The organism is Clostridioides sp. ES-S-0049-02, assembly GCF_020658465.1.
GTDB lineage: Bacteria > Bacillota > Clostridia > Peptostreptococcales > Peptostreptococcaceae > Clostridioides.
Genome location: NZ_JACVWG010000004.1, coordinates 173,014 through 230,684, shown reverse-complemented (window position 1 = coordinate 230,684; position 57,671 = coordinate 173,014). Strand labels below are relative to the sequence as shown.

The 57,671-nt window shown below is 28.6% G+C and carries 66 protein-coding genes and 1 pseudogene (1 of these 67 running past the window's edge); 9 read left to right on the top strand and 58 right to left on the bottom strand.

What is annotated here, in order from left to right; genetic code table 11:
• From IC213_RS12390 to IC213_RS12380, 3 genes are all read right to left on the bottom strand, one after another.
• Positions 1–365, bottom strand: the 5' portion of a protein-coding gene (locus IC213_RS12390) for a hypothetical protein (protein WP_227434723.1). Its footprint begins 79 nt before the window's first position; the window shows 365 of its 444 coding nt (coding positions 1–365); it begins with the start codon at positions 363–365; its stop codon lies off the left edge, out of view.
• Positions 355–1,194 (bottom strand): DUF5685 family protein, encoded by an 840-nt coding sequence (locus tag IC213_RS12385; RefSeq protein ID WP_227434722.1) that lies wholly within the window; start codon positions 1,192–1,194, stop codon positions 355–357. Before IC213_RS12385 ends, IC213_RS12390 begins: the two co-directional genes overlap by 11 nt.
• A gap of 410 nt (positions 1,195–1,604) precedes the next feature.
• Positions 1,605–2,219: a TetR/AcrR family transcriptional regulator C-terminal domain-containing protein gene (locus IC213_RS12380; protein ID WP_227851714.1), complete on the bottom strand. Its 615-nt coding sequence runs from the start codon at positions 2,217–2,219 to the stop codon at positions 1,605–1,607.
• A gap of 264 nt (positions 2,220–2,483) precedes the next feature.
• On the opposite strand from IC213_RS12380, the gene IC213_RS12375 reads away from it, so the two are divergent.
• A complete protein-coding gene (locus IC213_RS12375; protein WP_227863125.1) occupies positions 2,484–3,128 on the top strand; it encodes a nitroreductase family protein in 645 nt (214 codons plus the stop codon).
• A gap of 82 nt (positions 3,129–3,210) precedes the next feature.
• On the opposite strand, the gene IC213_RS12370 is transcribed toward IC213_RS12375, so the two are convergent.
• From IC213_RS12370 to IC213_RS12290, 17 genes are all read right to left on the bottom strand, one after another.
• Positions 3,211–3,441: a hypothetical protein gene (locus IC213_RS12370; protein ID WP_227863124.1), complete on the bottom strand. Its 231-nt coding sequence runs from the start codon at positions 3,439–3,441 to the stop codon at positions 3,211–3,213.
• Positions 3,442–3,494: 53 nt separating this feature from the next.
• Complete coding sequence (locus IC213_RS12365) at positions 3,495–4,880, bottom strand: M20 family metallopeptidase (protein WP_413926675.1); 1,386 nt, start codon at positions 4,878–4,880, stop codon at positions 3,495–3,497.
• A 164-nt stretch (positions 4,881–5,044) separates the two neighbouring features.
• Positions 5,045–5,788 carry a glutamine amidotransferase gene (locus IC213_RS12360; RefSeq protein WP_227434718.1) on the bottom strand — a complete coding sequence of 248 codons (744 nt, stop codon included), beginning with the start codon at positions 5,786–5,788 and terminating at the stop codon, positions 5,045–5,047.
• A gap of 19 nt (positions 5,789–5,807) precedes the next feature.
• Positions 5,808–7,070: an ArgE/DapE family deacylase gene (locus tag IC213_RS12355; protein ID WP_227863123.1), complete on the bottom strand. Its 1,263-nt coding sequence runs from the start codon at positions 7,068–7,070 to the stop codon at positions 5,808–5,810.
• Between the two features lie 154 nt (positions 7,071–7,224).
• Entirely contained in the window at positions 7,225–8,223 is a 999-nt protein-coding gene (locus IC213_RS12350; protein WP_227434716.1) for an ABC transporter permease, read from the bottom strand.
• Positions 8,207–9,718 carry a sugar ABC transporter ATP-binding protein gene (locus IC213_RS12345; protein ID WP_227836502.1) on the bottom strand — a complete coding sequence of 504 codons (1,512 nt, stop codon included), beginning with the start codon at positions 9,716–9,718 and terminating at the stop codon, positions 8,207–8,209. Before IC213_RS12345 ends, IC213_RS12350 begins: the two co-directional genes overlap by 17 nt.
• Positions 9,719–9,768: 50 nt before the next feature.
• Positions 9,769–10,725, bottom strand: coding sequence for a substrate-binding domain-containing protein (locus IC213_RS12340; protein WP_227434714.1), 957 nt, complete (start codon positions 10,723–10,725; stop codon positions 9,769–9,771).
• A gap of 47 nt (positions 10,726–10,772) precedes the next feature.
• Positions 10,773–11,666, bottom strand: a complete 894-nt coding sequence (gene rbsK / locus IC213_RS12335; protein ID WP_227434713.1) for a ribokinase — start codon at positions 11,664–11,666, stop codon at positions 10,773–10,775.
• Positions 11,667–11,707: 41 nt separating this feature from the next.
• Positions 11,708–12,730 (bottom strand): LacI family DNA-binding transcriptional regulator, encoded by a 1,023-nt coding sequence (locus IC213_RS12330; protein WP_227824800.1) that lies wholly within the window; start codon positions 12,728–12,730, stop codon positions 11,708–11,710.
• A 219-nt stretch (positions 12,731–12,949) separates the two neighbouring features.
• Positions 12,950–13,927, bottom strand: a complete 978-nt coding sequence (bioB, locus tag IC213_RS12325; protein WP_227863122.1) for a biotin synthase BioB — start codon at positions 13,925–13,927, stop codon at positions 12,950–12,952.
• A 208-nt stretch (positions 13,928–14,135) separates the two neighbouring features.
• Positions 14,136–14,399: a hypothetical protein gene (locus IC213_RS12320; protein ID WP_021382847.1), complete on the bottom strand. Its 264-nt coding sequence runs from the start codon at positions 14,397–14,399 to the stop codon at positions 14,136–14,138.
• A 69-nt stretch (positions 14,400–14,468) separates the two neighbouring features.
• Complete coding sequence (locus IC213_RS12315) at positions 14,469–15,542, bottom strand: DUF362 domain-containing protein (RefSeq protein ID WP_227434710.1); 1,074 nt, start codon at positions 15,540–15,542, stop codon at positions 14,469–14,471.
• A 403-nt stretch (positions 15,543–15,945) separates the two neighbouring features.
• A complete protein-coding gene (locus IC213_RS12310; protein ID WP_227863121.1) occupies positions 15,946–16,704 on the bottom strand; it encodes an ABC transporter permease in 759 nt (252 codons plus the stop codon).
• Positions 16,701–17,621 (bottom strand): ABC transporter ATP-binding protein, encoded by a 921-nt coding sequence (locus tag IC213_RS12305; RefSeq protein WP_413926951.1) that lies wholly within the window; start codon positions 17,619–17,621, stop codon positions 16,701–16,703. The genes IC213_RS12310 and IC213_RS12305 overlap by 4 nt, the downstream gene beginning before the upstream one ends.
• Positions 17,618–17,818 carry a PLD nuclease N-terminal domain-containing protein gene (locus tag IC213_RS12300; RefSeq protein WP_227434707.1) on the bottom strand — a complete coding sequence of 67 codons (201 nt, stop codon included), beginning with the start codon at positions 17,816–17,818 and terminating at the stop codon, positions 17,618–17,620. Before IC213_RS12300 ends, IC213_RS12305 begins: the two co-directional genes overlap by 4 nt.
• Before the next feature lie 4 nt (positions 17,819–17,822).
• Positions 17,823–18,917 (bottom strand): helix-turn-helix domain-containing protein, encoded by a 1,095-nt coding sequence (locus IC213_RS12295; protein ID WP_227863120.1) that lies wholly within the window; start codon positions 18,915–18,917, stop codon positions 17,823–17,825.
• 224 nt (positions 18,918–19,141) lie between these two features.
• A complete protein-coding gene (locus IC213_RS12290; protein WP_227831398.1) occupies positions 19,142–19,576 on the bottom strand; it encodes a helix-turn-helix domain-containing protein in 435 nt (144 codons plus the stop codon).
• Positions 19,577–19,902: 326 nt separating this feature from the next.
• Here IC213_RS12290 and IC213_RS12285 point away from each other — a divergent pair, with 326 nt between their 5' ends.
• The 5 genes from IC213_RS12285 to IC213_RS12265 all read left to right on the top strand — a co-directional run bounded on the left by IC213_RS12285 (position 19,903) and on the right by IC213_RS12265 (position 22,792).
• Complete coding sequence (locus tag IC213_RS12285; RefSeq protein ID WP_227863119.1) at positions 19,903–20,079, top strand: hypothetical protein; 177 nt, start codon at positions 19,903–19,905, stop codon at positions 20,077–20,079.
• Entirely contained in the window at positions 20,069–20,314 is a 246-nt protein-coding gene (locus IC213_RS12280) for an acetyltransferase (RefSeq protein WP_227863118.1), read from the top strand. Before IC213_RS12285 ends, IC213_RS12280 begins: the two co-directional genes overlap by 11 nt.
• A gap of 213 nt (positions 20,315–20,527) precedes the next feature.
• The gene (locus IC213_RS12275) at positions 20,528–20,839 is read left to right on the top strand and encodes a DUF6442 family protein (RefSeq protein ID WP_227434703.1); all 312 of its coding nucleotides are present in this window, start codon (positions 20,528–20,530) and stop codon (positions 20,837–20,839) included.
• Positions 20,840–20,844: 5 nt separating this feature from the next.
• Positions 20,845–21,054, top strand: a complete 210-nt coding sequence (locus tag IC213_RS12270; RefSeq protein ID WP_021382875.1) for a helix-turn-helix transcriptional regulator — start codon at positions 20,845–20,847, stop codon at positions 21,052–21,054.
• Between the two features lie 367 nt (positions 21,055–21,421).
• Positions 21,422–22,792, top strand: a complete 1,371-nt coding sequence (locus IC213_RS12265) for an MATE family efflux transporter (RefSeq protein WP_227863117.1) — start codon at positions 21,422–21,424, stop codon at positions 22,790–22,792.
• Between the two features lie 69 nt (positions 22,793–22,861).
• Here IC213_RS12265 and IC213_RS12260 read toward each other — a convergent pair whose 3' ends face one another.
• Positions 22,862–23,068: a hypothetical protein gene (locus tag IC213_RS12260; protein WP_227863116.1), complete on the bottom strand. Its 207-nt coding sequence runs from the start codon at positions 23,066–23,068 to the stop codon at positions 22,862–22,864.
• A 405-nt stretch (positions 23,069–23,473) separates the two neighbouring features.
• Positions 23,474–23,869 (bottom strand): pyridoxamine 5'-phosphate oxidase family protein, encoded by a 396-nt coding sequence (locus IC213_RS12255; RefSeq protein WP_227863115.1) that lies wholly within the window; start codon positions 23,867–23,869, stop codon positions 23,474–23,476.
• Positions 23,870–24,010: 141 nt separating this feature from the next.
• Between IC213_RS12255 and IC213_RS12250 the strand changes: the two genes are divergently transcribed.
• The 3 genes from IC213_RS12250 (at position 24,011) to IC213_RS21325 (ending at position 26,014) form a co-directional block, all read left to right on the top strand.
• Positions 24,011–24,403, top strand: coding sequence for a winged helix-turn-helix transcriptional regulator (locus IC213_RS12250; RefSeq protein WP_227863114.1), 393 nt, complete (start codon positions 24,011–24,013; stop codon positions 24,401–24,403).
• Positions 24,404–24,557: 154 nt separating this feature from the next.
• Positions 24,558–25,538 carry a CPBP family intramembrane glutamic endopeptidase gene (locus IC213_RS12245; RefSeq protein WP_227831401.1) on the top strand — a complete coding sequence of 327 codons (981 nt, stop codon included), beginning with the start codon at positions 24,558–24,560 and terminating at the stop codon, positions 25,536–25,538.
• Between the two features lie 290 nt (positions 25,539–25,828).
• Positions 25,829–26,014, top strand: a complete 186-nt coding sequence (locus IC213_RS21325; RefSeq protein WP_413927303.1) for a hypothetical protein — start codon at positions 25,829–25,831, stop codon at positions 26,012–26,014.
• A gap of 647 nt (positions 26,015–26,661) precedes the next feature.
• Here IC213_RS21325 and IC213_RS12235 read toward each other — a convergent pair.
• The 36 genes and pseudogenes from IC213_RS12235 to flgB form a co-directional block, all read right to left on the bottom strand.
• A pseudogene (locus IC213_RS12235) lies at positions 26,662–26,811 on the bottom strand (IS3 family transposase); the annotation flags it as partial.
• 362 nt (positions 26,812–27,173) lie between these two features.
• Positions 27,174–27,590: a DUF3788 domain-containing protein gene (locus IC213_RS12230; protein ID WP_227863112.1), complete on the bottom strand. Its 417-nt coding sequence runs from the start codon at positions 27,588–27,590 to the stop codon at positions 27,174–27,176.
• 14 nt (positions 27,591–27,604) lie between these two features.
• Positions 27,605–28,516 (bottom strand): helix-turn-helix domain-containing protein, encoded by a 912-nt coding sequence (locus IC213_RS12225; RefSeq protein WP_227863111.1) that lies wholly within the window; start codon positions 28,514–28,516, stop codon positions 27,605–27,607.
• 331 nt (positions 28,517–28,847) lie between these two features.
• Positions 28,848–29,870, bottom strand: coding sequence for a spore photoproduct lyase (gene splB, locus IC213_RS12220; RefSeq protein WP_227831404.1), 1,023 nt, complete (start codon positions 29,868–29,870; stop codon positions 28,848–28,850).
• A gap of 211 nt (positions 29,871–30,081) precedes the next feature.
• The gene (locus IC213_RS12215) at positions 30,082–31,212 is read right to left on the bottom strand and encodes an iron-containing alcohol dehydrogenase (protein ID WP_227434694.1); all 1,131 of its coding nucleotides are present in this window, start codon (positions 31,210–31,212) and stop codon (positions 30,082–30,084) included.
• Positions 31,213–31,519: 307 nt separating this feature from the next.
• Positions 31,520–33,460 carry a molecular chaperone HtpG gene (gene htpG, locus IC213_RS12210; RefSeq protein WP_227863110.1) on the bottom strand — a complete coding sequence of 647 codons (1,941 nt, stop codon included), beginning with the start codon at positions 33,458–33,460 and terminating at the stop codon, positions 31,520–31,522.
• A gap of 113 nt (positions 33,461–33,573) precedes the next feature.
• Positions 33,574–34,944, bottom strand: coding sequence for a tetratricopeptide repeat protein (locus IC213_RS21320; RefSeq protein WP_227863109.1), 1,371 nt, complete (start codon positions 34,942–34,944; stop codon positions 33,574–33,576).
• Positions 34,945–34,975: 31 nt separating this feature from the next.
• Positions 34,976–35,350, bottom strand: a complete 375-nt coding sequence (locus IC213_RS12200) for a FliM/FliN family flagellar motor switch protein (protein ID WP_413926673.1) — start codon at positions 35,348–35,350, stop codon at positions 34,976–34,978.
• Positions 35,351–35,352: 2 nt separating this feature from the next.
• Positions 35,353–36,234 (bottom strand): FliM/FliN family flagellar motor switch protein, encoded by an 882-nt coding sequence (locus tag IC213_RS12195; RefSeq protein WP_227434691.1) that lies wholly within the window; start codon positions 36,232–36,234, stop codon positions 35,353–35,355.
• Positions 36,235–36,256: 22 nt separating this feature from the next.
• The gene (locus IC213_RS12190; RefSeq protein WP_227434690.1) at positions 36,257–37,018 is read right to left on the bottom strand and encodes a flagellar hook-basal body complex protein; all 762 of its coding nucleotides are present in this window, start codon (positions 37,016–37,018) and stop codon (positions 36,257–36,259) included.
• Between the two features lie 20 nt (positions 37,019–37,038).
• Entirely contained in the window at positions 37,039–37,812 is a 774-nt protein-coding gene (locus IC213_RS21315) for a flagellar hook-basal body complex protein (protein ID WP_227824817.1), read from the bottom strand.
• A gap of 40 nt (positions 37,813–37,852) precedes the next feature.
• Entirely contained in the window at positions 37,853–38,038 is a 186-nt protein-coding gene (locus IC213_RS12180) for a flagellar protein (protein WP_227434688.1), read from the bottom strand.
• Positions 38,023–38,445, bottom strand: a complete 423-nt coding sequence (locus tag IC213_RS12175; protein WP_227824818.1) for a flagellar protein — start codon at positions 38,443–38,445, stop codon at positions 38,023–38,025. The genes IC213_RS12180 and IC213_RS12175 overlap by 16 nt, the downstream gene beginning before the upstream one ends.
• Positions 38,446–38,460: 15 nt before the next feature.
• Positions 38,461–39,162: a sigma-70 family RNA polymerase sigma factor gene (locus IC213_RS12170; RefSeq protein ID WP_227434686.1), complete on the bottom strand. Its 702-nt coding sequence runs from the start codon at positions 39,160–39,162 to the stop codon at positions 38,461–38,463.
• 13 nt (positions 39,163–39,175) lie between these two features.
• A complete protein-coding gene (locus tag IC213_RS12165; RefSeq protein WP_227483433.1) occupies positions 39,176–40,054 on the bottom strand; it encodes a MinD/ParA family protein in 879 nt (292 codons plus the stop codon).
• The gene (flhF, locus tag IC213_RS12160) at positions 40,051–41,067 is read right to left on the bottom strand and encodes a flagellar biosynthesis protein FlhF (protein ID WP_227824819.1); all 1,017 of its coding nucleotides are present in this window, start codon (positions 41,065–41,067) and stop codon (positions 40,051–40,053) included. The genes IC213_RS12165 and flhF overlap by 4 nt, the downstream gene beginning before the upstream one ends.
• Positions 41,042–43,117, bottom strand: coding sequence for a flagellar biosynthesis protein FlhA (flhA, locus tag IC213_RS12155; RefSeq protein ID WP_227434683.1), 2,076 nt, complete (start codon positions 43,115–43,117; stop codon positions 41,042–41,044). The genes flhF and flhA overlap by 26 nt, the downstream gene beginning before the upstream one ends.
• A gap of 8 nt (positions 43,118–43,125) precedes the next feature.
• A complete protein-coding gene (locus tag IC213_RS12150) occupies positions 43,126–44,940 on the bottom strand; it encodes a fused FliR family export protein/FlhB family type III secretion system protein (RefSeq protein ID WP_227434682.1) in 1,815 nt (604 codons plus the stop codon).
• A gap of 11 nt (positions 44,941–44,951) precedes the next feature.
• The gene (gene fliQ, locus IC213_RS12145) at positions 44,952–45,221 is read right to left on the bottom strand and encodes a flagellar biosynthesis protein FliQ (RefSeq protein ID WP_227824820.1); all 270 of its coding nucleotides are present in this window, start codon (positions 45,219–45,221) and stop codon (positions 44,952–44,954) included.
• A 12-nt stretch (positions 45,222–45,233) separates the two neighbouring features.
• Positions 45,234–45,899 (bottom strand): flagellar type III secretion system pore protein FliP, encoded by a 666-nt coding sequence (gene fliP, locus IC213_RS12140; RefSeq protein ID WP_227434681.1) that lies wholly within the window; start codon positions 45,897–45,899, stop codon positions 45,234–45,236.
• On the bottom strand, positions 45,900–46,274 hold the full coding sequence (locus IC213_RS12135) for a flagellar biosynthetic protein FliO (RefSeq protein ID WP_227434680.1): 375 nt from the start codon (positions 46,272–46,274) through the stop codon (positions 45,900–45,902).
• A gap of 14 nt (positions 46,275–46,288) precedes the next feature.
• Positions 46,289–46,732, bottom strand: coding sequence for a flagellar basal body-associated protein FliL (fliL, locus tag IC213_RS12130; protein ID WP_227434679.1), 444 nt, complete (start codon positions 46,730–46,732; stop codon positions 46,289–46,291).
• Positions 46,733–46,743: 11 nt separating this feature from the next.
• Entirely contained in the window at positions 46,744–47,439 is a 696-nt protein-coding gene (locus tag IC213_RS12125; RefSeq protein ID WP_227824821.1) for an OmpA family protein, read from the bottom strand.
• A complete protein-coding gene (locus IC213_RS12120) occupies positions 47,429–48,247 on the bottom strand; it encodes a motility protein A (RefSeq protein WP_227434677.1) in 819 nt (272 codons plus the stop codon). Before IC213_RS12120 ends, IC213_RS12125 begins: the two co-directional genes overlap by 11 nt.
• A complete protein-coding gene (locus tag IC213_RS12115) occupies positions 48,247–48,450 on the bottom strand; it encodes a flagellar FlbD family protein (protein ID WP_054268815.1) in 204 nt (67 codons plus the stop codon). Before IC213_RS12115 ends, IC213_RS12120 begins: the two co-directional genes overlap by 1 nt.
• Before the next feature lie 12 nt (positions 48,451–48,462).
• On the bottom strand, positions 48,463–49,449 hold the full coding sequence (locus IC213_RS12110; RefSeq protein WP_227483438.1) for a flagellar hook-basal body complex protein: 987 nt from the start codon (positions 49,447–49,449) through the stop codon (positions 48,463–48,465).
• Between the two features lie 26 nt (positions 49,450–49,475).
• On the bottom strand, positions 49,476–50,084 hold the full coding sequence (locus IC213_RS12105; RefSeq protein WP_227824822.1) for a flagellar hook assembly protein FlgD: 609 nt from the start codon (positions 50,082–50,084) through the stop codon (positions 49,476–49,478).
• A 17-nt stretch (positions 50,085–50,101) separates the two neighbouring features.
• Positions 50,102–51,304 carry a flagellar hook-length control protein FliK gene (locus IC213_RS12100; protein WP_227824823.1) on the bottom strand — a complete coding sequence of 401 codons (1,203 nt, stop codon included), beginning with the start codon at positions 51,302–51,304 and terminating at the stop codon, positions 50,102–50,104.
• A 28-nt stretch (positions 51,305–51,332) separates the two neighbouring features.
• The gene (gene fliJ, locus IC213_RS12095; protein WP_227824824.1) at positions 51,333–51,782 is read right to left on the bottom strand and encodes a flagellar export protein FliJ; all 450 of its coding nucleotides are present in this window, start codon (positions 51,780–51,782) and stop codon (positions 51,333–51,335) included.
• A gap of 27 nt (positions 51,783–51,809) precedes the next feature.
• A complete protein-coding gene (gene fliI / locus IC213_RS12090; RefSeq protein WP_227434672.1) occupies positions 51,810–53,129 on the bottom strand; it encodes a flagellar protein export ATPase FliI in 1,320 nt (439 codons plus the stop codon).
• Between the two features lie 3 nt (positions 53,130–53,132).
• A complete protein-coding gene (locus IC213_RS12085) occupies positions 53,133–53,873 on the bottom strand; it encodes a FliH/SctL family protein (protein WP_227483441.1) in 741 nt (246 codons plus the stop codon).
• Positions 53,857–54,927, bottom strand: coding sequence for a flagellar motor switch protein FliG (fliG, locus tag IC213_RS12080; RefSeq protein ID WP_227855505.1), 1,071 nt, complete (start codon positions 54,925–54,927; stop codon positions 53,857–53,859). The genes IC213_RS12085 and fliG overlap by 17 nt, the downstream gene beginning before the upstream one ends.
• A gap of 12 nt (positions 54,928–54,939) precedes the next feature.
• Positions 54,940–56,490 (bottom strand): flagellar basal-body MS-ring/collar protein FliF, encoded by a 1,551-nt coding sequence (gene fliF / locus IC213_RS12075; RefSeq protein ID WP_227483443.1) that lies wholly within the window; start codon positions 56,488–56,490, stop codon positions 54,940–54,942.
• Positions 56,491–56,514: 24 nt separating this feature from the next.
• A complete protein-coding gene (gene fliE / locus IC213_RS12070) occupies positions 56,515–56,832 on the bottom strand; it encodes a flagellar hook-basal body complex protein FliE (RefSeq protein ID WP_227434668.1) in 318 nt (105 codons plus the stop codon).
• A 9-nt stretch (positions 56,833–56,841) separates the two neighbouring features.
• Positions 56,842–57,246: a flagellar basal body rod protein FlgC gene (flgC, locus tag IC213_RS12065; RefSeq protein ID WP_038811378.1), complete on the bottom strand. Its 405-nt coding sequence runs from the start codon at positions 57,244–57,246 to the stop codon at positions 56,842–56,844.
• Positions 57,247–57,253: 7 nt separating this feature from the next.
• Positions 57,254–57,571, bottom strand: coding sequence for a flagellar basal body rod protein FlgB (flgB, locus tag IC213_RS12060; protein ID WP_227483445.1), 318 nt, complete (start codon positions 57,569–57,571; stop codon positions 57,254–57,256).
• Between the last annotated feature and the right edge of the window lie 100 nt (positions 57,572–57,671).

Genomic DNA, 57,671 nt, shown 5'->3' with positions numbered 1-57,671 from the left:
CAATCATCACCTAGACAGCAACAACAGTCATCACAACAACAGCAACAACATCCATCTAAATCATTACGTCTTCTTCTATTATAATTATCAGCTCTATTGTTATATTCATTTCTATATTGTGTATAACTTCTAAGTGCATCATTGTATTCTTGATTTTCAGGCTCCATGAATTTTGCTCTCTTTAAGAAGTCTTCTCCTTCTTCATAATATCCAATATTCATCGCAGAAAAACCAGTTAGATAATACCACTCTGCACATTTGTCAGTTAATGTTTTTAAAAAATCATAGGCTTTTTTAAATTCACTATTTTCCATAAAAGCTCTTGCTCTCATAAAATTTTCATTATTATAAGTATTACTGTACATTCTTTCCACCTCTACTTTCTAATATATTCATGTATCTTAAATAAACTCCAGAATAAATTATATTTTCTATTATTCCAACGTTTTTATTTAGATTTAAATTATCAATTCCCCTAGCTAAAAAACCTAATGATGTTACAATTATTTTTTTTACTTTTTCTTTTAACTCATCATTTTTATCTATATATTCTATAAAAGGATTATATCTTCCTTTCTTAAAATCTTCATCTAAATCTTCATATGCATCTAGTAAATATATATATTTACCTATATTAAAGCCTATCATTCTTAGATTTCTCTCATTTTCATCTTTTTTATATGCAAATACTTCTCCCATTATATTTCCAAAGACATTAGACACTTCATCTATATTTATATTTTTGTCCTTTTCCAACTTATTTAATTCATTTAATTGTTGCTTTATATACTCAGCTTTTTCAGGATATTTCTCATAGGCTAAGTTTAATTTGTTTTTATATATATAATATGCTAATTTATCTTTTATGCGTTTATCATCCATTAAATTATCTTCCAATTTATAATACGTTAAAAGAACATTCATACTTGCTGCATATTCGGTAATATCATTTGTTATTATCTTTTTCTTCTTAAATGGACTGACTACACACACTTCTTCTGTACTTATAGACTCTGGCTTATATACTGAAGTTAATAAGATAATTAGAAATGTTATATCGTAGTTTAAAGAAAACCTTGAGATTTCTCCATGATTTCTTTTTAGATATTTACATAACCCACAATAATAAGCTTTGTAATGGTCATATTCTCTAAATGTTAAATCCATTTTGTTTATTTTAACATATCCAAACATAAATACTCCTTCTTGTACTACTTTTTATATAATAAATTATAATTTGTATTGTAACAATCTATATCTATAAATATCGCATTTAACTCTTTTATATTCACAATACTTCTTTATGGTTTATAAAAAGTATTGTGACTTACATAAATATTTACTTTGTTATCTATAAACTCATTATATTTATTTTCTAAATCATTTATTATATAGTACATTATGTAAGTTTTTACTCTTTTTTACTTACTAATGTTATATATCCTTTTGACTTACTATGTGTTATCTCTAAGTTACTTATATCATTTAACAGTAGTATATCCTTTGCATTTGAACAAGTCATTATTTCTCTATTTTTTATTAATTATTATTATATCATTAATAAAATTATAATTCATTGTTTAGAATTATTTTTCTGATGGTTTTTATGAGTCTTTACGAATACCTAATGCTCTTAATGGACCAAGTAACGACATTCTAGCAAGTATCAGTGCCATTTCATCAGGAGATTCTTTCATGTTTTTTTCGAGCCAATATTGAATTACTCCTAAGTCCGCTGAAAGTATATATTGTATAAAATATTCTTCCGAAATTATTGCCTCATCTATGTTAAAATTTTTTAATTTTTGTTTCTCAAACAAATTGATTTCAATAAATTTTTTTATTTTTCTTTCAAAGGTAGGGTCACCTTTTGGACCTAAAATAGATTTAATAATTACTGAATTTTTTCTAAAATATTCAAAAAGCTTTACCATAAATGGAAGAGGTTCATTTGAGGCATCCATGTTCATCATGTTGACTGAATCAAGGTGCTTAGTCTCTTCTTCAATTTCCTGTATTATTTCATTTTCAATTTTCTCTAACAAGTCATACTTATCAACATAATGCAGGTAGAAGGTTCCTCTATTTATATCTGCCCTTTGAGTTAAGTCAGTAACTGATATATTGTTAAATCCTTTCTCATCTATTAACTCTGCTAATGCAGACCTAATCATTTTTTTAGTACGTATTGTTCTTCTATCAACAGATACTTTTTTCATGAATTATTTCCTCGCTCTATATAAATTTTTTTAATTTTAATTGACAATTTTATATTAAATGTTTATTACTTAACAATTTAAATATTATTGTTCATTGCATAAATCAATATACATATTATAATATACATATAGATTATTAATCAACAATATGTTCATAAAAAATAGCGAATTGATTTGAAGTAAATGTTTAATATGACCTAAAATTTCGCCTTTATATGGATGCATTATGGGATATCTTAAGAATAGTATTAATGGAGGATAAAAATGAACAATTTAGATAAAAACAATGTTAATGAAGTTTTGGATATGCTATTAAGAACTCGAAGATCCATAAGAAGTTTTACAAAAGAAGTACCTTCAAAAGAACTGGTTGAAAAAATAATTGAAACTGGAAGACTTGCACCTTATGCAATACTTGCAGTAGCAAAACAAACAGATTTCAGACATTTCTTTGTTATCTCAAATAACAGTTTACAAATGGATAAAATAAAAACTATTCTTGTTGATGTTATTAAAACTCAAATATCAACCCATGAGAAGAAGGCTGAGAACGACATCGCTCTACAATCCTTCATTACTTCTTTAAAGATGCAAGTTAAAAAAGGGGTTCTTGGTGTAGGGTCAGCACCTTATCTTATTATTGTGGCAGAACGTCGTGGAATACCAGCCATAGAACAAAAGTCATTATCTCATGTTATGCAGAATATGTGGCTTAAAGCAACTGCTTTAGGATTAGGTTTTGAACTTGTTAGTGTAATAGGAAGATTAAGTAATAATAAAGATTTTTGCGATATTTTAGGAGTACCAACAGGTGAATATGGCTTTGATGCCTGTACAATCGGTTTCCCTACAACATCTGTAATTAAGGAAGGCAGAGCCATTCCTCATCCATCAATAAAATGGATATAATAAATAATATTGAAAACCAAATATTTATAAACTATTCTTACATATTTTTAATAATAGATTACATGCTGTTTCTCAGAGGAATCTATAATTTAACTGAGCCTAAGATAATCAAATTAATTACAAACAAAGAATAAATATAATAAAAGGACTTATAAATTATAAGTCCTTTTATTGAGCCTGAAATTAAATTCTTTTCCTTCAACTCTGGTAAATAACTTTCCTGTATTTCTTTTAAAGTATATGTATATCCACCATAATCAATTATTTTTACTTTTGTCTGTGTCTTAGAATTAGTCGTTCCTATGGCTCTCAATATATATTTATACTAATTCATACAATTCAATCTTACTTACATTAAGTTAATTTTTAAATAATTGGAGTATATTCAAAACTGCCTAAAGTATCTTTTAATTCCTTTTTTGCTTTATCTACAATAGATTCATCAAGCATTACATCATTTATTGAACATGCTATAGATTTTGATGCTAACAACATCGCTTTAAATCCCATGTCAGAACCTGCACTAGCGCAAGATTGCCATGTATGAGCAGAAATACCAATAGGCCAAACTGAACAAGAACATTGTGCTGTGGGAGTTATGTAACTAACATCTCCAATATCTAATGATAGTGATATACAGTTATTATGAGTAAAGGTATCATCTGTAACTTCATCATGTAGATTCATCTTAGTAATTTCCTTGTTTCCACTTAATACACTAGACACACTAATTCTTTTATCTATAGAAACTGTTTCAACTAATTTTTTTGCAAAATAGTAGTCATCTTCATCATACTTTTGTACTCCTATCAATTTCATGTTTTTTGATAAAACATCTGTTAATATTGTATTTGGAATATAGTCATATACTCCACTTACAATATTATATTCCATACTAGTACCAGTCATCAATGCTGCTCCTTTTGCTATATCAACAATTCTGTCAAATACATCTCTTACATGCTCCATTTTAACTCCTCTTATGTAATACCATACTTCTGCAAAGTCTGGAACTATGTTTGGCATTTTTCCACCATTAGTAGTTACATAATGAACTCTACAGCTATCAAATATATGCTCTCTTAAATAGTTACAGCCTATGTTCATAAGTTCCACTGCATCAAGTGCACTTCTTCCGTTATAAGGAGCTTGTGCTGCATGTGCGCTAACACCCTTGTATCTAAACTTTACAGAATAATTAGCAAGAGTTGGAATTCTTATTGGAGTGTTTATATCAAATGGATGCCAACTAAATGCACAATCAATTCCATTAAAGAAACCTTTTTTTATCATTAATACTTTTCCTGACAAATCTTCTTCTGCTGGACATCCATAATATTTTATAGTTCCTTTCAATTTTTTTAGTTTGATTAGTTCCTTTATTGCAATTACAACTCCTATTGAACCCGTACCAAGTAAATTATGTCCACAACCATGACCCGAACCACCATCTGAAATAGGTTCTTTTGTAATGGATACTTTTTGAGACAAACCATCTAATGCATCATATTCACCTAAAACTGCTATAACTGGCTTACTTTCTCCATAGCTAGCTACAAATGCTGTATCCATATCCTCTAATTCATCTACACTAAAATCATGTTTTTTTAAATATTCTTTTTGTAAGTTTGAAGCATAATATTCTTTATATTGAAGTTCTGGATTTTTCCATATTTTATCTGATATATCTCTTAACTCTCCTTGTATTTTATCTATATAATCCATTATAAATTTTTTATTTAAATCATTTATATTAACCATATTCTCCTCCATAAGACTAATAATTATATTATTTGATTATATAAAATAATTATTTTTTAAATAGCTTCTATATTATAATCATTTTATATAAGAAAACCTCTTGACTTGTAAATTACACTTTATCAAGTAAGAGGTCTTTTAAATTTATAAAATTTTTAGCATGTTAACCAATCAAGCATATTAACCCATAATTTATTATAATATTTCCAATCAGTAAATTCTCTTGGACCCCAATGAGGTGCACAATCAGAACTAAAGATAGCAGATTTTCCTTTTCCAAATTCGCCAACGGCTACAAATGGGTCTCCTCCAATAGTCGCTAGCACAGGACAATTATCTTTAGCTATTGTCTTATTATATCCTAAAAACTGTGGCCATTCCTTTGGTATATCTTTTAAAACTGGATGTTCAGAATCAACAACGACTGGAGTTATTCCTGCTGGTTTTTCAACCCTATCATCTTTATCTATCATTGTTATTGGCAATACATCTTTGATAGCAGTTTCTCCAAATCTAGCTTTTGCATCTATACCTGTAAATGACATATATCCACCTACCATGATTAATGCTCCACCGCTATTTACATACTCTTTAACTAACTCAAGTCTATCTGGTTTACTATTACAATCTATAAATGTACTATTAGATAATAAGAATGTATTAGAACCTATATCAGATAATATTATACAATCATACTCATTTAACTCTTCCAATTTATATGGAAAACTGTCTGCTGCTACATGTGCAGGCATATGAACTGCTTCATATCCTCCAGACTCTACTGCTTCTTTTAACCATTTTACTGCTTCTTCATAATGTGTTGTAACAAATGTGTCAAATCCCTTTATATGAGTTATATTTTTTACCCACGATTCCCCTACTATTAATACTTTTTTCATCTATATATTCCTCCTACTTTTATAAGTTTAATATTAGACTGGCATACATAAGTATACTGTCTAAATACTCTTGAATTTCAACATACTCATCTATTGAATGACATTGTTCTATTGAACCTGGCCCTAATATTAGTGTTGGGATTTTAGCTAAGTTTTTCATCAGTCTTGCATCATTTCCAGCCGTTGACCCCTTTATATTTAGCTTTCTTTCTAAGGTTTCTTCTAATATCTTTTGAGTATTAACTATAAATTCAGATTGCTTTTCCATCTCAAAACCTAATCCTGATTGATATATATTTATCTCTGGTTTATTATCTTTAAGCCACAAATCTCCATCAGCTCTTGTCATTATAACCTTAGTTATATCTTCCACAACTTGCTCATAACTCATTGTATTTGGCAAGAAATGTACACATAAATTAAATACACATTTATCTGGTACAGTAGAGCCTGCTGTTCCACCATTTATTACGCCTAGATTTATTGTAGGTGGAGGTAATAAAGCATGTTTATATCTCATAAGCCAATTATGTTCTAACTCTTTTATATCTTGGAGTAATAACATTGCCTTTTCTATAGCATTTACACCTTCCCACTTACTTCCACAGTGGAGAGATACACCTTTAACTTCAACCTCAAAGAATACAAATCCCATATGTGCAATTATTATGTCCTTCTCTGATGGTTCACAAATTACACAGTAATCTCCATCAATTCCATTCATAACTGCATTTATAGTTCCATTTCCTCCGCCTTCTTCATCTACCACCGACATTACCTTTATATTGCCAGGTATATTTAAGCCACTATCTTTTATAAGTTTTACAGCTAATATTGAAGCTATTAGACCAGATTTCATATCTGCAGTTCCAAGTCCATAAAGCTTCCCTTTATCTTCTGTAGCACAATATGGATTATATCTCCATTTTTTTATATCACCAGGTGGCATAGTATCTACATGACCATTAAAAACTATTGTCTTACCAGGCAAATTATCACTGTACTTACATATTAAATTATATCTATCATCATAATTGTGACCTAGATTACCTTCTTTATATATGTCTTTTGCCTTTTTAATTAAATCTTCGCTCATTTCTTGCCTATTTACACTAAAACCTATGGAATTTGCAAGTTTTTCAATATATTCTTGACCTTCCTTTTCAAATCCACCTAGTATTCCATGACCTACATCTTCGGTTTTGATACTTACAAGCTCTTTTAAATAGTATATATATTCTTTTTTATTGCTATTTAATGTATCTAAGAGAATTTTTTTCATATTTCCTCCTAAGATTTATTTTCACATTTAAGATTTCAAAGTTAATATCCTCTGCTTAAATTACAATGTTTCTTTTTATTTAATACCTATCCTTTTTATTTAGCATCTATGCAAAACTAATAATTCTTATAGCTTACTAGTTAAGTAATATTTATTATTTTACTTTAGCTGATTTTTTTAATTTTATGTTATTTATCCATATAGCAAATAACATTACCAAACCTTTTATAATCATCTGATTATATGAAGATACACTCAATAGGTTTAATCCATTCCCTAATATTCCTATTATTCCAACACCTATACATGTACCTACTATAGAACCAGAACCACCCATCATATTAGTACCTCCAAGCACAACTGCTGCTATAGCATCCAATTCGGCTCCATCTCCAACAGTTGGTGAACCTGATGCTAAACGTGAAGATAATATTATTCCAGCTAAAGCTGTTAATAATCCAGCTAAGGCATATACTTTAACTATAACTTTATTTACTTTTACTCCACATAGTCTAGCTGCTTCTTCATTCCCACCTACAGCATGTACATGGCGTCCAAAATCAGTTCTTTTTAAGAGAAAATGTCCTGCTATTACGACTATAATCATAATTATAACTGGTATTGGTATTGGTCCAACATATCCTCTACCAAGCATCTTAAATGCATCTGTGTTTACTGATATAGGTCTCCCTCCTGTAAACACAAAGCTTGCTCCACTTATTATTGTCAACATAGCTAAAGTTACGATAAATGGTGGTAATTTTTGTGTCGAAATAATTGCACCTTTTATGATACCTAGTATTGTTCCAATTGCTAATGCCAGTAACATACCAACCCATACAGGTGCATTGTAATTCACTACTGTTGTAGCCCAAAATGTACCTACTAAAGCAATTACTGCTCCTACACTTAAGTCTATTCCTCCTGTAATTATTACAAAAGTCATCCCTACTGCAAGAATTGCATTTATTGATATTTGTCTTCCAACATTAATTAAATTATCTAAAGTCAAAAAATTAGATGAAGCTACACTCATTATTATAAAAATTATTACAAGTCCTATAGCTGCACTCCCCTGGTCTTTAAATACACTTGTTAATTTTGATAATAATGGAGATGAAGCATTTTCTTTATGCTTAGTTATTGAACTCATTAATTTTACCTCCAAAAGCCAATTTTAATACATTATTTTCAACCATTTCTTCACCTTCTAAAAAGCCACTTATATGGCCCTCTCTCATAACCATTATCCTGTCACTCATTGATATCAACTCTGGTATCTCTGAAGATATCATTATGATACTTACGCCATCCTCTACCAAGTCACCCATTAGATTGTATATCTCTGCTTTAGCATTTACATCTATACCTCTAGTCGGTTCATCCATAATTAATATGTCTGGTTGTAATAAAAGCCATCTGGCTATTATAGCTTTTTGTTGGTTACCACCACTTAAGCTCTGTATAACCTGATTCATATGTGGAGTCTTTATTTTTAAAGCTTCTATGTATTTTTCTAAAACTTCTTTTTCTTTTTTTCTATCTATAACTGATTTAAATTTAGATACTTTCTTTAATCCTGCCATAGTTGTATTTTCTTTGACACTCATCTGTAAAAATAATCCAGTGCCTTTTCTATCTTCTGTTATCAAACCTAAACCATTTTCAATTGCATCCGATGGTGTTTTAAATTTAATTTCTTTATTATTTAAATATATTTTCCCAGAACTATATGTTCTAAGTCCAAATACAGCCTCTACGATTTCACTTCTCTTGCTTCCAACTAATCCACCTATTCCTAAAATTTCTCCTTTTCTTATATTAAAGCTGACATTATTAAAAACATTGTTTTTAGTTAGATTTTCTACCCTCATAATTTCTTCTTTGATTTCTACCTTTCTTTTAGGGAAAAATTGGTCTAATTTTCTATCTATCATTAAATTAACTAATTCTTCCTCAGATGATACTTCTTTGGTATTCAAAGTCGAAATCGTTTTCCCATCTCGCATTATAGTTATTCTGTCACAAATCTCAAAAAGTTCTTCCATTCTATGAGAAATATATATTATACTAACTCCACTACTCTTTAAATCATTTATAAGTCTAAAAAGTATCTCAGTTTCTTTTTTACTTATTGAAGATGTTGGCTCATCCATTATCAATACCTTAGTTTCTGATGATAAAACTCTTGCTATTTCAACCATTTGCTTTTGAGCTATACTAAGTTCTTTGACTAAGCTACTTGGATTTATATCTATTCCCATATTGTCAAAAATCTTTTTAGATTCTTCATTCATTTTTTTATCATTAGTTAAGACCTTGCCATTTATTTCTTTTCCCATAAAAATATTTTGTGCTACTGTCAATTCATCAAATACTGTTAATTCTTGATATATGGCATTTATACCTATTTTTTTAGAAATATCTGGTGATATATTTTCTATCTCTTTTCCTTCAAAAATAAATTTACCAGCAGTCTTTGCATGTGCACCAGTTAAAATCTTTATCATTGTTGATTTACCAGCACCATTTTCACCCAGTAGTGCATGAACTTCGCCATGAAATAACTCAAAATTAACATTATCCAACGCCCTAACTCCAGGAAATTCCTTAGCAATATTACTTAACTTTAGAATTATATTACTCATAATGACACTCCTTTTTAGATAGGATTTCTTTTAAATAATCTTATTTTTTATTAATTCTTAAAGTCTTTTATATTTTCTTTATCATAAAGTAAGGCTGGTACTGGTATATTTTTCTCTACCTTTTCACCTTTTATAGCCTTTACTACTGCTTCTACTGCCAAACGTCCCATTTCTTTAGGTTGTTGCTGAATCATAGCAAGAACAGTTCCATCTGTTATTCCAGTTGCTGCTTCATCAGTTAAATCAAATCCTACAATCTTAACATCCTTATTTTTTGCAGATTCAAGTGCAGCTTTAGCTCCTAATACACTATTTTCAGCTGTTGCATATATTATATCTACATTTGGATTAGATTGAATTAAGTTTTCTACAGTATTAAGAGATTCTTCTCTATCATATCCTGGTTGTGAGTTTAATATTTTAACATTAGCTGAACCTTTTAATGCTTCTTTAAACCCATCTATTCTTTGCATTTGTATTTGAGATTTTAAATCTGTTACTATTGCAATTTCTGATTTTCCACCTAAGTTTTCATCTATATACTTTTTAGTGTATTCGCCTAATTTTTTACCAGCATCGTAACTAACTGTTCCAACATAACTTGTAATATTTTCAGTATTTAATACAGCATCTACTGTAACTACAGGCATTTTTTCAAATGCTCCCTCTACAGCTGGTACTATAGCTGAATTATCTGTTCCAAGTACTATCATTCCATCTACATCCTGTTGTATAAAATCTTCTATAGCTGATGTTTGCTTAGCTACATCTTGGTCTGGGTCATTTACTATGACTTTTACACCTAGTTCTTTAGCTTTTTCTTTTATCCCTTCATCAATGTCTATAAAAAATTGATGTTGAAGAGTTATTGTAGATACCCCTATAGTTAAATCTTTCTTAGCTGAATTATCCTTCTTTTCTGATTTACCTGGTCCATCCATTGAACATCCTGTTAACATTCCTACTGCTAGTGTTGCAACAATTCCTAAAGATAAAATTTTTCTCATAATTACCCTCCATTTTTAATAGTTTTAGATTTGAACAATTTTAATTTTTATTTATTAATATCTAAATATTTTTCAACATCTTCCCTATAAGGCATTCCAGATTGAGCACCTAATTTTGTTACAGATAGTCCTGACACTACTACAGCATACCCTACTGCTGTATATAAGTCTTTGCCTTCTGTTATAGCTACTGACAATGCTCCATTAAAAGTATCACCTGCCCCTGTAGTATCTTGAACATCAACATTTATACAAGACACATGTTTTACTTCTTTACCATCATAAAATCTAGCTCCATTTTTTCCTTCTGTTACTACAAGTTTATTTGGATGTTTTTTTAATACCTCTTCTATACTTTCCTCTGTGTCAAAAACTATCTTATATTCATGTTCATTTGGTGTTAAATAGGTTACTTTTTCTATTATATCTTCATCTAATCTTATTGCTGGTGCTGGATTTAATAAAACCTTTATATTATTTTCAAAACAGAAATTTACTACATATTTTATTGTTTCTAGTGGAATCTCTAACTGTAGTAATACTATATCTGCATTCTTTATCTCTTCTTCATTCTTTTTAATTAAGTTTATATCTACTAGTTCATTTGTTCCTGGCACAACAACAATACTATTATCATTTTCACATAGTGTTATGACAGCAACACCAGAACTTTTTTGATTATTTCTAGCTATCAAATTATAATCAACTTTATTCTCTTTAAAATTTCGTATCAATTCTTCGCCTAAGCTATCTTCCCCTACACAAGATATCATTTTTACATTTGCACCTAACTTAGATGCTGAAACTGCTTGGTTAGCACCTTTTCCCCCAGGTGATGTAAAAAAGCTATTACCTAGTATTGTTTCTCCTTTTTCTGGTCTTTTATCTACAGAACATACCATGTCCATATTTACACTTCCTATGACAACTATGTTTCCCATTACGTTACTCCTTTACATATCTATTTATGCTTTTCATGCTGTTAATTACTTTCTTTAGTTGAAGCTCTTATCACTAGTTCTGCCTTAAAAATTAATTCATCAAAGGATTCTTTCTTATCTCCTCTTAAACAATTTATTAATATTTCACTGGCTTTATATCCTATATCATAAGATGGTTGTCGTACTGTTGTAAGTGGAGGACTTATTAAACTAGAAGTTTGAATATCATCAAATCCCACAACACTTACATCGTTTGGTATATTTAATCCTCTTTCTTGAAGACCTCTGATAACACCTATTGCAATTAAATCATTTGCACAAAATATCGCATTAAAATCTATCACTTCTAAATTTTTTATAAATTCTTGCCCCCATTCAATCTTATATTTTCCTTCAAATACATAATTAGAATTGTAATCTAAATTACACTCAGTTAAAGCTTTTTTATATCCTTCTAATCTATCTATTGCTATTTCATTTTGAAGTGGACCACTCAAGTATATTATTTTCTTATTTCCAATATCTAATAAATGTTTTGTAGCTATATATGCACCCTCAAAGTTATTTATTTTAACTATGCCTTTTAAGGTTTCTTTATTCATACTTATTTTCTTATCAATTAATACTGTTGGTATTTTTATATCTTTGTAATTTGCCTCTTTCCAGTTTGTGTTTGACGATGCTGCAAATATAATTCCATCTATCATTCTTTCTGATAATGTTCTTATCCCTTCATATTCCTTTTTGGCATCTTCATCTGTATTACATAAAATTATATTATAACCTTCCTCATTAGCTTTATCTTCCACACCTCTTGATACATCTGTGAAAAATGGATTTCGTATATCTGGTATAAGAAGTCCTATTGTATTTGTTCTTTTAGTTACTAAACTTTGTGCTAATTTATTTGGAACATAATTTTTTTCCTTCATTATTTTTAAAATCTTTTCTCTTGTTGCTTGACTTATATTTTCATCTTTATTATTAATGACTTTTGATACAGTTGTTTTGGAAACACCAGCCAATTCACCAATCTCTTTTATAGTTATACTCAAGAAGTTCACCCCCACAATTTAGGAAACCGTTTTACTTAACCGGTTACCTAGATACTATCATATCTTTTTTCGCTTTGCAACTACTTTATACAAATTTTGATATTTTTCTTATTTTTCATAATATTGCAATTTATAATTCAAATTTAACATTTATATTAATATACAAAAAAAAATTAATATACTTTTATAATTATTTAAAAGTACATTAATTAATTTAAGTAATCTTTATTAAAGTTCAAGTCCTTGTTCTATAAACATTTTTTTATCATTTTCAATTCCATTTCCCACAGTTGTTAAATAATCACCTACAATTGCAGAATTTACACCACCATTAAATCCAATTTTGTCATACCCTTTTAAAGATAGCCTTCCACCAGCATATCTTATGTATACATTAGGAATTATAAATCTAAATACTGCTGTTGTTTTTAATATTTCCATAGGCTCTAATACATCATAATTTTCCATAGGAGTATTCTTAATAGGGTTTAAAATATTTATTGGAATTGATTTGGCATTTAATTCTCGTATTTCAAAAGCCATTTGTAGTCTTTGTTCTTTACTTTCATTCATCCCAATGATTCCACCTACACATACATCTAATCCAGCCCTTTTAGCTTCTTTAATTGTTCTTATTCTGTCTTGATAAGTATGTGTTGTACATATATTATCAAAATTATCTTTAGATGTCTCGACATTATGATGATATGTAGTCACACCTACTAGTTTTAGCTTTTTAGCTTGCTCATAATCTATAATTCCTAGAGATGCACATAATTTTAAATTAGTATTTTCTCTTAATCCTTCATAGATATTTAAAATATCATTAAACTCTTTTCCTGTTATACCTTTACCACTTGTAACTAAAGAGAATCTATGTACTCCTTTACTTTCCATTTCTTTGCCTCTCTTTAAAATCTCATTATAATCTAGTAATGAATATTCTTCTATCCCAGTTTTATAATGAGATGATTGTGCACAAAATTTGCAGTCTTCACTACATTTGCCAGACTTAGCATTCATTATTGTACATAAATCTACTTTTCTTCCCATAAAATATTCTCTTATTTCATTTGCAGATTTTAATAAGATATCAAAATTGTTTTTGTTATTAGTGTCAATACTTATTAAATTAAGAGCTTCTTCATAATTTATTTCTTTTCCACTCAATATTTTATTTTTTAATTTGACTATGTATTTTTCCATATATCCTCCTATTTGTCAACTTATATTTTTTATATAGTTTACTTATTATATATAGTATTACATAGACAACATTTATTGGTCAACTTTATTTTATATATAGGTTTACTATTACGAAAAAAAAATACTGTTCTAAAATAGTATTTGTATAATATCTTATACGTATCATTATTAAAACAGTATTTTTTATTAAAGAATCATTCTTATTAATTTATAAAACTATTCTTGTCTTAACTCCATCCAAGCTTTCCATTGTAACAACCTCTAAGCCTTCATACTCTCTAAATAGCCATTTTAAATCCTTCATAGCTTGATTAACCTGACTTTTTGTTAGATTATTTATAAAATATTCTTTTCTAGTTTCCTCATACTCTTTGCTAGTTAAAAAGTTTCTTAGAAAATTAAATGCAAATACACTTGGAATATTGTTTACATTAGCTTTCTTGCTATTTTCTTTCTCATAGTAAATTTTCATAAATGCATACTCCTTTGATACTTTTAAATTTCTCTTACAATAATTATATGCATTTAAGTCCTACTATTCTTATAATTTTATTAATTCATATTCTTTATTTCCCATTCCCATTTCACACGCATAGTCTATTATTCTAGTTCCATTTACATGAGGATGCTCATGTTTAAACACATCATGACCCATTTCCTTACAAACCAAATCATAGCATGCTTGTTCAATCGCTACTGGGTCTGTTGATGCTAATATTCCTATATCATGTGCAATCGGTCTACCTGACCAAGGCACACAATCACAAAGTGGAGTCACATTCATAACAAAAGTTATATATCCTACCTTATCTTTTTTGTTTGATACTGCTCCATAAGCGTATTCTGCCATCTTTTCAACAAATACATCTGAGTCACTTTCCCATTGTATAGTTACTGCTCTAGTTGGACAGACAGTTGGACATTCTCCACATCCATAACACACATCAGAATCTATAATTGCCTTTTTATCTACTATACTTATAGCTTTTGTAGGACAAGAATTAACACATTTTCCACATCCTACACACTTCTTCTCTTTTACTACTGGCGTAACATCAGAATGTTGCATTTGCTTTCCTGCTGCACTTGCACACCCCATAGCTAAATTTTTTAATGCTCCTCCAAAACCTGCTGCTTCATGACCTTTAAAATGACTCATTACTATCATTGCAGAAGAATTATAAATTTCGCCACCTATTTTCACACTTTCAAAATGTTTTTTATCTATTTGTACATTTTCATAATTTCTACTGTACAATCCATCTGCAATTATTACTGGCGCATTTACCACTGCATAGGCAAAACCATTTTCTATAGCTGTTGTAAGATGGTCTACAGAATTTGTTCTACTCCCTGTATATAATGTATTTGTATCTGTTAAAAATGGCTTCCCTTCACAATCTTTAATCTTATCAACCACTTGTCTAACTGCTACAGGACTCATATATGTAGTATTTCCTTTTTCTCCAAAGTGAAGTTTGATTGCTACTTGGTCATTCTTTTCTATTAAATCTTTGAATCCTGCTGTATCAAATAATCTTCTTACATTGTTTGGCACATTTTTATTTTGCGAATTTGAGTATAAGTCACAAAAATATACTTTTGACTTTTCCATATCTACACCCCTTTAAAATATTTACTTGAATTAATTTTATCACTTTTAAAGTAATTTTTTAGTATATTTTACCACAATTAAAGATTCTTATCTTTATTTAATAAAAACAATATTATTTTAACTCCTTGATACATTGTTTTAATTCTTTATTAGTTTAGGCTCTATATACTATAGCATATCTTAAATAACTGATAATCACTAGATTATAATATATCTCTTTTTTTATTTTTAAACAATTCCTTAATGTAATAATTTAATTATTATAAAATATAATGAGTACGACTAAAACAAAAAAAGACTTGAAACTTAAGTTCAAGTCTTTTTTACTTAGATATATTCTCATACATTATTAAGTTTATTTCTACACAATATATTGCTATTTACATTTATAATAAAGATATCATTAAACTGGTTTTTTATTAAATAAAATAACAGCTGATAACAGACACACTATCGAAATAATAATTGTTACAATGATTGGAATAATAAATTCTGGAGCCGTCACTTTACCTGAAATCAAATCTATATTTTTTGATAATATGAAATTAGGCGTATAAGGTGCAATCTGCTTAGGAATAGAAATTAAACTCAAAGCAAGAGTTACTACTAATACAAGTAATACACTTGCAAATGCTGGTCTAAATAGTACACATCCAAGAATTAATATAGTAATATACATAATACCAATTATCCATAAGTTAAATGCTGAAAATACAACATGATTAAGATTTGCAGTTGGCCAAAAATACATTGTATAACCATAAGTACATAAAAAGCTCAGCCAGAAACCAATGGTCATAATAATTACTGCAATAGAAAATTTAGACAATACTACAGACGAACGTGACAATCCTTTAGTCAACATAATGACAAGTGTCCCTTTAGAATATTCGTTTGATAAAATATTACAAAAAATAATTAGAGTTAAACTCATTCCAAGACCAGAAATATTGCCAGAAAACTGTGTCCAAGAATCTAAAGCAGTTGGTAGAGCAGTAACTTTTAAAGTTGGGGCAAAATGAGCAATCAAGTCTGGCATAAATTTAGCAGAAAGAGGACTCATTATTCCAAATATTAAAAATAAAATAATCAAACTAAATAATTTATAATTTCTTACGTTCTCTACAAATTCTTTTTTTGTAAATGCTATGTATTCTCTCACTTTACTACCTCCAAAAATAAATTTTCAAGTGACAATTCTATTAATTCCATCTTTATTGGACAAAGATTCATTTCTGCAAGTGTAGATATGGCTGTTTGTTGTATTGATTTTATATCTTTACCATGGAAAATAATTTCCATATTAGTTTCTTCTGAATCTTTAAGTAAGGATTTAATGCTACTACTAGACTTAAATGCTTGGATTTCATCATTACTTGAAAACTCCAATAAAAGTCTATCTTTTCCGTGCATACTTTTTATTTCTGAAAGTGTACCACTAAGAGCAATGCTTCCGTTATTTAATATAGCTACATGGTCACAAATTCTTTCAACATCAGACAGTATATGTGTTGAAAATATTACAGTTGTTGAGTCTTTGATTTTAAACATAATATCTAATATTTCTTTTCTCCCAACAGGGTCAAGTGCGCTTGTTGGTTCATCACAAATAAGTAATTTAGGGCGTGAAAGTAATGCTTGAGCTATCCCAAGACGTTGCTTCATTCCACGAGAAAATCCACCTATTCGTTTCTTTTCATTTCCAAGTCCCACAAGTGTCAACAACTCTTCACTTCTTAACTTTATTTCTTGTTTTGAAAGCCCTGTGATTTCTCCACAAAGAGAAAGATATTCAAGTGGTCTCATATAGTTATAAAACTCTGGAACATCAGGTAGATAACCTACATGGCGATTAGAACTTGTTCTTCCATAAGTCACCTTCTCACCAAAAACATTTATAGTTCCACTATCTGCTTCAAGTAACCCAAGCACCATTTTCATTGTTGTAGTCTTGCCTGCACCATTCTTACCTACAAATCCAAATACTGACCCTTCTGGTACAGTAAGATTTAGCTTATCTATTATCTTTCGATTACCAAAACTTTTTGATAACCCATTTATTGAAACAATATTCATCATTCATCACCTCTTCCTATAGTGAAATATAAAATTGGACCTATTATACTTATAAATAGCACTAAAATAATCCATATTGCCTTATTACCAATTTTATAATTTGGATGTTTTATTATATGAATAAGTGCAGTAATTACAAGTATTAAATTTAAAATAATAACAGGAAGTAAAAGTGGTAGATATTCCATTAAATTTTCCATAATCTTATTCCTCCAATAAAGATAATTTTTCTATAAGAAATCTGTATTCTTTGTTCTCATTTAATACAGAGAACATAGGATTATTCTTAATAGCAGCAACAATACCTGCCTTTACAATTGTATCATCACGTGTAATACCTGTTCCAATCTCAGAAATCCAGCAATCGATATGATTAAAAAAGTCATCACTATGTAGCATAATTGGATATATATCACTTATTGCCAAATCTACATATCTTTGTAACGACTTAATAGCTCCTTTAGTATTTCCATGTATTAAATTCATTTGTATCTGAGTCAAATATACAGAAAACATAACACCAGGAGATAATTCATTAAGGTCAAATGTATCTGAAATTATTAAAATACGTCTTTCTATTTCTTCAATTTGTGATTTATCTGAGTTTTGCAGAAGTCCCACTAAATCTTGAACTAATAATGTAAGATTCTGATATGCTCCAATCTGTAACGTTTCATTAGCTTCATTAGTTTGACCATTCATCATTTGTCCCTGTGCAAGAAGTATGCTTTCATTTACCATGGGAAAATTGCTATTTTGAAATAAATCAATAACTTCTATAGGTTGATTTAACAAGATATAACAAGTTGCCTCCATACCTTTTGACTGACGACAAATTTCTATATCATCACTTGTTTCTCGTATTCGAATAAAAATTTCTAATGCTTCACTAATTAATAGTTCACGTTTTTCTTCATCTACAAGGTCATAATGATTAATTATCAAAATACCCATCTGATAAATCAAAGGAAAGCATGAATAATATTTTTTTATGGTTTCTCTTATTCCATCCATAACTTCATCAAATGGTTTAACAGTAAAATCTTTACACAATCGCTGATATAGTTTATTAATATCTTCCTTAATCATTTGTGGTTCGTAGCAAATTAATTCATCAACTGTAATGTTGAAATATGTCGCAAGTTGTGGTAAAAAAGTGATATCAGGATAACTTTGCCCAGTTTCCCATTTAGACACAGAAGCTTTAGAGATACCTATATAATTTGCAAGTTCATCTTGTGTAATTCCTTTTTCTTTACGCTTTAAAATTAGTGTTTTTGCAATGTTTAATTCATTCATATCAACGCCTCCTTTGTATAATTATATCCTTAAATACATAAACCTAACAAGCGATTTGAAGTTGACTTTTGATGAAAAAATCAACCATAGAGAAACAAATAAGCAGGTATCTTAGATACCTGCTTAAATATATTTTAAAATTCAATTTATATAATTTTTTATTTATTCCAATCATTTCCACATTTTTATACAAAACCACATATGAATATATCCAAATATATTTTTTATTTATCATGTTTTTTAAACGTCTTGTATAAAATATCTTTTAATATGAGTACATTATTCTCATTGCTCATCCTGTATTCCTTTTCAAATCTTGAATATAATTCTTCAATAGCTATTTGATACTTTTCTATCCCTTCTATGTCAACATATGTTTCTAAAATAGGATACTTAGAGCTCCATGCTTTTGTCCAGTCAACATCCTTACTAATATTATCAGTTACATCTTTAGAACATAAATTACTTTCATCGATTAAGTAATCATAAGTAATATTAAATAGCTTTGATATATTTTTTATATTTTCTAAGTCTGGCTTAGCTTGCCCTAATTCCCACTTACTAATAGTTTGTCTAGATACATTTAGTCTTTCAGCCAACAATTCTTGAGAATAATTATATTTCTTTCTTAGCTTTGTAATCTTGTCTCCTAAATTCATATATTAAACTCCTTTCAAGGTAAAAATAATTATATTTCAATTATAAAGTATTAAACTCAATGATTCTACAAAGCAAAGTTTGAAATATGTAAACTTTAATTTACATACATGATGAATCATTCTATATGAACAATACTAATATTAATATTTAATTATAGATTTTTAATAAAAATTAATTATTTATTCTTAAATAATAAAAAAGGCTTGTGTTGTAGTTAACTCCAAGTAGTATACTCTATTTAAGAATTGAGTAAAACATAATGAGTTTTATGTAGAGATATTGTACAGTTTATAAATCATATCATACTAAAAAGGAAATAAGGGAATTGTTTTCTAAACTTACAGGTGTTAATGTTGATGAAAGCTTATATTTAATACCACAATTTTATACAGATTTTGGAGAAAATATAAGAGTTGGAAAGGATGTATTTATTAACCATGCTTGTACATTCATGGATAGAAGCGGAATTACGATTGCAGATGATGTACTGATTGGACCTTAAGGTAAATCTTATAACAATAAACCCTCCTTTAGAGCCCTCAGAAAGACATTCCACTGTGTCTACACCCATAGTTATAAAGAGGAATGCTTGGTTAAGTTCAGGAGCAATGATTATGCCAGGTATTACAGTAAGTGAAAATACTGTTGTTTCTGCAGGAGCAATAGTCACAAATGATGTACCTCCAAATACTGTGGTTGCAGGTATCCCTGCTAAGATAATAAAGACTGTATGTTAGATTCTAAGTTTAAATTTGGTTATTAGTTCAATAGAATATTATTATAGTATTTCAATAAAAAATACATTTTTAATTTAATTAAGTTTGTCTTTTTTTATTGATTTTTATTATACTCATTTCAAGTTTTATTGTCAAAGTTCTTGACAAGTAAACTTGTCATAAGTATAATAAAAGTACCAAGTAAACTTGGCATCCAAATAGGAGGTATCTTACATGAATAAAGAAGAAATTTTAAGTAAGAGTCGTCAATCCACTAAAGATGAAGGCTTAGAGTATATTGAAAATAAAGGCAGAAAAATAGGATATTCAATTTTCATATGTGTCTTCGCTTTCATTGTAATATTTAACGCCTTTATTGGACAAAAGAGTGATGCAGTATCTGCTTTATTTTGGACATTTGGTCTTGCTGAAAATATAGCAAAATACCAATTCACACATGAAAAAAAGAATTTAATTTTGGCTATTGGTTTCTTAATTACAACTATATTCTCATTAACTAATTTTGTTTTATCATCATTAAGGTAAGCAATATGAATGAAGAATTAATATTAAAAAATCACTTAAAAATAGCAAGAACAGAGAAAAAATTATCTCAAAGTCAGCTAGCTGAAATGGTCGGCGTGTCAAGAAACACTATTAGTTCAATAGAAACAGGTCAGTTTAATCCAACAGCAAAATTAGCACTTATTTTATGTATAGCTCTAGATAAAAAATTTGAAGATTTATTTTACTTTGAATAAAATGTATTGTAGTCATAAAATATAAAAGAAACCATAGTTATTGTATATTTTATTCACTTCTAAAACTCAAAATAAAAAGAGTTAAATAAATAAAACAAAAAGAGTAAATGGTTAGATATTCATTATCTTATCACTTTACTCTTTTATTTATTTTAAAGTCTTATACATCTCTTTAATACCCTACATTCCATATTCATTAAAATAACTCCTATTTTCAAAAACCTCATTTTTAAATCCATATGTTGTCTAAATATAAAATAAATATACAGGTACCTTAATAAATATGTTGCAAAATTATTAAGGTACCTGTATAATATATTTCATAAGGTGCCTTATCATTATAAATCATATTATTTAGGAGGATAACATGGAAAATGAAAAATCAAACATTAAATATTTAAAAGAAGAACCAATAAAAAAAACTATTCTTTATTTATCTATTCCTATGATGATAGGAATGTCAGCTGGAACTATCTATAATGTAATTAATGCCTACTTTATAGGTTTAGTTCATGACACAGCTATGCTTAGTGCAATAACATTGGGACTCCCTATATTTACAATTCTAATGGCTTTTGGAAATATGTTTGGCGTTGGTGGTAGTACATTCATAACTAGGCTAATTGCACAAAATAATAGTGATGAAGCCAAGAAAATTGCTGGATATACTTTTTATGCAAGTATTATAACAGGTCTATTGATAGGTCTAATTGGCTACTTACTAATGAATCCTATTATTAGATTATTAGGTTCCGATATGACTACATTTGAATATACAAAACAATATGCAATTACACTATTTGTTGGCGGATTTTCTATTATATTGAACTTCTCTCTTGAACAAATTGTAAGGTCTGAAGGTGCATCAAAAGAATCTATGTATGGTATGTTTATAAGTGTAATAGTTAGTATCATATTAGATGTTTTATTTATACTAGTTCTTAATATGCATGTGTATGGTGCTGCATTATCAATGATACTTTCTAACATTGCATCTAGTGCTTATTATGTTTGGTATTTAAATGTTAAAAGCGAGAACCTTAGAGGGTTTTTACATTACATAAAAATCAGCATAAACAGTCAAGTTGAAATATATAAAGTTGGTGTATCCCAATTAATCCAATGCTCTTTCTTAATTGTGACTACATTATTATCCAATAACTACTCTATGCAATATGGAAATAACATAGTTGCTAGTTTTGGTATAGCACTTAGAATTGCTCAAATTCCAGAATTCTTTGTTATGGGTATTGTTTTAGGTGTAATGCCACTTATAGCATATAATTTTTCTAATAAGAATATACCTCGTTTAAAAGAAAGTATAAAGTATTCTGCTTTATTCATATTTGTAATCGCAGTTGTATTTTCAGGAGTTGTTTATATATTTAGAACTCAAGTAATACAAACATTCTCAGTTGATACGTCAGTTATTGAAATAGGAACGTATGTATTGGTAGCTATGTTAGTATCTGCCTTATTCAATGGAGTTACATCTTTATTTATGACAATATATCAAGCATCAGGAAAAGGCATTGAAACAGGTATAATGTCTATAAGCCAAGGTGGATTGTATATACCTATAGTAATATTACTTAATTATTTTTATGGACTTGATGGGCTAATATGGTCTATGACAGTAACAGAAATTATAACATTTTTAATAGGTGCAGTTTTATATATACCTTATAGTATAAAACTTAAAAAGGTATCAACTAAAGATAAAGTAAGTCTTGTATAAGATTTACTTTATTTTTAATTTTAATGTTAGTCAATATAAATTATTTTATTATATGTAATTATTAATATATTAATCAATTTTATTAAAAATAACAATCTTCTCTTTTAAAGAGATTTTTCCTACTTGATATCCATATTCATTTAATTCTTTTTTATATTTTAAAAACGAATGGTCTATCTCTATTCCTGCAATATCTTTTATTTCTTCAAAAGTTAATTTAAATGATTGGTTACCATTTTTCTTGACATATTCCCATAAAGAACTATATTTGCTCATTTTATATCACTCCTTTTAAAATTATATCTTATCTATTAGTTTATATTCTATCACTATTAATTTATAAAGTTATGCTACTTATTATTTATATGAAAAAATATACAAATAATAAGTAGCAATTTTTTATAATTATCATATTTTCTTCATATTTAAGAAAAGTCACTCGTAGTTAAAATATTTTTTAAAAGAAAGTTTACTTCATCAGAAAACAAATTTTAATTGTTCTTATTTTTATTATGTAATTATTCAAGACAATATGTCATTGTTGAAATACAACTCTAATAACTAAATATTTTTATACATTCACTATTTAAAAATCTTTTTTATTGAATTTAAGTTAAATTTATCGACATTTCAGTAATAGCGTTTTCTTTATTTTCAATATGAATGTCGATTCTATTATAATTAAAGCTCTACATCAATCTTTTTACCACTCATTGAACAACAACTAACTTTTGCCTTATCAATAGAGAATATTTCAAACTTACCGTCTCCTACAGAGTACATCTGACCTAAACTTAGCATTATTTCAAGTGCCTTAGCTTGTGTTTCTTTTGATGTAACGAATACTGCTTCACCCAAAATACGTAGAGTATTAAGTTTTTGGTCTATACAGCAAAGCTCAACCTTTGGATTAAAAATAAGTTGCTTAAACATATCTTTTTGATTAGATGTGCAAAATGTAAGTTTGCCATCATATTCCATAACAAATCCTAGAGGACGCACATGTGCTTGATTGTTCTCATCAACTGTTGCTAAATAATAAACTCCTGCTTTGTTCAAAAATTCTAATACTTTCATAATTACTACACCCCTTTTAAATACTTGTATTAAGGATTATCCTTTGATATAATTTTAATATAAAATAAGAAAAAAACAAGTATGCAGTTTTTTCTGATAAAGTATAAAAAAGATACTATTGGAATTGAGGAGTGAATTAAAATGAGTTTGGATAATAAAAATAATATAACTGAAAATGCTGAAGAATTAACTTGTCCTATACGTTACGCATTAGATATTGTTGGTGGAAAGTGGAAATTGCCTATTATATGTATGTTAGCAGTTGATAATCCAATTAGGTATAGTAGTATAAAAAGAAAATTAGATGGAATTACAAATACTATGCTAGCTCAATCATTAAAAGATTTAGAGTCTGATGGTATTGTTCATCGTAAACAATACAATGAAATTCCTCCAAAAGTTGAATATACATTAACGGATAAAGGTAAAAGTATTGTACCTATTTTGCGACAGTTTGCTAATTGGGGCGCTATTAATATGCAGGAGAAAAACACATGCGGACTTAATTGTAAGGAATGTCGAAAAATAACTTAATCATATAATATACAATCATTACAAACTTTTTTTTAGTTCTTTAATAATATATAAAAATATTTTTGTTAGTTTTCAATATTTGCTATATATATTTATTTCTATATATAATTTATTATTATATATAATTTTAAAATTTAAGATAAGGGGAATTAATATGTCAAATAATATCAAAATAATAAAAAAAGAAATAAACTATTTCTTATTAATAAATTTTTTACTGATTGCTTTTACATCAATATTTTTATTTTGGTCAATATCAAAACCAAATAATAGTGAACTTATATCAAGCTTCTCTGTATTATTTATGTATATTCCTGCATTTTCAGCAATTGTTGTCCTAAAAAAAGTTTCTAATTACAAGTTTGATTCAACAGTGGATAAATTTTTAAAGTTTTTTGCTATAACTACAATTGTGAGAATAGTAATATCTATAGCTGAAACATTTTTAATCCATAGTAGTATTATTTCTTCAACAATAGATACATTAACATCTTTTTATCTTTTAGCGGTTGTTCTTTACAATGAATTTCAATTTGAAGTTTTAAATTTATCTTTAAGTAAAAATTTCAAAAAAGTTTTAGGTATTCTATTAATATTCTTGATATTAATTATAGTTAGAAGTGTTATTGATAAAGAAGGTTTATCAATTAATATTGTAAATAAATTTTTCACAGTATTTATAAATATAATTATAAATTTATGTTTTGGTTTTAATTTATTTTTTGGAGAAGAATTTGGATGGAGATACTTTCTTCAACCTAGACTACAAAAGATTTATGGCAAAAAATTTGGTGTATTAATTTTAGGTTTTATATGGGGAATTTGGCATTTTCCTCTTTGTGTCACTTTGTACAGTCCCGAAACCCCATTTTATTGTGTTATTTCCCATATATCATATTGTACCTTTATAGGAATATTTTTAGGATATACCTATATGAAGACCAAAAACCTTTGGGCACCAATATTAATCCACTTAGTAAATAACAATGTTTATATTATACTTAAAGGAGGTACCGAATCTATATTTACATTAGAATCACTATTATGGAGTATTCTAGTTGATGCTATATTGTTTTTACCATTCTTATTTACTAGAGAGTACAAAACTAATAACTATGATGAAAGTTCTAACTAGTCTATAAATACATAAATCTCTAGACATAGAGGCTTTTTATATTTGTCCATAATATTGATAAAATACCTGTTTTAATATATATAAGAGTAGTCCTTATGGTATATAAGTAAAATAAAATTACTTTTTATGTAAATTTTAATAATTTGCTCATTTTAAAAACCACTTTTCATTAGATGTAAAAAAGTGGTTTTTAAAATAATATTTCTACATTTAATTTTTAGTTCATTCTTATCTAAAACAGATTATTATATATTTATATCAATCTAATAAAGGACTTCATAAATTTAAATATGGATATAGAAGTCGTTCTTCAAAATCTAGTCGTTATTTTAAATTGCTTAAATGATGAAATGTCAATCAACTGGGCAACAAAAGAATTATCTGGATACAATAAAGACGATAGCCTTCCTAAATACAGAACATTATCACTTATTACAAAAACCTGGTACACATATAAAGGCTACAGTAAATATTGATTTAACTGATGTTAATGATATAATATCAAAAGTAAAAGTAAATATTTTAGATATACTATTACTTATTGAAAAAAAATTTGGAAATTTATATGACCTCGATATTGATATATCAGAAACAAATGGAAAAGAGCCAGAAAATATAATTCAATATATTCAAGTTAAGCTATATGATAATAGTATAAGTATAGGAGATAACAATAAAATCAAGAAATCTAATATAACAACCAATGAAGGAAATTCAATATCAATGCTTAAAAAGCTAATTCATTTAAAAAAACATACTAAGAATTAATAAAAAGATATAAATTTGTATCAAATCCACATTTTGTGGTGTAATGAAAAGCAAGAAGGACTATGCTCTATCGCTGTAGAGTAGAGTCCAGAAATTATTGATTTTTTTTGAACTTAACTTTTAGCTCAAAACTAAAGCTACTCTTTCGTGAACTGTACCCACTGTTTTATACAGTTAAACCATGTAAAAATAGGTTTTGCATTTGGATATAGTTCTATTGCTTTATCAAAAGTTTCGAACACCAAGTTATTGTTACATATGAAATTATACTTCTATCGCCTAAATCTAGAATTGCACTTAAATAGACCTTCCTCCCATTGGTTAATTTAAATTCAGTTACATCTGTTAACCATTTTTAAGAGGTTTTATCTGCACTAAATTTTCTACTTAATACATTTCCAGCAATTACTTCTGGTGTACATTTAACATAACTGAATTTCTTTTTTCTACAAACAGACCTTAGACCTACGGCTCTCATTAGTCTGTACACTCTCTTGTGATTGACATTAAGTTTATACTCTCAGTTTAACTGCAGAGTCATCCTTAAAGAGCCAAAAAAAACCATTCTTTTCTTCATATATCTTAGTTATCAAAGCTGCTAATTTAATGTTTTCAAGTTCTAAATTACTTTTATATTGATTGAGCCATTTATAGTATGTTTACAAAAATTTTTAGTTTAAATTATAATTTTATAAAAAACTAAATAATTTCAATATTACAATTAATAGATGATAAAATTAAAACTATATTGCTTAGAAAAATAATTAAGAATTTGAAATGGTGTATCTACCATATTATATTTTAAATATTTTTTAAAAGTTAATATATAAAAACAGGATGAGTATATAAGTCACCCTGTTTTATATATTAAACTCTAAATTTAATAAGCTCAAGTGTGTCATTTAATGTTGACATACTATCTATTTGAATCATTAACCACTTACTTCCATTAAAGAATTTTATCTCATTATACAATTGCTTTATATAATCACAACAAGTATTAATAAATAAGTCAACTTCCACTCTATTACTCTCATTTACAATGACTAAAGCTTTAAAAGAACCTTCTTGTGGATATAAAGTACATAATGATTTACCTCTTTTTTTGTATTTTACATTCCAACCTCTTTGCATTGAACATTTACTATATTCAAGCTTAGGCTCTACATCATAAGTTGAAGTCAAAGCATTATTTAGATTGTCCCATAATGGACTATTGATAAACGCTTTGATTTGTTCAGGTGTTGGTTTATTATCTTGAAAAAACATATCTTGCCAATCCATATTCATCACCCTTTCTATTGTTCAATAGACACTGGAATAGTCCAATGTTCCATATATGCCACTTCAGGTGTAGTAGGATAATACATTTCAATCGCAAAATCAGTGGCTATTAAATTATGATTCTTCATCCATCTTTCCATAAACTTATCCGCTTTAAAAACAGCTGAATCAACTAACTCATTAAAATTTTCTGCTTCAAATCCACACACTAAATATTCTTTAGCAGGTAACTCAAAAATACTATATCCTTCCACCAATGTACCTGGCTCCACTTCTATACCTGCCATATACATACAATTACCTTCTTTTGCACTTCCCATGTAAAGAGCAGCAAATTCATTTCCACCTGGGATTTTATTTGGTATATTGTGTTTTTGACTTCCAAGTTTCATCCATAATTCCTTTGCTATCGCTATGCCAGTTGTCTCACCACCCATCAACTGGCAAATAGGTATTTCTTTTTCTATTCCAATAAAAGTCCTTGGGTTACTCAATCTTCTGCGAGTTACTTCAATTACTATATCATCAACAATCAGTGGCACACCTTCATCAACCATAATATAATTTAAAATTAATTCTGGCTTAACAAATTGATTAAGTTTTACTGGATTTGCTCTATATTCCTCTGGAGTTAATCCATATGCTTTTTTAAAAGCACGTGTAAATGTCTCATGACTTTCAAATCCAAAATTTAAGGCTACATCAAGTATACGATTCTTATGTTCTGCTAAATGTTCAGAAGCTTTTGCAAGGCGACGAAGCTTTATATATTCCATTACGGTCTTATTAACTAACCTTTTAAATAATCGTTGATAATAAAATGGTGATAAATTAGCTGCATTTGCTAAATCATCAATAGATATTTCTTCTGATAACCTTTCTTCTATCAATTCTAGTGTAGTTTGAATGGATTCCCATGCATGCATATTATAATTCCTCCTTATAGTTATCTTAAGCTTCTATATTTATATTATCAAAATCATAAAAATTCTTCTTGATATACAGTGCCTTTTTTAATCTTTACAATACTTACCAACAAGATTATTTAAACTTATTTAACTTGTCTTTAGACAAGTATTCTCCCACTTCTAAGTAATATCATAAGTGGTTATTAGTTCTCTACTCTATGTTGAATATTGTAATATTAATAATAGGCTATATGACAATTACAATATTTTATTGTAAACATAAAGTATTGCAGTAAAAATAAAGTATTGCAGTAAAAATAAAATATAGCAAATCTTATTTGAAGATTTGCTATATTATATATTTTATTAAATTGTTTTTAAACACTGTATTTATTTCTTTACTAAAAAATTCCTTCATATCATCCAACTGCTCTTTAGTATATACATATTTTCCATATCCAAATTGACCATATTTAAACTTTCTATCATCATTTTCCATTGGCAATAATGTGTCTGGATAAATTTCTAATATTCTATTTTTAGCTTTAGTTGTATATCTATGAGATATAACTTCAAATATAATTTTTCTATCAAAATCTTTTGGAAGAGCTTCTTTTATACTTCTAATCAGACTTCTATACTCCTCTTCCCAACCTTCATATAAAAACACAGGAGCTATTATAAATCCAATCTGATATCCAACTTTTGCAAGCTTTACAGCTGATTCTATTCTTTTCTTTGCAGAAGCTGTATAATGCTCATGTCCATCTATAATTCTAGGTGTATTTATGCTAAATCTTATCTCTGTATGGTTATTATGCTCAGCATCCAACAAGCTATCTACATCACTGTATTTAGTAACAAATCTAAATCTTCCCTTTTCTTCTTTTCCAAAAAACTCTATTGTCTTTTTCAATGAATTAGTATATGGCTCTACTGGAACAGGGTCTGATGTAGCTGCTCCTTCAAATATGGTTACTTGTGGTTTTCTATCTTCAATATACTTCTTTGTTTGTTCAAGTATCTCATCTATATTTACAAACACCCTTATAAAGGGTTTATCACCTAGTTGTGTGTTTAAATAACAATATTCACATCTTCCCATACATCCACTGACAAGTGGTAATTGATAGTTGGCAGAAGGTTTACATGTTTGAAATTTTAAGCTTTTCCTAGTACCAACTACCATTGTTTGTTTTCCATTTCTATATTGTTCATATAAATTTTCTCCTGGGATATGTTCCTTAATCCTATTTGATGATATCTTAATTATTTCTACATCTTTTTTATCCTTAAATTTATCATATATGTTTTTCCCAATATCAGTATCTAAGCTACCTTTTTCAAATATTATTCTTTTAGGATTAAACATTTATTTCACCTCTACTTAAAGTTTTTAAAATGAAGATTTTTATAAAATATTACTTAGTTAATCTTCCCCTTTTTAAGTTTCTTTATTTATCAGAAAGTAAAATAAACATTTGAGATAAATTTATTTTTTTGCATTAACTAATTACAAGTTTATTTACTTATAACAACTAACACAACCAATTTTTATCTAAAATTTAATTTATAAATTTAATTTACAAAGATTTATAGTATATTTCTCTTATTTGTTCCTTATTAAAAGTCTTTGGATGTCTCTTAATATTTGCAGCAGATATTTTCATACAGTTATCAGTTAACCAATCAATATCTGATTTTACAATACCTAAGTCACTTAGCTTTATATCTAAATCTATCTTTTTAAGGAAATTTTTAACTGCACCTGAACAATCTTCTGCACAAGTTCCACCCAATATTTTTGATATATTTCCAAACCTTTCAATATCACTATCCCATGAACTTTCTACAATAGTTGGTGTTAAAGCTGCAAGCCCTTTTCCATGCATTACATCTCTAAGACCACTTACAGGATGCTCCATTCCATGTTGAAGAGTTGTTCCAGCTGTACCAATTGTCATCCCACCAATAGTGCTTGCAAGTGTTATTTTCTCCCAAGCTTCTAAATCATCAGAATTATTGTATACATTTACTAAGCTTTCTGATATAAGTTCAATCCCATAGATAGCCTGTACATCTGCAAGAGGATTTCTTCCATTAGAAAGATATGCTTCTATGTTGTGAGCAAGTGCATCAAATCCAACTGATGCAATTATATGTTTTGGCATTGTTACCATAAGCTCTGGGTCAATTATTGAGGCTTTTGCATACATGCTATTCTTTTTTATAGATTTTTTATCTTTAGTATCTGAATTTGTAAGCACTGCAAAACAATTCCCTTCACTACCTGTGCCTGATGTTGTTGGAACTAAAACTATAGGTAGGGCCTCTTCACCTTGTTTAATTCCAAATATGTAATCATTTAAATCACCTGGATTTTTATAAGAAAAAGCTATACTTTTAGCTGCATCCATTATACTTCCACCACCAAGACCTAAAACACAATCACAACCAGTTTCTTTTATAGCTTCTACGCCTGCATATATAGTAGTTATAAGAGGATTTTGCTCTACTCTATCAAAAACTTCATATTCTACTTTAGCACCTTTTAGCAAATCTATTGTCTTATCAAGTAACCCTGTTTTCTTTGTACTGTTTTTCCCAGTTACAATTAATACTTTTTTACCATATTTAGATACTTCTATTCCTACATCATTAATTCTTCCTCTTCCAAATAAAATATTTACTGGCAAACTATAATTAAAATTCATGCTAAAACCTCCTATTTTTCTACTTTAGTAATAACTTTATTTTTTAATAAAAGTATAATTATGTATTGAAACATAATTTATAAAATAATCTTTTACTTAATTATATGTATTATTTTATTTCATATCAAGTTAACTCTATTTAATCAAATATATTTCTTGCTGAAGTACCATTAAATGATTAAAACTTAACTAAAAATTATAAAAATAAAAAAGAGTTATCTAAAGATAATTTCAATCATCTTAAGACAACTCTTTTCATTTTTGTATCATACAAATTTTTTAAACTTTATTTTCCTATATTTTAAGTCTATAACTCTATTAACATATTCATAAGTTTATTACTTCTTTGTACAAATGAATCTAATTCTCCTGGCTTTAATTCTTTATTAGAAAGTAAAGCTAAATCAGCTATTTGATTACATATAAGTGCTACTTTATCTTTCTTTTCTTCATCATCTTTAAGAGAAACTAATTTTTTGATAATCGGGCTGTTTTCATTTATTACAAGAGTCTTTTCTTCCTCAAAGTTCATTCCTAAATCCATTCCAGCAAATCTTGACTGCATTTCTGCCATTCTAATAGATTGTTCAGATACTAAAATCATAGCTGGAGTTTCTTCGTTTTTTAATCCCTCTACAGAATAATTTTTCACTCTTTCTCCGACAGCTTCTTTAAATAACCCTTCTATCTTAGCTATCTCTTCTTTATTTTCTTCACTATCTTTATTTTCATTTTTGTCTTTTAATACATCAGAAAGGTCTGCATCTATTCTGTTGAATTTAACACCATTTTCTTTGTATTCCATAAATGAAATAAAATGAGTATCTATTGATGAATTTAATACCACAGCATTTAGGTCATATTCCTTAAATAATTTTATATATTGTGATTGTTGCTCTTTATCACTTACATAGAATACTTTATTTTCATGTTTTTCTTTACATTTTTCTAAATAATCTTGAAGTGTTATATACTCATCATCAATAGTTTTAAATAATATACATTCTTTCACTTTTTCATAGAAGCTCTCATCTTTTAAACAACCATATTTAATGAATATTTGTATATCATCCCAAAACTTGTTGTATTCTTCCCTTTGATTTTTACAAAGAGATTTTAACTTATCTGCTACTTTTTTAATTATATGTTTAGAAATTTTACTTACATCTCTATCATTTTGTAAGAAGCTTCTTGATACATTTAGTGGTAAATCTGGGCAATCTATTACACCTTTTAATAAAAGTAAAAACTCTGGTATAACTTCTTTTATGTTGTCAGCTACAAAGACCTGATTGTTATATAATTTTACTTTTCCTTCTGTCAATTCAAATTCATTTTTTAATTTAGGGAAATAAAGTATACCCTTTAAATTGAAAGGATAATCAACATTTAGATGTATCCAAAACAAAGGTTCATCAAATACATTGAATACTTTTCTATAAAACTCTTTATACTCATCATCAGTACAATCCTTTGGAGATTTAAGCCATAAAGGATTAGTATCATTTAATGGTTCAATTACCTTTGCATCTATAACTTCTTCTTCTTTTCCATCTTCTTTTTGCTTTTTAGCTTTTTCTTCATCTTCCTTAGCTTCTCTTTCTAATCTTTCAACATCTTCTAAATATATCTCTACTGGTAGGAAAGAACAGTATTTGTTTATTATTCCTCTTACAGTAAATTCATCTAAAAATTCCTTACTATCATCATCAATAAATAGTGTTATCGTAGTTCCTCTGTCATGTCTACTATCTGATTCAGATATTTCATATTCTGTACCACCTTCAGATATCCATCTTACAGGAGTTGCTCCTTCCATATATGAAAGTGTATCTATTTGTACTTTTTTAGACACCATAAATGCAGAATAAAATCCTAACCCAAAATGACCTATTATGTCATTTGACTCTTCCATTTTATCCTTATATTTATTAAAGAAATCTTCTGCACCTGAAAAGGCAACTTGGTTTATGTATTTTTTTATTTCTTCCTCAGTCATACCTATTCCATTATCAATAAATTTAAGTGTACCCTCACCTTTATTTACAGATACAGTAATTTTATAATCTGATGGATTATTTTCTGATATTTCTCCTAATGATATAAGTCTTTTGTGTTTACTTACTGCATCACATGCATTACTGATAAGCTCCCTTATAAATATGTCCTTATCAGAATATAACCATTTTTTAATTATAGGAAAAATATTTTCTGTATGAATTGAAATACTTCCTTTTTCAAACTCCATTTTTATCCCTCCTCATTTTATAATTACTATTTTAAATTTTTTAAAATAGTATGTCAATATATTATAAATAAATTATTTTAAAATAAAATAATTTATTTTTCTTAGTTATTTTTTTATTCCTCTTTTAAAATTTCCTTTACCTTTGAGTTATTATACATACTATTAGGAACCTTATTAGCTAGTTTTTTTAATGTCAATTTAGAGTTTTTTAAATCACCTTTATTATAATACATCATACCTAAATTATAATACGATTCATCAAAATAGGCATCTTCTTCTGAGTAATTTTCTACATACATTTTATAATATTCTTCAGCAGTATTATAGTCTTTTAATTTTTCACTAAGAATAGCTACTTGATAAGTTGCCTCTGATATATTGCCTTTATTTTCACCAGTATCTACTACCTCTTTATATAATTGTATAGACGACTTGGTTTTCTTTTCCTTCTTTAAATTATTCGCTTTAGACATCAATTCATCTTCTGTAAATAAATCAGTATTTTTATCACTTTCATTGTCTACAGTATTTTTTTCAGAATTTACATCTTCTTTGTCATTACCTCTATCATTATTATTTGCATTAGAAGTCTTATCCTTATTTTCTTTATCATTTAAGCTAGAATTTAATTTTTCTTCATTTTTAACACTAGTGTTTTCAGACATCTGATTTTTTAAATTATTCATCTTATAAGAGCTATATATATTTTGTCCTATTAATAATATACCTAATATTATTGCTAAATGTAGATATTTATTTTTTTTAATATTTTTTTTCTCATTAGAAGCTAAGTTTTTCTGTTTTTCTGTTATATTATCTTTCTTAACAACATCTTTAGTCCCATCAAATTTAGAGTGTTTAATATTTTTATGTGAAAATTCACTTTCATAAATATCTACGTCTGCATTACTTTTAATTTTTTTATTATATGTATCTAATATATTATTCTCTTGGTTTAATAAATGATTTTCTTTATCAATTCTTTTTAAAACTTCTAAACATTCATCAAATTTTATGTAATCTTCTTCTTTATCATAAATCAAAGCAAGTAACTCATAAGGCTCTATTAAGTCACTATATTGCTCAGTTATAAATTTAAAACCTTGTATAGCTTCTTTGTACATTCCTTTATTTATGAATCTTATAAGCTGATTATATTTTTCAAAGAAAATTAAAAACTCCTCAGATGTAAGCATATTTATATACTTTTCACACAGAGCAGTTTTTTCGCAAAGGGAACTCTTATAGAAACTTTCTACAGCCTCATCAAAATTACATTTTAGTAGGTTTACAAGACCTATAAGATTTAAAACATCTACATCATTTGGGCTTAAATCTCTTGCTTCTTTTAAAAAGTTTAATCCACTTGATATACAATTATTATTTATATTATCGATAGATTCATTATATAGAACACATGAGTCTTTTTTATTGAGTTTTAATATATCTTTCTTTACATCATTTAAGTTTAAAATAAATACCACCTCATGCCATAAGTATTAATTGATTTTGTTTCTAAACAAGAGATTTTACCATGTCCTCTTCACTTACTATACTTGTTACTTTTACACCAAAGTTTAAGTCTACCACTACCACTTTTCCATAAGCCAGTACTTTATTGTCTATTAGTATTTCTACATCTTGGTCTGCTAAAGTATCAAGTTCAATAAGAGAACCTTTATTTAGATTTAAAATATCTCTCAAACTCATCTTAGTTCTTCCTATAACTACAGATAACTCTAACTTAAGGTCAAGTATTCTATCTATATTATTTCTATTAGTTTCAGAAATTTCTAAAGCTAATTCATCATCTCCACTAATTTCTTTTTCAATTTTATCATTCAGTAACATTTTTGCTTCTTCATCTGAAATAAGATTACTATTATCCATAACTACACCTCTTTTTTGACAGCATCATTTATTTTCACACCCTTTTTACTTGATATAAATCCTGGTGTTGCTGTGTATGATTTTGAATTTTCTACATATACATCTATATAATCATTTATCTTTTTATTTGTTACTATTACATCTCCAACTTCTAGTTTAAGTAAATCCTCAACATTAATTGATACTTTACCTATCTCTGCAATAACTGATAATTCTATATTAGATACACTATCATAGATTTTCTTAGTGAATTCCTCTGAATTATCCCCTGCATCCATATCTAAAAATTCTACTACAGAAATATTTTCCAAAACGGCCTCTAAAGCATTGTATGGGAAACAAAGTGAAACATTACCAATATGCTTATTATCATTTAGCACTTTTAAATCTACAACACATACAGGTGCAGTTGGTGAACACAATTGTGGTAAATTAATATGTGTATGTGTATCTAACACTTGTATGTTTTCAAAGCCTTCAAATAAATGCATATTTCTTACTAAATCCTCCATAAGATGTAAAAGTAATTTCTTATCAAGTTCTGTAAGTTCTCTGTTAGTATCTATTGTAACTCCATTTCCTCCAGATGTTATATCAATCCACATATCAGCTACACTTCTATCTATTCTAAAAGAAAAGTTTTTCATAATAGGTTCCATCGAATTTTGTACTACTAAACACGAAGATGTCACTTTATCTAAAAAAGTTTGATAATTTACTTGGTCTATATTCTCAACCACCATACTAGAATTACACTTAAGTTCATAAACTATATAGTTTTTATATTTTTTACAGAATTCAGCTAATAAAAAATTTAAGCAAGTTAAATTTTCTCTTGAATAACTCTGAGGTTTGCCGAAATCATAATCTTTCATATCATACATGAATATTCCTCACCTTACATAATTATTTAGCTCTTAAATTATTAGCTATTTGCCACATTTCATCAGCTGTCTTTATTCCTTTTGAATTCATTTGAAATGCTCTTTGAGTAGCTATTAAATCAACAAATTCTTCTTGTAAAGAAACATTTGACCTTTCTCTGTAGCCTTGAACTATATCAACTTTTCCAACTTGTTTGACTTCTCCTGCATCAGTTGCAACAAATAGGCTATCTCCTTCAGATATAAAATTTTGAGTTCCTGTAGGCTCATACAAATTTATCGTTCCTATTTTTTTATTATCTACAAATAAATCTCCATTTCTTGAAACGGTTAAGTTTGTATCAGTTATATTTGTATTATTGTAGTTATAACCTGCATCAAATTGGACATCTAGTATATTTCCACTATCATCTACAATCTTACCTAAAGCATCTACATTAAATCCACCATTTCTTGTATATGCATATGTCCCATCATTTCTTATGACTCTAAAGAATCCTTCTCCATCTATTGCCAAATCACTTTTACTATTTGTTGGAGCTAATGCTCCTTGTTCATAATTTCTCATAGGAGCTGAGGCTTTAGAGCCAGTTCCAGTTGATATGTCTTTACCATTTGTCGGGTAAGATGGTCTATTTAGTACTTCATCTACTAAATCAGAATATTCCATATTTAGCTTTTTATATCCTGTGGAATCAGTATTTGCTATATTATTAGATATTATATCTAGTTTACTTTGATTTGCTGATAAAGCTGTTTTACTAGTATAAAACATTGTGTACATAAAAATTCACCTCCTATTATCTATCTTACTGAACCAATCTCGCTTGCTATTTTTGCTAATTTAGAATCCATAGCTTGAATTATCTTTTGATTTGCTTCATATTCTCTTGAAATTGTCATCATATTATTGATTTCAGATACCATATCTACATTAGATGACTCTATAGCATTTTGTATTGTATATGCATTATTTGCTTTTATAGCTCCTTCTCCAGAATACAGGTTATCGCCTTCTTTTTTTAGCTTATTATAGTCATTAAAATCTACCATATTAAATTTGTACATAGCATTTCCGTCCAGTGATATTGTATTATCCTTTGCTACTTCAAATTTCTTATTTCCTACATTTATATGACCCACAGCACCAGTTACAGTATTTGTTCCAAGAACATAGTATCCTTCACTAGTTATAAGCTCTCCTTGATTATCTGTCCTAAAATTACCATTTCTAGTATAAAACTGATTCCCAGCTGCATCACTAACCAAAAAGAACCCCTTACCTTGAATAGCTACATCCATTTTATTATCAGTCTGCTTTATAGGACCTTGGTTAAAATTTGTAATAGTTTCATCCATAGAAATACCTGGGCTTATTTCACCTATCTCTTGCTTTTGTTTAGTTCCATTTGCGTAGTTATTGTAAGCTTCTAATTTCAATAAATCAAAACTCTTGGTTAAAAGCTGTTTACTTTTATATCCATTAGTGTCCATATTGGCTAGGTTATTGACAACAACATTTTGCTTTTGCTGATTTGTTATCATAGCCGAAACTGATGTATATAATCCTCTTATCACATTATGACCTCCTTTTTCGTAAATTGTTTAACAGGATTATTTATTCTAAAACTTTCATCTCACTTGAATATTTCATCCCTAATGCTCTGGCCTTTTTTTCTATCTCTGCTTTGCTCATATCATTATTACTAAAAAGCATTATACATAAAGTCGATATTAATATACCAATCCCTATTCCTAAAAGTACTTTTTTATCAAATAATAATATTCTTATATTTTGTAACAACTCTTTATTAATGACAGCTCACCCTTTCCAATATCTAGCATCTTGCATATTTCCACATCATCATAACCAGAATTTATAAGATGTTTCACTTTAAGAGATAGCTCATTTTCTTGTTTTATTTCCTGTCTTGATTCTATAAAGATACTGTCTTTTTTTTCTTCATTAGTTTTTATTAAGTTATAATTTTCATAAACTTTTATATGATTATTACTTCTTATTTCAGCAAGTACTTTATCTAAAAAGAATCTTCTTTTTTCTGCAACTATCAATCTATCATTTGCCTCATATTCCTGTTCAAATATTTTGTCAAAGTACCTGTTATCTTTGTTTTTCGATTCCTTATGTAAATTTGCTATTATAGTTACTATTATCAAAATAGACACTACTATTAATATAATTTGTATCATCACATCAATCACCATCTATATAGAATATTTAAGTTCTTTTATTTTGCTTCTCAAGTTTCTTATTGATTTTCTGTGGAGTTGTGAAACTCTTGATTCTGAAACACCTAGCACTTTTCCTATTTCCTTTAGATTTAAATCTTCATAATAGTACAGTGAAAGTATTAATTTTTCCTTTTCCTTTAAATTACAAATTGCTTGAGATAAAATTTCTAGTTTTTCTTCTTCCTCTATTACATTTGCTGGAATATCTTCATCTCTGTCACTTATTGTATCTTGTACAGTTTCATTTGTATCTTCAAAGATTACATGGTTTAATGATACAATATTTAGCATATCTATATTATTTTCGATATCATAAAGTTCCTTTTCTGAAATATTTAATTCATTCGCAATTTCATATGAAGTTGGCTCTCTTAATAACTCAGCCTGCAATTTTTCTACTACTCTATTATATTTATTTACTTTAGTTAAATTATGCTTAGAGATTGGACTTTGATTTCTAATTTCATCTAATATAGCTGATTTTATTTTTATATAAGAGTAACTAGAAAATTTTGCTCCTTTTTCAACATCAAACTTATTTATTGCATCAATCAATCCAATAACTCCACTATTTACTAAATCTTGATATTCAAAGCCTTTCCCAGGTATAAAAAATTTTCTTGCTATACTCTTTACAAGAGGCATATTCTCTTTTATTAATTCTTCTCTATTCATTAACTACGCCTCCTTAGCTTTTAAATATACTAAACATTTTTCTTAGTAGACCCTTATTCTCATCAATATCTTCTCTTGACTGACTTACCATTCTCTTTGCTATAGATATAATACACTTTGAAGCGCTACTTGTAGGATATTCCAGAATAAATGGTATCTGCTTTTTTACACATATTCCTACTTTTTTATCATCTATTATATATCCATATAACTCTAAATTAAGATTTAAAAATTTGTCTACAACCATCTTTATTCTGTTGTATGTAGATTTTGCTTCTTCTAAATTTATTACCCTGTTGATTATTATGTTTGCACTTCTCTTTATCCCAAAATTACTTATGGCCTTTAGTAAGCTATATGCATCAGTTAATGATGTTGGTTCTGGAGTTGTTATTAAGAAAAATTCAGTACTACAATATATAAATGACAATAGACTTTTACTCATACCAGCGCCTGTGTCAATTATTATAAAATCGACATCATGAATCTGTTCTATACTATGTATAAACTTATTTCTTTGAGCTTCTGTAAAATCTTCTATATGATTAAGTGCAGAACCTCCAGAAATTATATTCACACCATATTTAGTACGTGAAATTATATCTTCTATATTTTTTTCTCCATTAATTACATCAATTATCGTACCTTTTACATTTACACCCATTATTATATCTATATTTGACATTCCTATATCTGCATCTAATATAAGAACTTTTTTATTAAGCCTAGTCAAACAGATAGACAAATTTGTAGCGAGATTACTCTTTCCAACACCACCTTTCCCAGAAGCTATTGTAATTATCTTAGGTGCATTCCCATTCTCCACTATAAATTCATCAAGTCCTCTTTTTTCTATTGCCATCTTTCTCAAGATTTGAGCTTGGTCAATCATATACTTTCAACTCCTAATAGTAATCTTATAATCTTATCTTCATTAGGTTTTATAATGTCATCAGGAACACTTTGCCCTATTGTAATATACGATATTGGTTTTTGTGCATAATTCACTATGTTAAAGATGGAACCATATGTGATTGTTTCATCCAGCTTTGTAATTATTAAGCTTTTAAAGTTCACATTTCTATATGAATCTATAATTGCTTTTGTATCATTTTCTCTTGTTGTGCAATTCAAAACTAAGTGTATATTATCAGTTTCAGCTTTATCTATGAGATTTTTGATTTCTAATATTTGCATAGAATTTTTATATCCTCTACCTGTAGTATCTATTAATACAACATCACAATCTTTCATCTCATCAAGCGCCAACTCCATCTCATCGGGGCTTATTACTCCTTTAAAAGGAATATTCATTATGTCAGTATATATCTTTAACTGCTCCACAGCGCCAATTCTATAGGTATCTATAGTTATTACACCTACTTTTTTATTTTCCTCAAATACTAATTTTGCGGCTAACTTTGCTATTGTAGTTGTCTTTCCTACTCCTGGTGGTCCAACTAGAGCGATTTTCCCATTTATCGTTGGATTTTCTATTTTAATCTTTTTCTTTAGACTTTCCACTAAATTTTTACTTGTATCAATTCCATTGAACTTCATCTCTTGTAAGTCAGTTCTTATGGACTCTACAATTTCTTCATTCAACTCTAGATTTAGTAGGTTCTTACATATTTTATCTATATCATTGTCATTCTTATTATCAAACCCCATATTACTTATAATTGACTTTAATTGTTCTACCTCTCGTTTCAAGTCATTTTGTTCTACATTATCTCTCTTTTCCCATCCGACAGTTAATTCGATATCTCTCTTTGAAAAAATACCTCGTATTCCAGATTTTCTTACTTCTTTTTTATCTATTAATGTAATATTGTCACCCAATTCCATTTTGGCTAGATTCATAGCATCCTGAATTGTATTAGCTGTATACTTTTTCGTCATCATATATGCTCACCACACCTTCTGCTTTGATTTTAACATCATTAGGTATTTCATTTAATGATAGTACAGTCAAATTAGGATATACAATCTCAACTAGTTTTCTAAATGGTGCTCTTATCTTTGGTGATACTACTATTACTGGTATATTATGATTGAAATATACATTACCTATTACATCTTGTATACTCTCAAATATTTTGTTTGTGTTTTCTGGGTCAACAGCTGGATAAGTTCCATTTACAGACCTTTGTAAATTATTAGATACCAATTCCTCGGTTTCTGGAGATAATGTAGCCACTACAATTGACTTATCTTCATCCACCAAATTCGTACAAATACTTCTAGCTAAAGCTATTCTCACATATTCAGTAAGAAGCTCTATGTCTTTTGTGTTTCTGGACTGGTCTGCAAGTGTTTCAAGGATTGTAACCCTATCCTTTATATTTACTTTTTCTCTCAACAGATTTTTAAGTACTTTTTGAACTTCACCAAGTGTCATTAAGTCTGGTATCAACTCATCAACTACAGCACTATAATTTTCTCTTGCTGCATCTATAATAGTCTTAACTTCTTGTCTTCCCAGTAACTCATGTGCATTGGATTTTATTATATCTAGTAAATGGGTTATAAGTATTGTGGATGAATCTACAACTGTATAACCTTTTAACTCTGCATCTTCTACCTTATCACTTTCTATCCAAAGTGCCTCTATTCCAAAAGTAGGCTCAATTGTCTTTATTCCAAATATATTAAAACCTTGATTCATAGGGTCCATACATAAAACCATATTAGGCATTATCTCATATCCACCAACTACATTACCTTTTATCTTTATGTTATATTGGTTTGGATTTAGTTGTAAATTATCTCTTATTCTTATAGGTTGTACAACTATACCCATGTCTATGGCACATTGTCTTCTTATTGATGCTATTCTCTGAAGTAAATCTCCTCCTGCTGATTCATCAGCTAAAGATATTAAGCCATATCCAATTTCTACTTCTATAGCTTCTACATTTATTAAGTTTGTTACATCTTCTACTTCGTTTTTGTCTGGATTTACCATATCAGGTTTTTCAAAATCTAAATCTTCTAAGGTATCCTTCTTTTCTCTTCCTAAGAAGTAACCTGCTGCTATTGCACCTATTCCCAGTGAAAAAAACGCTGGCTTGGGTAATCCAGGCATCATACCAAGTATAATTAAAACACAACCAGTCATCATTACTGCTTTTGGTATTGCTGTTAATTGCTTACCTACTAAGTCACCAAAGTTTTCATCAGTCGAAGCTCTTGTTACGATTATACCAGCTGATGTGGATATTAGTAGAGCTGGTATCTGGCTTACAAGTCCATCACCTATAGTAAGTCTTACATAAGTCTGAGCTGCACCCATAAGAGTCATGTTTAGCATTACAGCTCCTATTACAATTCCTCCTATTATATTTATTGCTGTTACTATAAGACCTGCTATAGCATCTCCTTTTACAAACTTATTTGCACCATCCATAGAACCATAAAAATCAGCTTCTTGTTGGAGTTCTTTTCTTCTTTTTCTAGCAGTTTTGTCATCTATAACTCCTGCATTTAAATCTGCATCTATACTCATCTGCTTCCCTGGCATGGCATCTAACGTAAATCTAGCTGTTACTTCAGATACTCTTCCAGAACCATTAGTTATAACGACAAATTGAACAATTAATATAATTAGGAATATAATTATCCCTACTACGTAATTTCCACCTACAACAAAACTTCCAAATGCCTCTATAACTTCACCTGCGTATCCTTGAGTTAAAATCAATCTAGTTGATGAAAGATTTAATCCCAATCTAAATAGTGTTGTAACAAGTAACACTGTTGGAAATATAGATAAATCAAGTACATTTGTTGTAAATAATGTCATTAATAAAATTAGCACAGATAAACTTATGTTAATTGCCAGTAAAATATCTAATATAAATGTAGGTAATGGCACTATCATCATAAGAACAATTCCTACAACACCAAAAGCCACTATTACGTCCATATGTTCTTTTAGATTAAACTTATTCATTACTTATCCTACCTTTTTGGGACTTTGTATCTATTTTTTATTTTATATACTGCCACTAATATCTCTGCAAAAGCTTGATACATGTCCTCTGGAATTTCTTGGTCTATTTCTACTTGCTTATATAACAACCTAGCGATGGGTTTATTTTCTATTATTGGGATGTCATTTCCCTTTGCGATTTCCCTTATTTTAAAAGCTAAATAGTCTGCACCTTTTGCCACTACTACTGGAGCTTGGTCCTTCCCTTTTTCATATCTCACTGCTATAGACAAGTGAGTTGGATTGGTTACTATTACAGTAGCGCTTGGTACTGCTTGCATAGTCCTTTGAGATGAGATTTGTCTTTGTTTTTGTTTTATCTTAGCTTTTATTTCTGGGTCTCCTTCTGAGTTTTTATATTCATCTTTAACTTCTTGTTTTGTCATTCTCAGTTGTTTTTTATGACTATACCTTTGATAAAAATAATCTGCAACTGCTATAACTATCATAGCTATACAAATTTTACTTAATATGGAATATACTAAGTCTTTAACTGTATACATTAAAGTTGGTAAGTATATATTACCTAGTTTTAAGATATCTAAATAATTATCTTGAAAAAATTTATATCCTATGTAAGCTAAGACAGATATAATTGCTGTATCCTTTATTAAAGTTGATAAACTTCTCATAGAAAACATGTTTTTGAATCCACTAATTGGATTTAATTTTGATAAATTTGGTTTCAAAGTTTCCCCAGTAAATAATATTCCCACTTGAAATAGGTTAGCTACTACACCTAAGACCAAAAATGGAATAGCTATTGGCAAAAATATCTTGAAAAAATCCATTAATCCTACTATAATTAAGTTTTCTAGGTTTGAATAATTTATGTTCATATAAAAATTCACGCTTAAAAAATGATTGAGTGAAGATTTAAGTGTGTCCACTACATATGAAAATAATGTAGGGACTAACAAAGTGAATGCAAATAAGGTCATTGCAACAGGTAATTCTCTACTTTTTGCTATATTACCTTTTTTTCTTTGTTCTCCCCTTTTCTTTGGAGTAGCGTCTTCTGTTTTGTCTGTTGAACCCATAAAAAACATAGGGGCTAGTGCAAAAGTTCCCTCATACATCTTTGGTATTTGACTCAATAAATGACTTATTTGGTTGACAATTAAAGGTATTGATATGATAAATAATGCTATACCAACCAATATTTTTAATGGCATACCAACTATCATTACGTTTAGTTGAGGTACACTTCTTGATATAAGACCTAATATAAAATCTGCCATAAGCAGACAAAGTACAATAGGTATTGCTATTTTAAACCCAGTTATAAAGCACTGCACAAATATGTTTATTATATAATCTATATTATTATCTACAAATGATTTTCCTATTGGAATTAACTCAAAACTATACCTTATACCTCGAATTAAAATATGGTGACCATCCATGCTAAAAAATATCATAATTGCTGTCCAGTTCATAAGATTATCAATTAGAGTTGTTTGAGTCATTGAGTTTGGGTCAAACATATTAATCATTGATAATCCCATCTGTTGGTCCATCATAGAACCTGCCATTCTGATACTGTAAAAACATAGATTCGTTATATATCCAAGAATAATCCCTGTTATAGTCTCATTTATACCATATAAAGTAAACATTACAATATTGTCTATATTTGTTACATATTCAATTTGCATAGTACTTGAAATCAATATTGATATAATGATTGCAAAGAGTGACTTAAATAAAGCAGGCGTACCAGCTGGAAATAGCATTCTCAATGTTCCAAAGAAGGCTACTATTCTAATAAATACAAAAATCATATGTATCCTACTTACTTAGTTATAAGAGACATCATATTGAATATCTCAGAAGTAAAACTAATAAGAGTATGTAACATCCAGCTTCCACCAATAGCTACTACCAAAAGAATTGCTATTAGTTTTGGTACAAATGTCAAAGTTTGCTCTTGGATTTGAGTTGTAGCTTGAAATACACTTATTAAAAGTCCAACTACAAGAGAAACAATAAGTACTGGAGCTGCAATCATAGCTCCTGTAAACATACCATTTTTAAGAATACTCATTATCATAAATTCGCTCATATTATTTTTCTCCTATCCAAATCCCAATATCAATGTTTTTACTATCAAGTTCCATCCATCCACCATTACAAATAATAACAACTTAAATGGTAATGATATCATAACTGGAGGTAACATAAACATTCCCATAGACATTAAAACACTTGCTACAACAAGGTCTATTATCAAAAATGGTATGTATATTAAAAAGCCTATTTGAAAAGCAGTTTTTAGTTCACTTATTGCAAAAGCTGGAACTACAACAGATAAGGGTATATTTTCACGAGTTAATTTTTTTTCTTTTAACCCTGCTTGTTCTACAAATAAATCTAAGTCAGTTTGTCTAGTTTGCTTTAGTAAAAACTCTTTAATAGGTACTTCTGCTTCTTTCATGGCTTTTTCCATAGTAATATCTTCTTTCATATATGGTTGTAATGCCTTTTCGTTTATTTCATTTAATACTGGCCTCATTATAAATATTGTCAATACTATCGCAAGCCCTACCAAAACTTGACTTGGAATTGCTTGTTGTGCTCCTAATGCTGATTTCAAAAATGATAAACTTATGACTATTCTAACAAAGCTTGTCATCATGAACATTACAAATGGCAAAAACATTAATGCCGTTAGAAATAAAAACAATTGCATTGAACTTGTATATGGTACGTCAGCCAAAGGTAATTTTGATAATAGTTCCATTTACTTATCTTCCTTTTTTGTAAATTTTCCAATATATCTACTGAAATCATATTTTGCTTTGATTTTTTCCATTTTAAAATCTTGGATTTTAAAATTTCTCTCTTTAATGTCATCTTCTATTTTTGATATTTCTTCTTTGGTCAAATCTTTTATCTTATTCATACTAGCTGAAGAAGATGCAATAATACATCCTTCTTCACCTACTTTTAAAATTATTATGCTATTGTTTTTATTTATACTTACAATGTCTAGTATTTTTACATATTTGTCATTGTATTTTTTTAATAAAGTTCCCTGGCTAATTTTTAAAGATAAGACTATCAATATTAAAATTATTGGAATACATATTAATATCTTTAATAAATAAAGTATCATGTCTTACCATCCTTTTATTGTACTACTATATTTGTGAAATATATGCTTTGTATTACATTTCCACCTAAATTTGTATTTAAAGTATTTTTTATTTCATCTTTTATATTATTTAGGTTTTCAGCAGCAAAATCATCTGCTCTTTTTGCCATAAGGCAATTTATAATATTATCTCTAATTAAAGGTGTATTTTTTTCTATATCTTTATATGAAGCATCATAAGATACAGTTATTGACACCTTTAAATATCTTACACCTTCATCAGCTAGCTTCAATACCATTTCTTCTAAATCAAGATTTTCTGTCTTTATTTCATCTTTAGCTTTTCCTGTTGGAATAAACAAACCTATAATCTTATCAATTTGTCCACTTCCACCTTTACCTAATATAAAAAACCCTGCTCCTGCTGAGAAAACAATCAGTATCAAAATAATTAGAATAATTTTTTTATTTTTGAACAAAACTCTTCCTCCTAGTCGATAGTTATAAGTATATTAACTCTTCTATTTTCAGCTCTTCCCTTTGCTGTATCATTTGAAACTAAAGGTTGATACTCTCCACATCCTGTTGCTGAAAACAATTTAGGGCCCATGCCCTTTTCTTCTACAAAGTATCTTACAACACTTACTGCTCTACTAGAAGATAAATCCCAATTGGACTCATGTGTACTTGATTTTACAGGTACATTATCAGTATGACCTTCTATAACTATCTTATTTTTCATCATTTTTATCATGTCATATACTTTATTTAGAGTAGCTTTACTATCAACTTTTAACTCCGAACTCCCAGAGTCAAATAAGATTGAGTCATCTAACTCTAATAAAATCCCTCTACTATCATCCTTAACTGTTACACTATTTTGCAGGTTAGAATTATTAACCTTATCTTTTAAATCTTGTTCTAAATCTGACTTATCATTTTTATCCACTAAACCACTATCTATTGGAGACTTCGCACTTGTACTTGAACCTGTGTTAAACATACTTACTCCAGAAAACTGACCTTTTAATGCATTTGATATATTTTTAAATTTTTCAATATCTACAACTGATGTTGCATATAGAAGTACAAAAAATGTAAGAATTAGAGTTATTGTGTCTGCATAAGTGGCCAACCATGCATCTGGATTTATCTCATCTTTTTTTTTATTTTTTCTACGCGCCATTACTCATTGCTCTTTCTGTATTTTTATTGGATTTCATAAACTGTAATTTTTCAGTTTTTGAAAGGTACGTCGCTAAACGTTCCTCAACTACTATACTGCTTTCACCAGATTGTATGCTTATTATACCTTCCAGCATCATCTCTTTTATGTAAACTTCTTTTTCCGTTTTTTCATCTATGTTATATGCAATTGGATTTAAAGCAATATTTGCAAGTAGAGAACCATAAAATGTTGTAATTAACGCCTTTCCCATACCAGAAGCAATCAAATCTGGTGACGTAAGGTCAGATAGCATTTGTATAAGACCGATTAGAGTCCCCAACATTCCAAATGCAGGTGCAAATGTTCCCCAAGTTTTAAATATCTTTGAATATCTGTTATTTGTATCTTCAACAGAATCTATCTCTAATTCTAATATAGACCTTATTTCATTGACTTCCAGGCCATCAATACATAACTCTAATCCTTTTTTCATAAATGGGTCTTGTATTTTCATTACATCACTTTCTATTGACAAAAGACCTTCTCTTCTTGCTTTTTTTGAAAGTGCTTTAAATTGATTCAATAAGTCTAATCTTGATATACTCGTTGTTTTAAATGAGTATTGTAATGCATTTTTTATAAGTTTCATGTCATCAATAGTAAATGTAATCATCAACGCTCCAAATGACCCAAATACTGTTATTAATATTGATGAAAAATCAAAGAAACTTTTTAATCCTGAACTACTTCCTTTTACTGCTCCAAATAAAACTAATACTGTAGATAATATTAGTCCAATGAATGTCAGTGAATCTGTTTTTTTCATTACTTTTCGCTCCTAATATAACCTACATTTATTTTCCTTTTATACTTTATCACTTTATCTACTATCTCATCTACAGACTCTTTTACAAGATTCTTTTCTCCTGTTGTAAGTAATATTCTACTTTCTGGAACGGAGTCAATTCTTACTATAAGGTCTGAGTTTAATATGTAGCTTCTTCCGTTTAAGTCTGTTACTCTTATCATGCTATGTACCTACTATCTCTTAAGACTTATTATTTCTTGAAGTATCTCATCTGATGTAGATATTATTTTACTGTTTGCTTGGAAAGACCTACTTGCTATTATCATTTCTGTAAATTCTTCTGCTATGTCTACATTGGAAGCTTCTATTGCTCCTTGTATTATTGTTCCTGTAGCTCCTGCTATTTGTGGGTCTCCTGAGTTTGCTGATGGCTTGTATAAGTTTCCTCCTTCTGCATCTAATCCTGCTGGATTTTGGAATACATATGTTTGTACTTTTTGAAGTTTTCCATCATTAGTTGCTATTGCAGGATTTGGTACTTTTCCTACTTCAGAATTGTCAGGAATATCATACACAAACTGAGTTCTTTGACCATCACTCAATAAAAATTCTACTGTTCCATCTTTTGATATATTGTACTCCAGTACATTTTGTACTGTACCATCTTTAGGACTTATACTTTGAAGAGGAATTACAATGGGTTCTTTTCCTTCTGCAGTAGCATTTTTAGTAAATTCACCAGTAGTAGCATTATATGTACCCTTATAAACCTCACCTTGTAACATATACCCATCTCCATTTACAAGTCTTCCACCTTTGACACCGTTCAGAGGTCCAGCTGTTGCTTTAAATCCTGTATCTAAGTTAAAAGAACCATCTCTTGTATACATAACTGTACCTTGCCTTACTACTGGAAGATACCCATCTCCATCTATCATTAAATCTGATGGTCTATTAGTTGGCTGTACATTTCCTTGTGTCATATCTTTATTTATACTTGATATCTTACTACCTACACCTACTTGTCCTAAGTTTGTTCCCCCTAATGCAGCTGTTGGAGCACTTGCATATAGTACAGTTTGATAAAATGAATCTGTTATTCTAGCTGAACTTTTCTTAAAAGCAGTAGTCCCAGCATTTGCTACATTGTTACCTATTACATCTAGTTTAGTTTGATTTGCTTTCATTCCACTTACACCTGAATACATCGCTTTTATCATGAATTTACCTCTTTTCTAATTTAATATTATTCTTGTTCAGGAGATTCTTGCTCTGGTGGGTTATTTTCTTCTCCTGAAGTTGTATCTACTTCTCCTATTTTAAGTAATTTTTCATATTTAACATCTACAGTTTTATCACTACCATCTACTTTCAGTTCTAAGTGTACCTCTCCATCTTTTATATATGTAGACTTTACTACACCTACAATGTTTTCATCTTCCTTCTCTTCTCCGGATACTTCTACTTCTTTACCAATTAATGACGTTGCCATACTCAAAGCAGAGTTTATTAGAGTAGAGTTACTTAAAGCTAAGAGTATATCTAGCTTGTCGTTCATAGCTGACATCTTTTCTAAAGTTGCAAACTGAGCTAATTGTGATACATACTCTGTTGGGTCTTGTGGATTCATTGGGTCTTGATTACCCATTTGTGCTACAAGTATTTTCATAAACAAGTCTTTATCAGCATCATCACCCTGTCCTATAATTGGAGTTCCATTATCTGTTACTGTCTGATTTCCTTTACTTCGAACTTGTTTATTAGCAATATCATTAATATTTCTTTCAAGTTGGCTCAAGTTATTTGACCTATAGTTTCGTTGAACCCCTGCTAAAGCTGTTGCCACTCCATACATACAGTATTTCCCCCTTATTAAGCTAATAAATCTACTCTATCATCATCAATATTTTCTTTAATTTCATCTTCTATGACCATATTGTTACGCTTATTATTTGTATTTTGCTTATTCATATTTTCTTGGTTATTTTGTCTATTCTGTTGTTCAAATGCTTTATCAAAAGTATCTGATGTACTTCTATTATCACTATGCATTTGCACAGATACATCTTTTATATTTACATTCGTAAGTTCAAGATGTTGCTTTAAATCTGTTATATTTTTATTTATAGAGTCAAATACGTCTTTATTAAAAACAGTCACAACAGCTTTCATACTTTCGTTATCTTTCAATAATTGTATGTTCATATCTCCCAATTCTTTTGGCCTTAATCTAATTGTTAATTCTTGGATGTCATTTGTTTTCATATGTTTAATAGCTTTGATAGAATCATCCATAACATTTGATTCTATATGTTTTAAGTCAACATTATCATTTTTAACTTTGTTTATATCCATGCTTTTATTTATTACTTGACCAAAGTTTCCACTTTTATTTCCATTAATACCTGCTAGTTTTTCCAAAATATCAGAGTTATCATCTCTTTTCTTATTTGAATTAAGGTTATCCATTCTATTACTATCAAAGTTGTATAAATCTATGCTTTTATTATCATCCTCTGTAGTTTTACTAATTACTTCAAAGTTTTCATTAACATTATTATCTAAAAACTCTCTTAACTTCATCATGTCTAAATTTTGCATATCATTATAGTTATTCATGTCAGCCTTATTTAACTCTGCATTTTGCTTTACAATATTATTCAATATATTTTTATTAAGTTTAAGCCCTTGTTTCAATTCATCCGATATGTTTAGTTTTTCCATACCATTCAATATAGAATTTATATCTTTATCTTTTTCATTATTATTTTTTAAAAGAGTCAATAATTGTTGTAAAATCTCATTATTCTTACTACAATCTTTTTCATATGTACTTTCATCCTCTAAGTGATTACTTTTATCTACATCTGAATGACACTCATTATCACTATCTTCTGATTTATTTGAGCTGATATTTTGATTACTTGTTTCTTTTTTGTCTTTAACTTGTCCATTATCTGTTGCCTTATATAGATTATCCTCAAATTTATTATTTTTCACATCTTTATTCTTAGATGAACTCTTTTTATTCCCAATATCTTTAATAACATTATAAGAATCTGCTTGTATCTTCATACAATAATATCCTCACTTCCTACTCTTCTTATAGAACTTGTCTTTTTCTCAAATAACTCATGCTTGCAAACTCATCATTAGTTTTTTGTTCTTTTAAATTTTCTTCTTTATAATATTGACCATATTTTTTTTCTTTTAGTTTTTCTAATGATTTTCTTTCTATCTGCTTATCTATGAGTTGTTTTCTAGCCTTTTCAAGTTCATTTGTTGACTTGTCCAATTCCTCTGATAAATCTTTTATAGAGTTATTTAAAGCTAACAAATAGTTAATAGTTATTTTTTGATTTTGAATACTATCATTATTTTTACTTATTGAATACTTGTTATAATTACTTTCCAGGTTTTCTAAATTATTTTCTATATCTATTTTTTTTTGTTGAATCTTAGCAAATTCCATTTTTATCTTCTCTTCATCTTTCATTTTTAAGTCTAAAACCTTCTGTAATCTAAACTTAAAGTTCTTATCCAACTCTATCACAACCTATTCAAATATTTTTTTAATTATTTATTCAAATATTCTTTTCAAACTACTTATAGTTTCGTTAAAAGAACTCTTTTCATTTATCCCTTGTTTTAAAAAATTGATAATATGCTCATGATAATAGATTGCTTCATCTATTTTTTTATTGGTCCCTGAAGCATATGCACCTATATTTATCAAATCTTCTGCCTCCCTATATTCAGAGAGCATATCTCTTGCAAATGATGCTACTTTTATATCTTCTTTTGAAGCAATTTCATTCATAAGTCTACTTAAACTATTTAAAACATCTATAGAAGGATAATGATTCTTGTTAGCTAAATCTCTAGATAGAACTATATGACCATCAAGTATTCCTCTTGTAGTATCTGCTATTGGCTCATTAAAATCATCTCCATCAACTAATACTGTATAAAAAGCGGTTATAGAGCCTTTATCTGATGTCCCTGTTCTCTCCATGAGTTTTGGTAAAATTGCAAATACAGATGGTGTATATCCTTTTTGTGCTGGTGGCTCTCCTATGGCTATTCCTACTTCTCTTTGCGCCATAGCAAATCTAGTCACAGAATCCATCATAAGTATTACCTTTTTCCCTTGGTCTCTAAAGTATTCGGCTATTGCAGTGGCTGTAAGGGCACCTTTAAGTCTAACTAATGGTGCTTTATCTGATGTTGCGCATACAACAACAGATTTTTTCATTCCCTCTTCACCTAAGTCTTTATCAATAAAGTCTAATACTTCTCTTCCTCTTTCTCCAACAAGGGCAATTACATTCACATCAGCTTTTGCATTTCTAGCAATCATACCTAGCGTTGTACTCTTACCTACTCCACTTCCTGCAAATATTCCTATTCTCTGTCCTTCACCACAAGTAGTAAATGCGTCTATTGCTCTTACACCTGTTTCCATTATATTTCGTATCTTTTTTCTCTTCATTGGGTCAGGAGGTTCATTATTCAAGTTGTATCTATCTCCTAAAACAACTTCTGAGTTATCTATAGGATTTCCAAGACCATCAAGTACTTTACCTAGTAAATTATCACTACACATAACACTTAGAGGTATCCCCTTAGAAATAACTTTACAACCAGGTGATATTAATGTTAACTCTCCTAATGCCATTAATATTACTTCTTTATCTTTAAATCCTACTACCTCACAATTCACTGGCTTATTGACTTGATTATATATAACACATAACTCTCCAACAAAAGCTTTTATTCCTTCAACTTCTACAGTAAGTCCTATTATCTTCTTAACTCTACCTTCTGATATAGTGAGTTCTAAATTTTCTATTTTCTTATTTATTTTGTCAAAATCTATAGATATATCAGTTTTATACATAATTTATTCACCAAGCAATTCTTCTTTTAGTTTTTCCATAGCACAATCAATACCAACTATTATTCTTCCATTTTCCTTTTGTATAATAGCATTTCCTTTATCTATACTATCATCTGCAATAACAAATACACTCGACTTTAATGATGTTTCTTCTTTGAATAATTCAAACTCTTTCTCTATATTATCTTTATAGAAAGAATTACATCTTACTATGAATGAACTACTTCCTTCATAATCTTGAATAATTTGCTTTAACAAATCACTCATAGATTTTTCATCTTCAAAGTGCTTTTTTAGAACAGAACTAGCCATATTGATAGCAAGTCTTATAATCTCTTTATTTTTTTCTTTTATGTACTCAGTCATTTTCTCATTAGCTTGTAATAAGATTAAATTTGCCTGATTTCTTATAGAATCTGCTTCATCTTTAGCTTTTTGGGTATACTCATTATACGACTCTTTATATCCATCCTCATATCCATTTTTCTGACCTTGACTATATCCTTTTTCATATGCTTGCTTTTCTATATTTTGTGCGTTTATTTTTGCTTCTTCCAATATCTCATTCTTTTTTATCTCAGCAGATTCTATAGCTTCTTTTATTACTTCATCTCTAAATCTACAATCATTATCCTCGTTTATATTTGATTCTCCCAATCTAGCTTTATCTATTATAGATAAGTCCAGCACTCCTTTATATGATGCTTTTTTACTTTTAATAATTTTATTATTCGACAAAGTCATCACCAAAATTCCTTACAATAGTTATGGCACCTTCTCTTTCAAGTTTCCTTACAATACTTACTATTTTTTGTTGAGCACCTTCAACCTGAGTAACCTTTATGACACCAACCATTTCCATTTCTTCTTTAAGTGCTTCTGCTGCTCTAGAAGATTGGTTTCTATATATAGCATCTGATATTTCATCATCCACACCTTTTAAAGCATATACTAAATCCTTCATAGTTACTTCTTTCAGTACTTTCTGTATGCTTATATCATCTAACTTGACAATATCTTCAAATACAAATATATTAGATTTAATTTGAGCTGCTAAGGCTGGGTCTTTTTCTTCAATAGTATTTAAAATATTCTTTTCTGTTTTTCTATCAGAATTAAGTAATATTTGAACTAATGTAGATATTCCTCCATAGTCTTTAAAATCTTCACCACTTATTGAATGTAATTTATCCTCTAATGAGCTTTCAATTACACTTATAACATCTGGAGATATTGAACCCATTGAACTTATTCTCATAGCTACTTCATTTTGTAAATCAAAATCTAAATAAGCTAAAACTTCTGCACCATTTTCAGGTTCCATATGTGCAAGTAAAATAGCTATAGTCTGTGCACTTTCATTTCTAAGTATTTCTAATATCTTCCTTACATCTAGTTTTATAATATGTTTAAAAGGTTTTGTACTTGTATCTATTGATATACCTTCAAGTAATTTACTTGCTTTGGCATTTCCCAGAGCATTACTTAACAATTCTTTGGCATATTCAAGCCCGCCTTCTATAACATAATCTTTCGCTTTATTTATTTCTACAAACTCTTTTAATATTTCTCTTCTTTCTTTTGAAGCTATTGAAGAAATATTTGCAATTTCCAAACCTATTTTTTGAACTTGTTTATCTGGTAGACTTTTTATTATATCACTAGCCACAGTTGGACCTAATGTCATTAACAGTACAGCGGCTTTTTTTAAACCTTCACCTTCTACCTTCTCTTTCTTATCATTTTCACTTATATCACTTAAATCAAACGCACTAACATTTGTAATTTCCGCGGACACTTTCTATCCCCCTTACTCATTTAACCAAGTTTTTATTATCTCTGTGACTTGGTCTGGTTTTTCTTCTGCATACATTTTAACAGCTTCCTCTAATGTCAATTCTGGGTCATCCCCTAATAGAGGATTATCTTTCTTATCAATAGAATTAGAATTAGTACTATAAACTTCATCTTCATAATCCATATCTTCTTGTTCGCTTCTCTTTTTATATATCAAGTATCCAATAACACCTACTGCAACAACTGCTATTACTCCAACAACTGCTTTTATTATATTGTTTTTGAATCCTTCTTTTTTAATATCTTCCATTTCTTGTTTAGCTTCTGCCTTACCTTTAGGGTCAAATACCATTGAAACAACGCTAAGAGTATCTCCCCTAACTCCATCCATGCCTATAGCATTATTAACAATATCTTCCACATCAGCTTGAACACCTTTAGCTATTTTTCCATCTATAGCAACAGAAGCTGTCAATCTTTTAAGTTCTCCAGGCGCAACTATAGTATGAGTTTCAATCTTACCTGTTTCATATTCAAAACTCTCATCCAAACTATCTTCTGTATTAGTACCATTTTTATTTCCTTGGTTATTCATATTAGCATCTACACCTTGGACATTATTTGTCGCAGATTTAGATGAATTTTTTGACCTGGTTTCCTTTATAGCAACTTTATCAGGGTCAATTTTTATTTCAGTTTTTTCAGCTGTATCAAAACTCAAATCAGCATTTACTGTAGCTTTTACTTTTCCGGTACCAAATATTGGTTCTAACATGTCTAAAATAGATTTTTCTAATTGTTTATTTAGTGCCTGCTCAGATGCCTTATTTTTATCAATACTAATAGCACCATTTATCGATTGATTGTTTTCATCAACTTCTTCATCATCTAAGATGCCTTCAGATAATAAGTTCATTTTATTATCAATAACTTGAACATTTTTCTCTGGTATATTTGTAACACTTCCTGATACAAGTGCCATAACAGATTTTATTTGATTTTTCTCTAAAGTAGTTCCTGGCTTTAGCATCAAATAAACTGCTGCACTTCCTGGAACAGCTTCCTTCTCAAATACAGAAGACTCACCAAATGTTATATGTACTCTAGTATCTTCCACCTGAGGAAAACTCTTAATTGTTTTTTCTATTTCTCCTTGTATCATTCGTTGCTTCTTAATTTGAAACTCTTCATCAGTAAGACCTATTGATGAACTATCATCCATAAGTGCAAATCCTTTAGAACCACTTGTCAAACTTGGAGCTAACTCTAATCTCAACTTATCAACTTCTGTTCTAGGAACATAAATTGTACTTCCTTTTACCTTGGTATCTATCTTTCTAGACTCTAATTCTGCTGATATATCTGCAGCATCTTGAACATCTAGTTCTGAAAATAAGACTGCATACTTATTTTTGCTTGCAGATATTGCTGTAAATACTAGCGCTAAACATATAGCAACAATCCCTATACCTAATGCTATCTTAGTTCCCTTTTTTAGAGAACTTATTTTTGTCCTAGATTTAGCAACTTGCTCCTTAATCTTATTTTTAAAACTGGCTATCATTGATTATTACTCCTGTTCAAAAGGCTAAATTTGTACTTTATTCATTTCTTGATATGCATCATGAATCTTATTTCTAACTTCTATTAAATATTGCATAGATAGTTGTGCTTCTTGACCTTTTAACATAACTTCATGCATAGAAACATCTTCGCCTTTTATAAATTTTTCTTTCATATTATCTGCTGTAACTTGCTGAAAATTGACTTTATCTATAGTATCCATTATTACATCTTCGAAATTCTTTTTTTCTTCTTTATTATTAAAATTTAATGGTTTTGTTTCTCCAATTAAATTATCTAACTTTGCACCTTGCATTAAATTGTTAATTTGTGTAATTGGCATAATTTATCCCTACTTTCCTATTTCCAGTGCTTTTGCTATCATAGACTTCTGAGCATTTAATGTATCTATATTAGACTCATATGCTCGTGAAGCTGTTATTAAATCTGTCATTTCAACCAATATATTTACATTTGGATATTCTACGTATCCATTTGGCTTTGCATCTGGATGAGATGGGTCATATACTTCTTTAAGAGGTGATTTATCATCTTCAACAGATGTGACTTTTACTCCTAGCATACCTAATTTGTTATCATAGTTTTCTTCAAAGGAAACAATTTTTCTTCTGTATGCTTCTCCATTTGGACCTCTTGTAGCGTTTATGTTAGCTACATTAGATGATATGATATCCATTTTCAAGCTTTCTGCTGTTAAACCACTAGCAGAGATCTCCATTCCACTGAACACACTCATCTTCTAATTACCTCCCACTTATTATTGATTTGGTCATTGCTATTTTACCATTTGCAAAACCTATCAAAGCATTGTATTGTAACGTTGTCATTGCTTGATTTACTTTTTCTTCTTCTATATCCACATTATTTCCATCCACTCTTAATCCCTTGGAATTGTCTGTTTTTTCTTCTATTTTAGGTATGGCATCATTTAATGTTTCTTCAAAAGTTACGTAATGTTTTTTGTAGCCTTCAGTATTTATATTTGCTATATTATTCGCTATTGCCTGACTTCTTAGATTAGTTGCATCTAATCCCATTTTTATAATGTCATATGTATTCATACTCACTCCTCCTCAAAATATATTTATCTACTATATTTAGTGATTAAAGTTGAAGTTGCTATATTACAAAAAATGACTTCTTTACCCATCTAAATTTATT

Coding starts and splice junctions, on each gene's coding strand:
- IC213_RS12360 (WP_227434718.1), bottom strand. CDS start 5,788: ATGAAAAAAGTATTAATAGTAGGGGAATCGTGGGTAAAAAATATAACT.
- IC213_RS12355 (WP_227863123.1), bottom strand. CDS start 7,070: ATGAAAAAAATTCTCTTAGATACATTAAATAGCAATAAAAAAGAATAT.
- splB (WP_227831404.1), bottom strand. CDS start 29,870: ATGTTTAATCCTAAAAGAATAATATTTGAAAAAGGTAGCTTAGATACT.
- IC213_RS12165 (WP_227483433.1), bottom strand. CDS start 40,054: ATGATTGACCAAGCTCAAATCTTGAGAAAGATGGCAATAGAAAAAAGA.
- IC213_RS12380 (WP_227851714.1), bottom strand. CDS start 2,219: ATGAAAAAAGTATCTGTTGATAGAAGAACAATACGTACTAAAAAAATG.
- IC213_RS12305 (WP_413926951.1), bottom strand. CDS start 17,621: ATGATGAATATTGTTTCAATAAATGGGTTATCAAAAAGTTTTGGTAAT.
- IC213_RS12275 (WP_227434703.1), top strand. CDS start 20,528: ATGAATAAAGAAGAAATTTTAAGTAAGAGTCGTCAATCCACTAAAGAT.
- IC213_RS12265 (WP_227863117.1), top strand. CDS start 21,422: ATGGAAAATGAAAAATCAAACATTAAATATTTAAAAGAAGAACCAATA.
- IC213_RS12200 (WP_413926673.1), bottom strand. CDS start 35,350: ATGGATAATAGTAATCTTATTTCAGATGAAGAAGCAAAAATGTTACTG.
- IC213_RS12195 (WP_227434691.1), bottom strand. CDS start 36,234: ATGTATGATATGAAAGATTATGATTTCGGCAAACCTCAGAGTTATTCA.
- IC213_RS12245 (WP_227831401.1), top strand. CDS start 24,558: ATGTCAAATAATATCAAAATAATAAAAAAAGAAATAAACTATTTCTTA.
- IC213_RS12350 (WP_227434716.1), bottom strand. CDS start 8,223: ATGAGTTCAATAACTAAGCATAAAGAAAATGCTTCATCTCCATTATTA.
- IC213_RS12110 (WP_227483438.1), bottom strand. CDS start 49,449: ATGATAAAAGCGATGTATTCAGGTGTAAGTGGAATGAAAGCAAATCAA.
- IC213_RS12190 (WP_227434690.1), bottom strand. CDS start 37,018: ATGTACACAATGTTTTATACTAGTAAAACAGCTTTATCAGCAAATCAA.
- flgC (WP_038811378.1), bottom strand. CDS start 57,246: ATGAGTGTGTTCAGTGGAATGGAGATCTCTGCTAGTGGTTTAACAGCA.
- IC213_RS12170 (WP_227434686.1), bottom strand. CDS start 39,162: ATGAATAGAGAAGAATTAATAAAAGAGAATATGCCTCTTGTAAAGAGT.
- IC213_RS12215 (WP_227434694.1), bottom strand. CDS start 31,212: ATGAATTTTAATTATAGTTTGCCAGTAAATATTTTATTTGGAAGAGGA.
- IC213_RS12230 (WP_227863112.1), bottom strand. CDS start 27,590: ATGGATTGGCAAGATATGTTTTTTCAAGATAATAAACCAACACCTGAA.
- IC213_RS12250 (WP_227863114.1), top strand. CDS start 24,011: ATGAGTTTGGATAATAAAAATAATATAACTGAAAATGCTGAAGAATTA.
- rbsK (WP_227434713.1), bottom strand. CDS start 11,666: ATGGGAAACATAGTTGTCATAGGAAGTGTAAATATGGACATGGTATGT.
- IC213_RS12225 (WP_227863111.1), bottom strand. CDS start 28,516: ATGCATGCATGGGAATCCATTCAAACTACACTAGAATTGATAGAAGAA.
- fliQ (WP_227824820.1), bottom strand. CDS start 45,221: ATGAGCGAATTTATGATAATGAGTATTCTTAAAAATGGTATGTTTACA.
- flgB (WP_227483445.1), bottom strand. CDS start 57,571: ATGAATACATATGACATTATAAAAATGGGATTAGATGCAACTAATCTA.
- htpG (WP_227863110.1), bottom strand. CDS start 33,460: ATGGAGTTTGAAAAAGGAAGTATTTCAATTCATACAGAAAATATTTTT.
- flhA (WP_227434683.1), bottom strand. CDS start 43,117: ATGAATAAGTTTAATCTAAAAGAACATATGGACGTAATAGTGGCTTTT.
- IC213_RS12255 (WP_227863115.1), bottom strand. CDS start 23,869: ATGAAAGTATTAGAATTTTTGAACAAAGCAGGAGTTTATTATTTAGCA.
- IC213_RS12270 (WP_021382875.1), top strand. CDS start 20,845: ATGAATGAAGAATTAATATTAAAAAATCACTTAAAAATAGCAAGAACA.
- IC213_RS12345 (WP_227836502.1), bottom strand. CDS start 9,718: ATGAGTAATATAATTCTAAAGTTAAGTAATATTGCTAAGGAATTTCCT.
- IC213_RS12120 (WP_227434677.1), bottom strand. CDS start 48,247: ATGAAAAAAACAGATTCACTGACATTCATTGGACTAATATTATCTACA.
- IC213_RS12260 (WP_227863116.1), bottom strand. CDS start 23,068: ATGAGCAAATATAGTTCTTTATGGGAATATGTCAAGAAAAATGGTAAC.
- IC213_RS12100 (WP_227824823.1), bottom strand. CDS start 51,304: ATGAAGATACAAGCAGATTCTTATAATGTTATTAAAGATATTGGGAAT.
- IC213_RS12295 (WP_227863120.1), bottom strand. CDS start 18,917: ATGAATGAATTAAACATTGCAAAAACACTAATTTTAAAGCGTAAAGAA.
- IC213_RS12290 (WP_227831398.1), bottom strand. CDS start 19,576: ATGAATTTAGGAGACAAGATTACAAAGCTAAGAAAGAAATATAATTAT.
- IC213_RS12105 (WP_227824822.1), bottom strand. CDS start 50,084: ATGTATGGAGTGGCAACAGCTTTAGCAGGGGTTCAACGAAACTATAGG.
- IC213_RS12115 (WP_054268815.1), bottom strand. CDS start 48,450: ATGATAAGAGTAACAGACTTAAACGGAAGAAGCTACATATTAAACTCA.
- IC213_RS12125 (WP_227824821.1), bottom strand. CDS start 47,439: ATGGCGCGTAGAAAAAATAAAAAAAAAGATGAGATAAATCCAGATGCA.
- flhF (WP_227824819.1), bottom strand. CDS start 41,067: ATGATGACGAAAAAGTATACAGCTAATACAATTCAGGATGCTATGAAT.
- IC213_RS12135 (WP_227434680.1), bottom strand. CDS start 46,274: ATGATACTTTATTTATTAAAGATATTAATATGTATTCCAATAATTTTA.
- bioB (WP_227863122.1), bottom strand. CDS start 13,927: ATGGAAAAATACATAGTCAAATTAAAAAATAAAATATTGAGTGGAAAA.
- fliI (WP_227434672.1), bottom strand. CDS start 53,129: ATGTATAAAACTGATATATCTATAGATTTTGACAAAATAAATAAGAAA.
- IC213_RS21325 (WP_413927303.1), top strand. CDS start 25,829: ATGGATATAGAAGTCGTTCTTCAAAATCTAGTCGTTATTTTAAATTGC.
- IC213_RS12375 (WP_227863125.1), top strand. CDS start 2,484: ATGAACAATTTAGATAAAAACAATGTTAATGAAGTTTTGGATATGCTA.
- IC213_RS12300 (WP_227434707.1), bottom strand. CDS start 17,818: ATGGAAAATTTAATGGAATATCTACCACTTTTACTTCCTGTTATTATT.
- IC213_RS12150 (WP_227434682.1), bottom strand. CDS start 44,940: ATGATTTTTGTATTTATTAGAATAGTAGCCTTCTTTGGAACATTGAGA.
- IC213_RS12320 (WP_021382847.1), bottom strand. CDS start 14,399: ATGAAAATTTACTATGAGAAAGAAAATAGCAAGAAAGCTAATGTAAAC.
- IC213_RS12175 (WP_227824818.1), bottom strand. CDS start 38,445: ATGATACAAATTATATTAATAGTAGTGTCTATTTTGATAATAGTAACT.
- IC213_RS12385 (WP_227434722.1), bottom strand. CDS start 1,194: ATGTTTGGATATGTTAAAATAAACAAAATGGATTTAACATTTAGAGAA.
- fliP (WP_227434681.1), bottom strand. CDS start 45,899: ATGGAACTATTATCAAAATTACCTTTGGCTGACGTACCATATACAAGT.
- fliF (WP_227483443.1), bottom strand. CDS start 56,490: ATGATAGCCAGTTTTAAAAATAAGATTAAGGAGCAAGTTGCTAAATCT.
- IC213_RS12085 (WP_227483441.1), bottom strand. CDS start 53,873: ATGACTTTGTCGAATAATAAAATTATTAAAAGTAAAAAAGCATCATAT.
- fliE (WP_227434668.1), bottom strand. CDS start 56,832: ATGCCAATTACACAAATTAACAATTTAATGCAAGGTGCAAAGTTAGAT.
- IC213_RS12315 (WP_227434710.1), bottom strand. CDS start 15,542: ATGGAAAAGTCAAAAGTATATTTTTGTGACTTATACTCAAATTCGCAA.
- IC213_RS12340 (WP_227434714.1), bottom strand. CDS start 10,725: ATGAGAAAAATTTTATCTTTAGGAATTGTTGCAACACTAGCAGTAGGA.